The sequence below is a fragment of the Xenorhabdus kozodoii genome, assembly GCF_002632875.1.
Classification (GTDB): Bacteria; Pseudomonadota; Gammaproteobacteria; order Enterobacterales; family Enterobacteriaceae; genus Xenorhabdus; species Xenorhabdus kozodoii.
In genome coordinates this window covers 1-57,671 of record NZ_NJCX01000012.1, presented here as the reverse complement: position 1 = coordinate 57,671, position 57,671 = coordinate 1, and the positions used below count along the sequence as shown (strand labels likewise).

Annotated in this window: 49 protein-coding genes and 5 pseudogenes (1 of these 54 running past the window's edge); 28 read left to right on the top strand and 26 right to left on the bottom strand. The window is 43.9% G+C overall.

Annotated elements, in window-relative coordinates:
* The 11 genes from cysD to rpoS all read left to right on the top strand — a co-directional run.
* Positions 1-39, top strand: partial view of a sulfate adenylyltransferase subunit CysD gene (gene cysD, locus Xkoz_RS09825; RefSeq protein WP_099141993.1) — the final stretch only. 870 nt of this gene lie to the left of the window's left edge; 39 of the gene's 909 nt are visible here — the last part of the coding sequence; the start codon falls outside the window, past its left edge; its stop codon occupies positions 37-39.
* A gap of 11 nt (positions 40-50) precedes the next feature.
* Positions 51-1,493, top strand: a complete 1,443-nt coding sequence (cysN, locus tag Xkoz_RS09820; protein WP_099141992.1) for a sulfate adenylyltransferase subunit CysN — start codon at positions 51-53, stop codon at positions 1,491-1,493.
* Positions 1,494-2,093: an adenylyl-sulfate kinase gene (cysC, locus tag Xkoz_RS09815; protein ID WP_099141991.1), complete on the top strand. Its 600-nt coding sequence runs from the start codon at positions 1,494-1,496 to the stop codon at positions 2,091-2,093.
* Positions 2,094-2,326: 233 nt separating this feature from the next.
* A complete protein-coding gene (gene ftsB / locus Xkoz_RS09810; protein ID WP_099141990.1) occupies positions 2,327-2,620 on the top strand; it encodes a cell division protein FtsB in 294 nt (97 codons plus the stop codon).
* Positions 2,621-2,653: 33 nt separating this feature from the next.
* Entirely contained in the window at positions 2,654-3,481 is an 828-nt protein-coding gene (gene ispD, locus Xkoz_RS09805) for a 2-C-methyl-D-erythritol 4-phosphate cytidylyltransferase (protein ID WP_099141989.1), read from the top strand.
* Positions 3,478-3,951, top strand: a complete 474-nt coding sequence (ispF, locus tag Xkoz_RS09800; protein ID WP_099141988.1) for a 2-C-methyl-D-erythritol 2,4-cyclodiphosphate synthase — start codon at positions 3,478-3,480, stop codon at positions 3,949-3,951. The genes ispD and ispF overlap by 4 nt, the downstream gene beginning before the upstream one ends.
* A 2-nt stretch (positions 3,952-3,953) precedes the next feature.
* A complete protein-coding gene (truD, locus tag Xkoz_RS09795; RefSeq protein ID WP_099141987.1) occupies positions 3,954-5,003 on the top strand; it encodes a tRNA pseudouridine(13) synthase TruD in 1,050 nt (349 codons plus the stop codon).
* A gap of 291 nt (positions 5,004-5,294) precedes the next feature.
* Positions 5,295-6,059 (top strand): 5'/3'-nucleotidase SurE, encoded by a 765-nt coding sequence (surE, locus tag Xkoz_RS09790; RefSeq protein WP_099141986.1) that lies wholly within the window; start codon positions 5,295-5,297, stop codon positions 6,057-6,059.
* Entirely contained in the window at positions 6,053-6,679 is a 627-nt protein-coding gene (locus Xkoz_RS09785; protein WP_099141985.1) for a protein-L-isoaspartate(D-aspartate) O-methyltransferase, read from the top strand. Before surE ends, Xkoz_RS09785 begins: the two co-directional genes overlap by 7 nt.
* A gap of 154 nt (positions 6,680-6,833) precedes the next feature.
* Positions 6,834-7,904, top strand: coding sequence for a murein hydrolase activator NlpD (nlpD, locus tag Xkoz_RS09780; protein ID WP_099141984.1), 1,071 nt, complete (start codon positions 6,834-6,836; stop codon positions 7,902-7,904).
* A 53-nt stretch (positions 7,905-7,957) separates the two neighbouring features.
* Positions 7,958-8,953 (top strand): RNA polymerase sigma factor RpoS, encoded by a 996-nt coding sequence (gene rpoS / locus Xkoz_RS09775; protein WP_099141983.1) that lies wholly within the window; start codon positions 7,958-7,960, stop codon positions 8,951-8,953.
* Between the two features lie 242 nt (positions 8,954-9,195).
* On the opposite strand, the gene miaE is transcribed toward rpoS, so the two are convergent.
* Entirely contained in the window at positions 9,196-9,960 is a 765-nt protein-coding gene (gene miaE, locus Xkoz_RS09765; protein ID WP_099141981.1) for a tRNA isopentenyl-2-thiomethyl-A-37 hydroxylase MiaE, read from the bottom strand.
* Positions 9,961-9,993: 33 nt separating this feature from the next.
* A complete protein-coding gene (gene mutS, locus Xkoz_RS09760; RefSeq protein WP_099142043.1) occupies positions 9,994-12,555 on the bottom strand; it encodes a DNA mismatch repair protein MutS in 2,562 nt (853 codons plus the stop codon).
* A gap of 377 nt (positions 12,556-12,932) precedes the next feature.
* Between mutS and Xkoz_RS09755 the strand changes: the two genes are divergently transcribed.
* The 6 genes from Xkoz_RS09755 (at position 12,933) to yjiA (ending at position 20,541) form a co-directional block, all read left to right on the top strand.
* Positions 12,933-13,958 (top strand): Fic family protein, encoded by a 1,026-nt coding sequence (locus Xkoz_RS09755; protein WP_099142042.1) that lies wholly within the window; start codon positions 12,933-12,935, stop codon positions 13,956-13,958.
* Between the two features lie 114 nt (positions 13,959-14,072).
* Positions 14,073-14,882, top strand: coding sequence for a type I methionyl aminopeptidase (gene map / locus Xkoz_RS09750; protein ID WP_099141980.1), 810 nt, complete (start codon positions 14,073-14,075; stop codon positions 14,880-14,882).
* 421 nt (positions 14,883-15,303) lie between these two features.
* Positions 15,304-16,722 (top strand): phosphoethanolamine transferase, encoded by a 1,419-nt coding sequence (locus tag Xkoz_RS09745; protein WP_208615241.1) that lies wholly within the window; start codon positions 15,304-15,306, stop codon positions 16,720-16,722.
* A 300-nt stretch (positions 16,723-17,022) separates the two neighbouring features.
* The gene (locus Xkoz_RS09740; protein ID WP_099141978.1) at positions 17,023-19,176 is read left to right on the top strand and encodes a carbon starvation CstA family protein; all 2,154 of its coding nucleotides are present in this window, start codon (positions 17,023-17,025) and stop codon (positions 19,174-19,176) included.
* Between the two features lie 137 nt (positions 19,177-19,313).
* Positions 19,314-19,517, top strand: a complete 204-nt coding sequence (locus tag Xkoz_RS09735) for a YbdD/YjiX family protein (protein ID WP_099141977.1) — start codon at positions 19,314-19,316, stop codon at positions 19,515-19,517.
* A gap of 61 nt (positions 19,518-19,578) precedes the next feature.
* Complete coding sequence (yjiA, locus tag Xkoz_RS09730) at positions 19,579-20,541, top strand: GTPase (RefSeq protein WP_099141976.1); 963 nt, start codon at positions 19,579-19,581, stop codon at positions 20,539-20,541.
* A 352-nt stretch (positions 20,542-20,893) separates the two neighbouring features.
* On the opposite strand, the pseudogene Xkoz_RS09725 reads toward yjiA, so the two are convergent.
* A pseudogene (locus Xkoz_RS09725) lies at positions 20,894-21,460 on the bottom strand (tyrosine-type DNA invertase); the annotation flags it as partial.
* Between the two features lie 842 nt (positions 21,461-22,302).
* A complete protein-coding gene (locus tag Xkoz_RS09720) occupies positions 22,303-23,628 on the bottom strand; it encodes an SLC5/6 family protein (protein ID WP_099141974.1) in 1,326 nt (441 codons plus the stop codon).
* A 606-nt stretch (positions 23,629-24,234) separates the two neighbouring features.
* On the opposite strand from Xkoz_RS09720, the gene Xkoz_RS09715 reads away from it, so the two are divergent.
* The 3 genes from Xkoz_RS09715 to Xkoz_RS09705 all read left to right on the top strand — a co-directional run bounded on the left by Xkoz_RS09715 (position 24,235) and on the right by Xkoz_RS09705 (position 26,090).
* On the top strand, positions 24,235-24,906 hold the full coding sequence (locus Xkoz_RS09715) for a CsgG/HfaB family protein (RefSeq protein WP_099141973.1): 672 nt from the start codon (positions 24,235-24,237) through the stop codon (positions 24,904-24,906).
* A gap of 165 nt (positions 24,907-25,071) precedes the next feature.
* Complete coding sequence (locus tag Xkoz_RS09710) at positions 25,072-25,428, top strand: DUF4810 domain-containing protein (RefSeq protein WP_099141972.1); 357 nt, start codon at positions 25,072-25,074, stop codon at positions 25,426-25,428.
* Complete coding sequence (locus Xkoz_RS09705; RefSeq protein ID WP_099141971.1) at positions 25,428-26,090, top strand: DUF799 domain-containing protein; 663 nt, start codon at positions 25,428-25,430, stop codon at positions 26,088-26,090. The genes Xkoz_RS09710 and Xkoz_RS09705 overlap by 1 nt, the downstream gene beginning before the upstream one ends.
* A 61-nt stretch (positions 26,091-26,151) precedes the next feature.
* On the opposite strand, the gene Xkoz_RS09700 is transcribed toward Xkoz_RS09705, so the two are convergent.
* From Xkoz_RS09700 to Xkoz_RS09655, 10 genes are all read right to left on the bottom strand, one after another.
* Positions 26,152-27,492 carry an MATE family efflux transporter gene (locus Xkoz_RS09700; RefSeq protein ID WP_099141970.1) on the bottom strand — a complete coding sequence of 447 codons (1,341 nt, stop codon included), beginning with the start codon at positions 27,490-27,492 and terminating at the stop codon, positions 26,152-26,154.
* 253 nt (positions 27,493-27,745) lie between these two features.
* Positions 27,746-28,801, bottom strand: a complete 1,056-nt coding sequence (fbpC, locus tag Xkoz_RS09695) for a ferric ABC transporter ATP-binding protein (protein ID WP_099141969.1) — start codon at positions 28,799-28,801, stop codon at positions 27,746-27,748.
* A 15-nt stretch (positions 28,802-28,816) separates the two neighbouring features.
* Complete coding sequence (locus tag Xkoz_RS09690) at positions 28,817-30,904, bottom strand: ABC transporter permease (RefSeq protein WP_099141968.1); 2,088 nt, start codon at positions 30,902-30,904, stop codon at positions 28,817-28,819.
* Positions 30,905-31,013: 109 nt separating this feature from the next.
* Positions 31,014-32,045 (bottom strand): ABC transporter substrate-binding protein, encoded by a 1,032-nt coding sequence (locus tag Xkoz_RS09685; protein ID WP_099141967.1) that lies wholly within the window; start codon positions 32,043-32,045, stop codon positions 31,014-31,016.
* 421 nt (positions 32,046-32,466) lie between these two features.
* Positions 32,467-33,765, bottom strand: a complete 1,299-nt coding sequence (gene uhpC / locus Xkoz_RS09680) for an MFS transporter family glucose-6-phosphate receptor UhpC (protein WP_099141966.1) — start codon at positions 33,763-33,765, stop codon at positions 32,467-32,469.
* A 65-nt stretch (positions 33,766-33,830) separates the two neighbouring features.
* Entirely contained in the window at positions 33,831-35,408 is a 1,578-nt protein-coding gene (locus Xkoz_RS09675; protein WP_099141965.1) for an MASE1 domain-containing sensor histidine kinase, read from the bottom strand.
* 3 nt (positions 35,409-35,411) lie between these two features.
* Positions 35,412-36,041: a response regulator transcription factor gene (locus Xkoz_RS09670; RefSeq protein WP_099141964.1), complete on the bottom strand. Its 630-nt coding sequence runs from the start codon at positions 36,039-36,041 to the stop codon at positions 35,412-35,414.
* A 608-nt stretch (positions 36,042-36,649) separates the two neighbouring features.
* Positions 36,650-37,438, bottom strand: a complete 789-nt coding sequence (gene speD, locus Xkoz_RS09665) for an adenosylmethionine decarboxylase (protein ID WP_099141963.1) — start codon at positions 37,436-37,438, stop codon at positions 36,650-36,652.
* Positions 37,439-37,466: 28 nt separating this feature from the next.
* Positions 37,467-38,330, bottom strand: coding sequence for a polyamine aminopropyltransferase (gene speE, locus Xkoz_RS09660; RefSeq protein WP_099141962.1), 864 nt, complete (start codon positions 38,328-38,330; stop codon positions 37,467-37,469).
* 119 nt (positions 38,331-38,449) lie between these two features.
* Positions 38,450-38,797: a YacC family pilotin-like protein gene (locus tag Xkoz_RS09655; protein ID WP_099141961.1), complete on the bottom strand. Its 348-nt coding sequence runs from the start codon at positions 38,795-38,797 to the stop codon at positions 38,450-38,452.
* Positions 38,798-39,070: 273 nt separating this feature from the next.
* Here Xkoz_RS09655 and hpt point away from each other — a divergent pair, with 273 nt between their 5' ends.
* Positions 39,071-39,610, top strand: coding sequence for a hypoxanthine phosphoribosyltransferase (gene hpt / locus Xkoz_RS09650; RefSeq protein WP_099141960.1), 540 nt, complete (start codon positions 39,071-39,073; stop codon positions 39,608-39,610).
* Between the two features lie 84 nt (positions 39,611-39,694).
* On the opposite strand, the gene can is transcribed toward hpt, so the two are convergent.
* Complete coding sequence (gene can / locus Xkoz_RS09645) at positions 39,695-40,348, bottom strand: carbonate dehydratase (RefSeq protein WP_099141959.1); 654 nt, start codon at positions 40,346-40,348, stop codon at positions 39,695-39,697.
* A gap of 184 nt (positions 40,349-40,532) precedes the next feature.
* Between can and Xkoz_RS09640 the strand changes: the two genes are divergently transcribed.
* Complete coding sequence (locus Xkoz_RS09640) at positions 40,533-41,456, top strand: ABC transporter ATP-binding protein (RefSeq protein WP_099141958.1); 924 nt, start codon at positions 40,533-40,535, stop codon at positions 41,454-41,456.
* Entirely contained in the window at positions 41,456-42,226 is a 771-nt protein-coding gene (locus tag Xkoz_RS09635; protein WP_099141957.1) for an ABC transporter permease, read from the top strand. Before Xkoz_RS09640 ends, Xkoz_RS09635 begins: the two co-directional genes overlap by 1 nt.
* A gap of 73 nt (positions 42,227-42,299) precedes the next feature.
* Here the strand turns inward: Xkoz_RS09635 and panC are convergent, their stop codons facing one another.
* The 7 genes from panC to sfsA all read right to left on the bottom strand — a co-directional run bounded on the left by panC (position 42,300) and on the right by sfsA (position 48,709).
* The gene (panC, locus tag Xkoz_RS09630; protein WP_099141956.1) at positions 42,300-43,157 is read right to left on the bottom strand and encodes a pantoate--beta-alanine ligase; all 858 of its coding nucleotides are present in this window, start codon (positions 43,155-43,157) and stop codon (positions 42,300-42,302) included.
* 39 nt (positions 43,158-43,196) lie between these two features.
* A complete protein-coding gene (gene panB / locus Xkoz_RS09625; protein WP_099141955.1) occupies positions 43,197-43,988 on the bottom strand; it encodes a 3-methyl-2-oxobutanoate hydroxymethyltransferase in 792 nt (263 codons plus the stop codon).
* A 272-nt stretch (positions 43,989-44,260) separates the two neighbouring features.
* Positions 44,261-44,743 carry a 2-amino-4-hydroxy-6-hydroxymethyldihydropteridine diphosphokinase gene (gene folK, locus Xkoz_RS09620; protein ID WP_099141954.1) on the bottom strand — a complete coding sequence of 161 codons (483 nt, stop codon included), beginning with the start codon at positions 44,741-44,743 and terminating at the stop codon, positions 44,261-44,263.
* 1 nt (position 44,744) lies between these two features.
* Positions 44,745-46,103, bottom strand: coding sequence for a polynucleotide adenylyltransferase PcnB (gene pcnB, locus Xkoz_RS09615; protein ID WP_244183443.1), 1,359 nt, complete (start codon positions 46,101-46,103; stop codon positions 44,745-44,747).
* 291 nt (positions 46,104-46,394) lie between these two features.
* Entirely contained in the window at positions 46,395-47,291 is an 897-nt protein-coding gene (gluQRS, locus tag Xkoz_RS09610; RefSeq protein ID WP_099141952.1) for a tRNA glutamyl-Q(34) synthetase GluQRS, read from the bottom strand.
* Between the two features lie 57 nt (positions 47,292-47,348).
* Complete coding sequence (dksA, locus tag Xkoz_RS09605) at positions 47,349-47,804, bottom strand: RNA polymerase-binding protein DksA (protein ID WP_099141951.1); 456 nt, start codon at positions 47,802-47,804, stop codon at positions 47,349-47,351.
* A gap of 194 nt (positions 47,805-47,998) precedes the next feature.
* Positions 47,999-48,709, bottom strand: coding sequence for a DNA/RNA nuclease SfsA (gene sfsA / locus Xkoz_RS09600; RefSeq protein ID WP_099141950.1), 711 nt, complete (start codon positions 48,707-48,709; stop codon positions 47,999-48,001).
* Positions 48,710-48,800: 91 nt separating this feature from the next.
* Between sfsA and hrpB the strand changes: the two genes are divergently transcribed.
* From hrpB to Xkoz_RS09580, 4 genes and pseudogenes are all read left to right on the top strand, one after another.
* On the top strand, positions 48,801-51,335 hold the full coding sequence (hrpB, locus tag Xkoz_RS09595; protein ID WP_099141949.1) for an ATP-dependent helicase HrpB: 2,535 nt from the start codon (positions 48,801-48,803) through the stop codon (positions 51,333-51,335).
* Between the two features lie 49 nt (positions 51,336-51,384).
* Positions 51,385-53,859 (top strand): bifunctional glycosyl transferase/transpeptidase, encoded by a 2,475-nt coding sequence (gene mrcB, locus Xkoz_RS09590; RefSeq protein ID WP_099141948.1) that lies wholly within the window; start codon positions 51,385-51,387, stop codon positions 53,857-53,859.
* Positions 53,860-54,103: 244 nt separating this feature from the next.
* Positions 54,104-54,985 (top strand): annotated as a pseudogene (locus Xkoz_RS09585) (IS982 family transposase).
* A 1-nt stretch (position 54,986) separates the two neighbouring features.
* Positions 54,987-55,091: pseudogene (locus Xkoz_RS09580) on the top strand (IS1 family transposase); the annotation flags it as partial.
* Here the strand turns inward: Xkoz_RS09580 and Xkoz_RS09575 are convergent.
* Positions 55,091-55,258: pseudogene (locus tag Xkoz_RS09575) on the bottom strand (transposase); the annotation flags it as partial. The pseudogenes Xkoz_RS09580 and Xkoz_RS09575 overlap by 1 nt on opposite strands.
* Before the next feature lie 191 nt (positions 55,259-55,449).
* Here Xkoz_RS09575 and Xkoz_RS21890 point away from each other — a divergent pair.
* On the top strand, positions 55,450-55,677 hold the full coding sequence (locus Xkoz_RS21890; protein ID WP_208615239.1) for a transposase: 228 nt from the start codon (positions 55,450-55,452) through the stop codon (positions 55,675-55,677).
* A 16-nt stretch (positions 55,678-55,693) separates the two neighbouring features.
* On the opposite strand, the gene Xkoz_RS09565 is transcribed toward Xkoz_RS21890, so the two are convergent.
* From Xkoz_RS09565 to Xkoz_RS20825, 3 genes and pseudogenes are all read right to left on the bottom strand, one after another.
* Positions 55,694-56,404, bottom strand: coding sequence for a DUF2931 family protein (locus Xkoz_RS09565; RefSeq protein WP_099141947.1), 711 nt, complete (start codon positions 56,402-56,404; stop codon positions 55,694-55,696).
* A 168-nt stretch (positions 56,405-56,572) separates the two neighbouring features.
* Positions 56,573-57,277, bottom strand: coding sequence for a DUF2931 family protein (locus Xkoz_RS09560; protein ID WP_099141946.1), 705 nt, complete (start codon positions 57,275-57,277; stop codon positions 56,573-56,575).
* Positions 57,277-57,671: pseudogene (locus Xkoz_RS20825) on the bottom strand (hypothetical protein); the annotation flags it as partial. The gene Xkoz_RS09560 and the pseudogene Xkoz_RS20825, both read right to left, overlap by 1 nt.

Sequence of the window (57,671 nt, the reverse complement as noted above, 5' to 3'; positions counted from 1 at the left end):
GGCTCTATGGAGCTGAAAAAGCGTCAGGGTTATTTTTAAGGAGTCCAGATATGCCAGCACTTGCACATAATGAAATCATTGCCAGCCAGATTAAACAGCAAGGCGGAGTTGAAGCCTATCTTCGGGGGCAACAGGAAAAAGGGTTATTACGCTTTTTAACCTGCGGCAGCGTTGATGATGGCAAAAGTACACTGATTGGCCGCTTGTTGCATGACACCCGCCAAATTTATGAGGATCAACTGGCCACCTTACAAAGCGATAGCAAGCGAATCGGGACTCAGGGAGAAAAACTCGATCTGGCTTTATTAGTTGATGGATTGGCGGCTGAACGAGAGCAGGGCATCACCATTGACGTTGCCTACCGCTATTTTTCTACGGAAAAGCGCAAATTTATCATCGCGGATACCCCTGGACATGAACAATATACTCGCAATATGGCCACCGGTGCCTCAACCAGCGATCTCGCCATTTTATTGATAGATGCCCGCAAAAGTGTTCAGGAACAAACGCGCCGCCACAGTTTTATCAGTACCTTGCTGGGGATCCGCCACTTGGTGGTGGCGGTCAATAAAATGGATTTAGTGGGCTATCAACAAGGCGTATTTGAACAGATCAAACAAAACTATTTGAATTTCGCGGCACAGCTCCCGGTTGATCTCAACCTCTATTTTGTGCCAATTTCAGCCTTGGAAGGGGATAACATCGTCACCCGCAGCGAGAAAATGGCGTGGCATACAGGCGCAACCTTACTGGACATTTTAGAGTCCGTGGACGTAAAAACCAAAGCGACGGAACAGCCGCTGCGTTTTCCCGTACAGTATGTCAATCGCCCTGATCTTGATTTTCGTGGCTATAGCGGCACATTGTCGTCGGGAGTTTTGCGGCCAGGCCAGCCAATAAAAGTTGTGCCATCGGGTGTGGTTTCTACGGTGGAACGCATTGTCACTTTTAACGGCGATCTCACATTTGCTGTCCCCGGCGAGGCCATCACCCTCGTCTTAAAAGATGAAATCGATATCAGCCGTGGCGACTTGTTGATTGCCGTTGAAGATCAAATGAGCGTGACTCGCCATGCCTTGGTTGATGTGGTCTGGATGTCAGAGCAGCCGCTGATCCAGGGGCAAAGTTTGGATCTCAAAGTCGCGGGCAAAAAAAGCCGGGGTAAAGTCGATAATATTCAATATCAGGTGGACATTAATCATCTGACGCAGAAAGTGGCGGTTGAGTTACCCCTTAATGCCATTGGACGGGTAGAGTTTTCATTTGATGAACCTTTATTGCTCGACAGTTATACACACAATGTGGATACCGGTGGCATTATCCTGATTGATCGTCTGACTAACGTGACTGTCGGAGCAGGATTGGTACGTGAAATCCAGTCCGATGTTTACGAAGAGCCTCAAGAATACAGTGAGTTTGAACTGGAATTTAACCGATTAGTCCGCCGCCATTTCCCGCACTGGGGAGTACGTGATCTCTTGGGAGGGAAATAGGTGGCTCAGAAGAATATCGTCTGGCATTCACATGCGTTGGATAGGGCACAGCGGGAGAGTGCAAATGGGCATCCTGCCTTGGTGATTTGGTTCACAGGACTATCGGGTTCAGGAAAATCGACGTTGGCAGGGGCATTGGAGCAGGCATTATTTGCACAGGGGATCAAAACGTACTTACTGGATGGCGATAATGTGCGTCATGGCTTATGTGGTGATTTGGGTTTTTCTGAAATCGATCGGCAGGAAAATATCCGGCGAGTCGGTGAAGTCGCAAAATTGATGGTCGATGCGGGGCTGGTTGTCTTGACTGCATTTATTTCTCCCCATAGGGCAGAGCGGCAAAAAATACGTGAATTAATGGAAGCCGGGCGATTCATTGAAGTGTATGTGGATACGCCACTGGCGATCTGTGAAGCCCGTGATCCGAAGGGGCTATATAAAAAAGCACGCGCGGGGGAGTTGCGTCATTTCACCGGAATTGATGCAGCCTATGAAGCTCCCGAACAGCCAGAAGTCCATTTGGATGGTTCACAACCGGTAGGATTTTTGGTTGAAAAATTGCTGTTTACCCTGAAAAGTACCGATATCCTGCCAACCTAATTATCAAACCCAACAAACTGTCATGAAACACATTATTATTGTTAGTGGAATAATGTGTTTCTACACTCATTTGGCTTAATGCATTTCTATTGTGTCTATCGTGCAATCCTGTTTTTTGGCAAGCCTGTTATGAGTCATGAGTCGCTTGCAAAGGGGATTATGAATGGTTTTGTGAGAGTCAGTGGCGTCATGCCTTCAGTTGTGGGATGATTAGCGGGTTTTCAGGGGGGGAGATGGGCAAACTAACGCTACTATTATTGGTTCTGCTGGGGTGGTTACAGTATTCGCTGTGGTTCGGCAAAAATGGTATTCACGATTATGTGCGGGTTAAGGCCGAAGTCGATAAACAAGAGGTCGATAACCTTAAACTGAAAGCACGTAACGACCAGCTATTTGCTGAAATCAAAGATCTGAAAGGGGGTCAGGAAGCGATTGAAGAACGCGCTCGTAATGAATTAGGCATGATTAAACCAGGAGAATCTTTTTATCGTATGGTGCCTGATACCTCAAAACATAATGCGCAATAACTTTTTTACACCAATACAGTAATAATAATCGAAATGAATAATTCACGACTTCATTCTCCTGCTGGTGTTTCTCTTACCGACAAGGCATGTGTTGAACATCATGATACTGCTGAAATTATCGCCTTGATCCCGGCTGCGGGTATCGGTAGCCGGATGAAATCAGATTGCCCAAAACAGTATCTCAATATTGCCGGAAAAACGATCCTTGAACATACCTTGGCAGCGTTGCTTGGGCACCCTCGTATACAACGCGTAATTATTGCGCTGAATCCGGCTGATACACAATTTGCACAATTACCCATCGCCTCTGATCCAAGAATTACGACAGTCATTGGCGGTGAAGAGAGGGCGGATTCGGTACTGGCTGGGTTAGATTTTTTGGCTGGTTTGCCGACAGACAGGACAATCTGGGTCTTAGTCCATGATGCGGCCCGTCCTTGTCTTCACCGCAATGATCTCGATAGCTTGCTGCGGCTGGTTGATGACAACGCAAAATCCCCCGACATCTGTGGTGGGCTTTTGGCCTCACCCGTGAGGGATACCATGAAACGGATGGTCTCATCATCAGCGGAGGATCCATCGACAATACCCCCCCCATTGATAGCCCATACTGTTGATCGCAACGGACTTTGGCATGCTTTGACTCCGCAGTTATTCCCTTTGCAGCTATTGCGTGATTGCCTGAACAAAGCACTTGCCGATCAAGCCTGTATCACTGATGAATCTTCGGCGCTTGAGCATTGTGGTTATCGTCCCTTACTTATCAATGGACGAGCGGACAACATCAAGGTGACTCAACCTGAAGATTTGGCATTGGCCGAATTTTACCTATCCCGAAAAGCTAAGGAATCTATCGTATGAGAATTGGGCACGGTTTTGATGTGCATAAATTTGGCGGAGAAGGTCCACTGGTTATTGGCGGTGTTCGCATTCCCTATGAGCAAGGATTAATTGCCCATTCAGATGGTGATGTTGCCTTGCACGCTGCCACAGATGCCCTATTGGGGGCAGCCGCATTGGGCGATATTGGTAAATTATTTCCCGATACCGATCCCGCCTTTAAAGGTGCAGATAGTCGTGAACTACTGAAAGAAGCCTACCGCCATATTCGCGCAAAGGGTTATCGGTTAGGGAACCTGGATATCACCATCATTGCACAGGCACCGAAAATGTTGCCGCATATTCCCCAGATGCGAGTTAATCTGGCGGAAGATCTTGAATGCCATATGGATGATATAAACGTTAAAGCGACAACAACAGAAAAACTGGGATTTGTCGGTCGTAAAGAAGGTATTGCCTGCGAAGCGGTTGCTTTGTTGGTAAAGGAATGAATATGACATTGAGTGAATTACATTGGCTTTATGGTCGGCCGGAAGCGACCGGTATTGTTAAAGCCACACCGGAAGATTTTATTGTTCGCGAAGACTTGGGGTTTTCTCCTGATGGAGAAGGCGAACACTTAATGGTACATATCCGTAAGACGGGATGTAACACCCAATTTGTCGCGGATCACCTCGCCCGTTTTGCCCAAATACCGGCTCGTTCCGTCAGTTATGCGGGTTTGAAAGATCGTAATGCCGTGACAGAACAGTGGTTTTGCTTGCATCTACCGGGGAAACAAGATCCGGATTTAGCGGCATTTCAACTTGAGGGTTGTGAAGTGCTGGCCACTTCCCGCCAGAAACGTAAGCTACGGATTGGTGCATTGAAAGGCAACGAATTCACGCTGGTATTAAGAGAAATTTCTGATCGGCAAGCAGTGGAAAAACGCTTGCAGCAGATAGCGCAAACTGGCGTTCCAAATTATTTTGGTGAACAGCGTTTCGGACGGGGTGGACAAAATTTAGTTCAGGCTCAACGCTGGGCGGCGAATGAAATTCAGGTCAAAGAACGTAATCGCCGCAGTTTTTACCTTTCCGCCTGTCGTAGCGCTATGTTTAATGCGGTTGCCAGCCAACGTATCGCTCAAGATGAGCACCAAAAGGTAAAAAATGGCGATGCGCTACAATTAACCGGACGGGGTAGCTGGTTTGTGGCCGATGAATCTGAATTGCCGATATTACAGCAGCGCGTGATGGATGGAGAGTTACAGATAACCGCGCCTTTAGCGGGTGACAAGGCGTTGGGAACACAGCATCAAGCCCTGGATTTCGAGCAACAATGTTTATTGGATTACGACACGCTTTGGGGATTGGCTAAACGTGAACGTGTTGAGAGTACCCGTCGGGCAATACTGGTGAAACCACTTAACCTGAATTGGGAATGGCAAGATGACCAAACCGTCACCCTCCATTTCGCTTTGCCATCCGGTAGCTTTGCAACCAGTGTTGTCAGGGAATTGATCAACCAAGATCAAAACAAGATTGCGGATATCGCGGAGTAATTGTTTCCCGCAAATCCCATCACATTTTTATACTGGTTTACTGGTTGTCTACCAAGATACACAAGGGATAGGTAATTTACTTGGTTCTATTGTGTATCTTGGTGCTTCCCTTGTGTAAGGCCGGAGTGCAAAGCGCTCTACAAAACTGTCAACGTCATGCTAAGATCGGTCAATTTTCTGATAGCCTTAATATTGTCCAATCATAAGTTGCGCCCAATAAACGGGACAACACACAGAGTAAGTTACAGTATTAACCTATTTTATTATTAATAAAATCAATGAGATATATCAATGCTGCGGATATTGCTGAGTAACGATGATGGTGTCACCGCACCCGGTATTCAAACCTTAGCGGCTACATTGCGGAAACACTATCTTGTTCAGGTCGTTGCACCTGACCGTAACCGTAGTGGTGCGTCGAATGCTTTAACACTGGATCGCCCTTTGCGTATCAACACACTACAAAATGGTGATATTTCCGTTCAGGAAGGTACACCAACCGACTGTGTCTATTTGGGCGTGAATAAACTGGTTCATCCTCGGCCTGACATTGTCGTTTCTGGCATCAACTGTGGCCCTAATCTCGGTGATGATGTGATTTACTCTGGTACGGTTGCGGCGGCAATGGAAGGGCGCCACTTAGGATTACCTGCACTGGCAGTATCACTTAATGGCGACAAACATTATGACACGGCGGCAGAAGTCACTGTGTGTTTATTAACTTTGCTGCAAAAATCCCCATTGAGAGCGGGCAATATCCTGAATGTGAATGTACCTGATATTCCCATTGAACAAATTAAGGGGTTTCGGGTGACGCGATGCGGTAGCCGCAGTGCTGCTGAACACGTCTATGCCCAGGAAGATCCTAAAGGCAATATGCTCTATTGGATAGGCCCTCCTGGAGAAAAGCGTGATTTTGGGTCTGAAACAGATTTTGCTGCGGTAGAAGAGGGATTCGTCTCTATTACTCCCTTACAGGTGGACTTAACGGCTTATAAAGCTCAGGAGTTGGTAAATGATTGGTTGGCAAGAGTCGGGGATATTGGGGAATGTTAAACCGGTCGATGAAAAATTTGCTGACACAATTGCGCCAGCAAGGCATTCACAACGAACCTTTGTTGGCGGTTATTGCCAAAGTACCTAGAGAATGTTTTGTTGATGAGGCCCTTGCACATAAGGCATATGAAAATACCGCCCTGCCCATTGGTCATGGGCAAACCATATCCCAACCTTATATTGTTGCTCGCATGACTGAATTACTGAATTTAACTCCTGAATCCAATGTATTGGAAATTGGAACCGGCTCAGGTTATCAGACAGCAATACTTGCCCACTTAGCCAGACGCGTTTTCTCCGTGGAACGGATTAAGGGATTACAGTGGCAGGCTAAGCGCAGATTGAAGCAACTCGATCTCCACAATATCTCAACCCGCCACGGTGATGGCTGGAATGGATGGCCATCAAAAGGGCCATTTGACGCTATAATTGTCACAGCCGCACCGCCAGAAATTCCGCAGGCGTTACTCCACCAACTGGCCGAAGGGGGCGTGATGGTTTTACCTGTCGGCGAGAATACTCAGTTATTGAAAGTGGTACATCGTTATGGGAATGATTTTCATGGCGACGTTATTGAACCCGTCCGTTTTGTACCCCTAATTCAAGGCGAGCTAGCATAATCGGCTAATTTATTTGATAAGTAATTGCAAATTAGCTGTTATTTTTTCTGAAATTAAGCAAAATGTCTCGCTTTAAATCTTTTGTAATTCTAAATTTTTTATGAGTCATCGTTATTTGCGCTTATATATTTGCCTTATATGGGGGAATAAAAGTATGAATCTAGAAAGCCCAGTGAAAAAAATAAAGTGGATAATCGCCAGCACTGTTATGGGCGTTATGCTGGTAGGTTGCAGTAATACACCCAATCGTCCAGCGCCAATAGTGAATATCGACAATAAGGGAAAAAACGGAGGATTGTTCTCCAAACCGTCATCAATTTCGACACCAATGCCATCTTCTCCTCCTTCAATCTCAAAGGATCGTGTATCAGATAATCATGCTGCTAAAAACCGTCAGCTAGTGAATGATGCTGCTAATAGCACTTCGTCCCAAGGGCGAATCATCTATAGACGCAACTACGAAAATATCCCCAAGGGAAGCTACAACGGGAACACTTATACGGTTAAACATGGCGATACCTTGTTTTATATAGCCTGGGTTACAGGGGATGATTTTCGTGATCTAGCTCTCAGAAACAATATTTCAGAGCCTTATAGCTTAAATGTTGGTCAACTCCTGAGAATTGGTAATGCAACCTCCAAAAATGGTGTATTAATAGCATCAAATAGTACTCAATCTAAAATTAAGCAGGTTGATTTTCAAAAAATTAATGCGTATCCTGCAAATATTGATAGACCGAGTTCAGGAAAAATGTTGCCAAAGGTGACTATTTCTGAAAACAACAATGCAGATTCAAAAGTATTTACGGCAGCAGATGCGGGAATAAATAACACCATTAATGGTATTGAAACTATTAATAGTTGGAGGTGGCCGGCAGAAGGAAAAATTCTTGAGGGCTTCTCTGATTCTCAAGGGGGAAATAAGGGCATTGATATTGCGGGGAGTCGTGGCCAACCCGTATTTGCAACCGCTGGTGGGAAAGTGGTTTATGCCGGAAATGTGTTACGTGGCTATGGAAATCTAATAATAATAAAACATAACGATGACTACCTGAGTGCCTATGCACACAACGACACAATGTTGGTTCGTGATCAGCAGGATGTCCAGGCGGGGCAAAAAATTGCCACTATGGGTAGCACCGGAACAAGTTCAGTAAGATTGCATTTTGAAATTCGCTATAAGGGAAAATCCGTAAACCCGCTGCGTTATCTTCCGCAGCGATAAACCGGGGCAGGGATCTTAATTCCTGCCCGCATTATCATGGGTAGGAGCAGCTGATGAGCCAAGGTACGCTTAAAGTTAATGAGTTGTATGATGATGCGGATTTAGACGAAAATAGCACGGAAGCTGATGACTTTGATGAAGCGTTGCTGAAAGATGAGGATGATGTAGCTGATCTTGATGAAGATTTGGAGTTGTTACAAGGGGTAAACCAACGGGTTCTTGACGCAACACAACTTTATCTCGGAGAGATTGGTTTCTCGCCTCTGCTGACAGCAGAGGAAGAGGTTTTTTTTGCCAGACGAGCATTGCGAGGAGATATTGCTGCACGCCAACGTATGATTGAAAGCAATTTGCGATTGGTTGTAAAAATATCCCGCCGATATAGCAATCGTGGATTAGCACTGCTAGATCTGATTGAAGAAGGTAACCTCGGGCTTATTCGTGCAGTGGAAAAATTTGATCCTGAAAGGGGTTTTCGTTTTTCTACTTATGCGACATGGTGGATCCGTCAAACAATTGAACGTGCCATTATGAACCAAACTCGCACGATCCGTCTGCCTATTCACATCGTCAAAGAATTAAATGTCTATTTACGTACGGCAAGAGAACTGGCACATAAATTGGACCATGAACCCAGTGTCGAAGAAATTGCGGAGAAACTGGATAAACCCATTGAAGATGTAAGTCGTATGATGCGGCTTAACGAACGCATTACTTCTGTCGATACACCAATTAGTGGTGATTCAGATAAAGCATTATTGGATATTTTATCTGATGAAAATGATTCAGGGCCGGAAACAACGATTCAAGATGATGACATGAAACAGAGCATCGTGAAATGGTTGTTTGAACTGAACGCAAAACAGCGCGAGGTTTTGGCTCGCCGTTTCGGTTTGCTTGGATACGAAGCAGAGACATTAGAAGACGTTGGGCGAGAAATAGGTTTAACCAGGGAGAGAGTAAGACAGATCCAAGTTGAAGGATTACGTCGCTTGAAGGATATATTGCATTCCCAAGGTCTGAATATGGAATCTTTATTCCGCACTTAATCTTTTATACCGAATGAACTTATACCTAAGAAATTTCAAATTGTGGCGTAGTGAAAAAATAAACCAATTTCCAGAAACAAAGATAATCAGGTCGTTGGAAAGAGTAGGAGTAATTACTGAAGTGACAATTGAAAAGATAATGGTGTATTCGGTCGTAATCTTAAGGTGGGCTAAATCAGCCCACCTTTTATTTATTCACTTATTTATATTTTCATGGCCATTTGGTGTTTCATTTATCAATTTTAGATAATGGGAACACCACTATGAAATTTAAAATCATGATCGGGAGTTTGAATAAGTTCCGCTTCAACCTGGCCGAAATAATTCACTCTCTCTGTCATATCCTCTTTAGATATTGACTGCGCCAGTGTCAAATAATCTTGATAATGGCGAGCTTCTGAACGTAGCAGGGAAACATAAAATTTACCCAAATCTTCATCCAGATGGGGAGCCAATTTTGCAAAACGTTCGCATGAGCGTGCTTCAATATAAGCGCCAATAATCAACTTATCGACCAAGGTATAAGGTTCATGGTGGGTGGCATGCTGAAATAGGGATTTAGCATAGCGGCTGGCACTGATACTGTCATAGCTTATTCCTCTGGCATCCATGATTTCTAAGACTTGATAAAAATGGTGCAACTCTTCTTTAATCAATAACACCATCTTATCGATGAGATCTTGGCTGTAAGGTGATTTTGGCCGGGCGATAATTTGCTTGGTGGCCTGGTTTTTTCCTTTTAATGAATGAATATCGCCTATTTTTTTGTAGGCAAAATCTTCATAGGGTTGAAACCAAGCCAGCAGAGTATCGGCACTCTCAAGATCAACGGCATACTTACGAATTAAGAACATCGCACTTTGTGCTGCTTTCAATTCGCATAGCAGATGATCGCGCAACAAAATTGGCAAACTCTCAGGTTGCCGAGCCTTTTCGACCCATTGGTCGGGAGTTTCGCACTGTAAAAATTGATAAATGGGGGCTAACAGATTAGTATCAAACTTCATTGTCATTCCATTCATGGTTAAACCCTATCTTTGTTAAACCATATCTTTTAGGCGATAAATCCATTCCAATGCTTGACGAGGTGTCAGGGTATCTGGATTCAGGTTTTCCAATGCTTCAACGGCTGGAGAGGTTTCTTCTGTCAGCAGGGTCAATTGTGGTGTATCGACATGGCCTGCCGTCGCATGATTGGAGAGTGATTCCAGCTCTTTTAATTTTTGGCGAGCACGTTTAATCACCTCACGTGGAACACCTGCCAGCGCGGCAACCGCCAGTCCATAACTCTTGCTTGCAGCCCCATCCTGCACGCTGTGCATAAAAGCAATGGTATCGCCATGCTCGACCGCATCAAGATGGATATTGGCGACACCTTCCAGTTTCTCAGGGAGTGTTGTCAATTCGAAATAGTGAGTCGCAAACAGGGTCATTGCCTTGATTCGATTGGCTAAACCTTCAGCACAAGCCCAGGCCAGGGATAAGCCATCATACGTCGATGTACCCCGGCCAATCTCATCCATTAAAACCAAACTGTATTCAGTCGCGTTATGCAGGATATTGGCAGTTTCAGTCATTTCCACCATAAAGGTAGAACGACCTGACGCCAAGTCATCAGACGCACCAACACGGGTAAAGATGCGATCGACCGGACCAATCACCGCTTTTTCGGCGGGAACAAAGCTGCCAATATAAGCCATCAACGTAATCAACGCTGCCTGACGCATATAGGTACTTTTTCCCCCCATATTCGGCCCGGTAATGATCAATAAACGGCGCTGTGACGAGAGCGTTAATGGGTTAGCAATAAACGGTTCGCTCAATACTTGCTCGACAACCGGATGTCGTCCGCCAGTGATCTGGATACCCACTTTATCCGCCAGTATCGGGCGGGTGTAATTTAAGGTTTCAGCACGTTCGGCAAGGTTTGCCAGTACATCAAGTTCTGACAGCGCTTCGGCACAGGTTTGCAAATCGGCCAGATGAGGCAGCAACAGATCAAATAACTCTTCGTACAAGGCCTTTTCAATGGCAAGCGCTTTGCCTTTGGAAGTGAGCACCTTGTCCTCATATTCCTTTAACTCAGGAATGATATAGCGTTCCGCATTTTTCAGTGTTTGACGACGAACATAATGAATTGGCACTAAATGGCTTTGCCCACGGCTGACTTGAATATAGTAACCATGTACTGCATTAAAGCCCACTTTTAGGCTATCAATGCCAAGTTTCTCGCGTTCGCGGATCTCCAGCTTATCCAGATAATCACTGGCGCCATCGGCCAGTGCTCGCCACTCATCCAGTTCAGTATGATAACCTGTGGCAATAACGCCACCGTCACGCACCAGCACAGGTGGCGTTTCGACAATGGCATTCTCCAGTAGTGTCTGCAATGCATCAAAATGTCCCACACGCTGTTGTAGCCTCTGAATATAGGGAGAATCAGAAGATATCAGGATCTGATGAATATCAGGCAATTGCTGGAAAGCATGGCGCATTTTGGCCAGATCACGGGGACGAGCAGAGCGGAGGGCAAGGCGGCCAAGAACACGTTCCAGGTCGCCGACTTGGCGCAAAAAGGGCCGCAATTCATAACCGATTTCCTGTAATGCAGAAATGGCCTGGTAACGGTTTTCCAGCACATCTTGATTGCGGGTTGGTGTATGCAGCCAGCGTTTCAACATGCGACTGCCCATCGGTGTGACACACTGGTCAAGTACCGAAGCCAGGGTATTCTCAGTACCGCCGGATAAATTTTGTGTCAGCTCCAGATTACGGCGGGTGGCGGCATCCATGATGACCGTTTCTTGCTGGCGTTCCATCGTCATGCTGCGAATATGGGGTAATGCGGTGCGTTGGGTATCTTTGACATATTGCAACAAACAACCTGCTGCCCGCAGGGCGAGTGTCGCTTTTTCCACACCAAAGCCAATCAGGTCACGGGTGCCAAATTGTAAATTCAGTTGTTGCCTTGCGGTATCCAGCTCAAATTCCCACATTGGGCGTCGGCGCAGGCCATGACAACGTTCAATCAGCGTCATAGGGTCGAAGGTTTCAGGATAGAGCAGCTCCGCAGGGCGGGTACGTTGCAATTCTGCGGCAATACTCTCTTCATCGGACATTTCAGACACGCGGAAACGGCCAGAAGTGATATCCAGCGTCGCGTAACCAAAGCCTTGGCTATCATGCCAGATAGCGGCCAGCAGATTATCCTGCCGCTCATGTAGCAAGGCTTCATCCGTTACAGTGCCAGGGGTGACAATACGCACAACTTTGCGCTCAACAGGGCCTTTACTGGTTGCAGGATCACCAACTTGTTCGCAGATTGCCGCCGATTCACCGAGTTGCACCAGTTTTGCCAGATAGTTTTCGATGGCGTGATAAGGGACACCCGCCATTGGAATCGGCTGACCCGCCGATTGCCCGCGCTTGGTTAGGGAAATATCCAGTAACTTCGCCGCTTTTTTGGCATCATCAAAGAACAACTCATAAAAATCTCCCATCCGATAAAGCAGCAGAATATCGGGATGCTGCGCTTTCAGACGCAGATACTGCTGCATCATGGGAGTATGGCTATCTATATCCTTTGCTGGAGATTCTTTCATATTGACTTGATTCAATTTTATTATTCCTGTTGACTCAGTTGGGCTATCGACACTCAGTCAACCCATCTAAATGACAAAACCTAAATATAATCAGCTAAGGATGGAACGCTAATAGACCTCATCCTGGGCGAAAACGCTATCTTATCACTGATAATCTGTGTGATTCATCTGTGGGTGCGATTAGGACGATTTAAAGGGTAGGTTAGCAGGATTACTCGCAGGAATGTATCAGATTTTTTCACAATTCAGCAGGATTGCGAAGCGGCTCGATTGTTGTTTGGTTTAAGTCATGCTATCAAGTAATAGAAAACCTATGGCAGAAAGCATTTGAATTCTATTAGAGATATTGAGAATTGATGGATTTAGAGGAAATTATCGTGGCTACTTACCAACCTCCTTATACTATTACCCCAGACATACTTAATCGAGTGGTGGAAATTGGTGAATTACTAGGGCGTTGGTCAATGCAAGCGGAGACTGCGTCGCCTTTATTACGTAAAGAGAATCGCATTCGTACCATACAGGCATCATTGGCAATTGAAAATAATAATCTGTCTACGGAGCAGGTGACAGCAATTATTGATGGAAAACGTGTGCTGGCACCGATAAGAGATATTCAGGAGGTGCGTAATGCTATATTGGCCTATGAAAAACTACCGGATTGGCGTAGCTCCCGATTAACGGATTTACTGACTGCACATCGGTTACTGATGACTGGATTGGTTGATCGCCCAGGACAATTTCGCTGGGGAGGTGTGGGAATTTATCGAGAAAAACAGTTAATCCATATGGCTCCCCCTGCTAGTCAAATACCACGGTTAGTGGGTGAGTTGCTGACATGGTTGAAACAGACGGATACCCATCCATTAATCTCCAGTTCAATTTTCCATTATGAGTTTGAATTTATTCATCCCTTTACCGACGGTAATGGCCGTATGGGGCGCTTGTGGCAAACATTGATTTTGAGCGAATGGCGTCCTGAATTAGCGTGGTTACCGGTAGAAACGTTAATTCATTATCAACAACAAGATTATTATCAGGTACTTAGGGAATGTGACCGCACCAGTGACTGTACGCTATTTATCAATTTTATGCTGGAAAAATTAGCCGAAGCACTTAAAGAAAATCTGGATCTTCAAAAACAGAATGCTGTCGCAATGTCGGTAGAAATGTCGGTACAAATGCCGGTAGAAATGTCGGTAGAAAAACCACAACCAGTGAGTGCCACATCGCAGAAAATCTTATCGGCTATTATTGCTTATCCTGCCATTACCATAACCCAATTGGCTGAAGAATTAGGGCTAAGTCGGCGTACAATAGAGCGAAATATTAAAATATTACGGGATACAGGGTATTTGAGCCGTGTTGGGGCGAAGAAAGGCGGTTATTGGCGAGTTAAGTAATTAGCGAATAATTATCCCCTTTGGGTGAGAAAAATCCGGGATAAATGTTGGCTTGAATTATTCATTAATGCAGGTGCATGATTAAAAAGAAACCTACATTAAGAGAAAAATAATATGACAAGAAGCAACGAGATATTGATAAAAAACAGGGACGAAATTGAGAAGATGGAAATAGCAGGACGCTTAACAGGTCAAGTACTTGAAGCTGTTCGTTCGATTATCGTGCCTGGCATCACGACGCTTGAAATTGACGCATTTTGCCATGATTACATTATCAGTACGCTTGATGCGATACCGGGTAGCCTGGGGCAATATGGTTTTCCTTATACAGTCAATACTTCCGTTAATCACGTTGTTTGTCATGGCTGGCCGGCGGAAAAGAAGCTGAAAAATGGGGATATCGTTAATGTGGATGTCACCGTCAAAAAAGAAGAATATTACGGTGATAGCAGCATCACATTTTGTGTCGGGGACGTGCCATCCCATGCCAAACGTCTGGTTGATGTGACTCAAGAGTGCTTATATAAGGCCATTAAAATTGTCAAACCCGGCATCACTCTGGGGGATATTGGGTATACGATACAGCAACATGCCGAAGCGAATAATTACTCAGTAGTACGTGAATATTGTGGGCATGGTATTGGTCGCAGTATGCATGAGGAGCCACAAATCCTGCATTACGGCAAGGCGGGAAAAGGTCTTATGCTGGAAGAGGGAATGACTTTCACGATTGAGCCTATGATTAACCAAGGCAAAAAGGAGATTAAACTGCATAAAGATGGTTGGACAGTGACGACTAAAGATCGTCGGTTATCGGCTCAATTTGAACATACGGTTTTGGTCACTCATGATGGCTTTAAGGTGTTGACGCTGCGCGATGAAGAGCGCGGATCTTTTGAACGTTACCTGTCAATCAATCCATAGCTCACAATGTGTTTGGCTATGTGCCGCTTTCCCAATACTGTGCTGTGCAGTGTTGGGTTTTATTTTGTCATTAAATACGCCTCTTTTTGCAATCAATTGAATGAGTCATGGGTAAAATCGGGTAGACTTATCCTTATTCTCCAGGCTGGCTAACAGGGTGCCATTGTTGGGATTTTAAACAAAATCTGTAGGCTGGATTTTTTTCAAATATAATGAATTTACTTAAATCGTAAATAGAAATTACAGGGTGACTATGTCTTGGCGTTATACAAATAAGAACTTCTCTGGTTTTATTGTTCTTTTCTTCCTTATTTTTCTGATACATCAATGTTTGGGGTATCAGTTAAAATTGATATATGTTTTCAGTGCCTTTGCGTTTTTTTTATTTTCGGCGGCTATCAGTAGACGAATATATCTCTTTTTGATTACTTTTTTCTCATTGCTGGGAATGCTCTATACCCCAATTGGCCTCAATTACGGCTATCCAGATATCAATGCAGTAGGATCATTAATCTATACAAATAAGCGTGAAGCAGCGGAATATATTAGTGGTCTTTCTGTTTCAACGTATTTAACTGCCATAGCTATCTTTGTTTTGATGATATTTTCACTTAAGCTAAATGTCACCTTATCAGGTAAAAGTAAAAAAGGGTTATTTGCCCTGTTCTTTATTTCCGCTTTCTGGTCACCAGTCAAAGGGTATATAAAATCGGGTTTTGCAGATAGTTCGGAACTTCTGCACACCAGTTTGCCGGAAGTTCGTTTTTTCAGTGATGCCTATCAGAGTTACCAGCAAGTCATGTCAGAAAATAACCGATTTGCCAAGATCATTAACTATCGGGATAACTGGCAGCCTGTCGTGAAAGAAGAAAAATACGATACCTATATTATGGTGATCGGTGAAAGCGTTCGAAAAGATTTGATGAGTGCTTACGGGTTTGCGGATAAAAACACCCCTTGGTTGGATAACGCGAATGCCACAATATTAACCAACTATATTTCCGCGGCACCGTCGACACAGCTCTCTTTGACTCACTCTCTGGCGATGCGTGAGGCAAACGAAATTCAATTAAACAACAGTATTGTTTCACTGGCGAAAAAAGCGAGATTTGAAACTTACTGGCTCTCCAATCAGGGAATGAAGGGCGGGTTTGATTCTCCTATAGCGCTGATAGGGCAGCAAGCCCATCATTACACTTTTCTAAAAGAAGGCAGTTCTGATGATCGCAGCTATATGCCGGATGAAAATTTATTGCCTTATATTCGCAAGGCATTAGTGAAGAATGAACAGAAAAAGAAACTGATCGTTATTCACTTAATGGGTTCGCATCCACAACCTTGTACCCGAACGAATGATAAATACGGCACCTATTTTCATTCCAAAAATATTTCATGTTATCTCCAGAGTATCCATAATACGGATAACCTGCTGGCTGATATTGAAAGTATTGCCAATAAAAATCAACTCCACTGGGCTATGATCTACTTTGCGGATCATGGTTTGTCATTGGTGAATGAGAACACAGACAGTGAGAATTTGACCCATAACGACAGTAATAAACAGAATTATCAAGTTCCCTTTATTATTACTGGTTACGACTATGCGCTTAAAAATACCGACAAAAAAACAGCAAGCAAAAATATCATCGATGCCCATCGCAGCGGTTTGAACCTACTTTCTATGCTATCCACATGGTTGGGAATTGAGGAACCTCGCCTGGCATCTAAATGTGCCTGGTTTTCTAACCAATCCTGTCCGAACCAACATACCGTGATTTCATTTAGTCACGCATATAAGGACTTTAACCACTTAAAGGATGACGCGATTAACTTTGATTGATGAAGGGAGCTTCGTCTTTCAAGTTATCGCGTCAGTGAGTTACCTCACAAAACCTGGCTCATGCTTTATGTGTGTGAACCACTGATTGGGGGATTTTGACCGCTTAATCGGGTATTCAACCGTTGGCTAAGATCCTTCCAGTCTTATCAGAGAGAGTTTTATATCATAGTGCAGTGTGGCGAGGAGTATACACCTTGATAGGTATTTCTTTCTGCCGGCCGTAGAGGGTTGGTTTATGGAGAAAGAAGTAAAAATTAAATAATGACTTGCTGTTCGTCTTACTGTGGAAAAGGAAGTTTTATGAACAATAATAAATGGTTAAAACATATCCCTTGGGTGATATTGGGGATAATTGGCGCATTCTGTCTTGGTGTTGTTGCGCTGCGTCGGGGAGAACATGTTAGCGCTTTGTGGATCATCGTCGCTTCCGTAGCGGTTTATTTGGTTGCTTATCGGTACTACAGCCTGTATATCGCCACCAAGGTGATGAAGCTGGATGCCACGCGAGCAACCCCCGCAGTTGTCAATAATGATGGTTTGAACTATGTTCCCACCAACAAAAATGTCCTGTTTGGTCACCATTTTGCGGCCATTGCAGGGGCAGGCCCGTTGGTAGGGCCAGTATTGGCGGCACAGGTGGGTTATCTGCCAGGCACATTGTGGTTGCTGGCCGGGGTCGTGCTTGCCGGAGCCGTGCAGGACTTTATGGTGCTGTTTATCTCCTCCCGCCGCAATGGAGCATCACTGGGTGAGATCGTCAAAGAAGAGATGGGGCGGGTGCCAGGCACCATCGCCTTGTTTGGTTGCTTCTTAATCATGATCATCATTTTGGCCGTGCTGGCCTTAATCGTCGTGAAAGCATTGGCGGAAAGCCCGTGGGGCGTATTTACTGTTTGCTCAACCGTACCCATTGCGCTTTTCATGGGGATCTACATGCGATATCTCCGTCCGGGGCGGGTGGGTGAAGTCTCCGTGATTGGTATTATCCTGCTGATTGCTGCCATTTGGTTTGGTGGTGTTGTTGCCGCAGATCCTTACTGGGGACCCGCGCTGACGTTCAAAGACACCACCATCACTTATGCCCTGATCGGTTATGCCTTTATTTCTGCGTTATTGCCCGTTTGGCTGATTTTGGCACCACGTGACTACCTGGCAACCTTCCTGAAAATTGGGGTCATTGTTGGCCTTGCGATTGGGATTGTCATCCTGAATCCTGAACTGAAAATGCCTGCCGTCACACAATACATTGATGGTACAGGGCCGGTTTGGAAAGGAGCGCTGTTCCCATTCTTGTTCATTACGATTGCTTGCGGTGCGGTATCGGGTTTTCATGCCCTGATCGCTTCAGGGACGACGCCTAAACTGCTGGCAAATGAAAAAGATGCCCGTTTTATTGGTTATGGTGCGATGTTGATGGAGTCGTTTGTGGCCATCATGGCATTGGTTGCTGCATCCATCATTGAACCTGGCCTGTATTTTTCTATGAATACCCCTCCGGCCGCATTGGGCATTACCATGCCTGATCTGCATAACTTGGGTACGGCTGAAGCACCAATGATTATGGCTTCCTTGAAAGAAGTCACGGTTCAGGCGGCCGCGACTGTAAGTTCCTGGGGCTTTGTTATTTCACCGGATCAGATTTTGCAAACCGCAAAAGATATTGGTGAACCCTCCGTACTGAACCGTGCAGGAGGAGCGCCAACTCTGGCCGTGGGTATTGCCCACGTATTCCATCAGATCATGCCTGCGGCAAATATGGGCTTCTGGTATCACTTTGGTATTCTGTTTGAAGCGCTGTTCATCCTCACAGCGCTGGATGCAGGTACTCGCTCTGGCCGTTTCATGTTGCAAGATCTCTTGGGTAACTTTGTGCCATTCCTGAAAAAAACGGATTCCCTGATTGCGGGCATCATCGGTACAGCCGGTTGTGTTGGCTTATGGGGATATTTGCTGTACCAAGGTGTGGTTGATCCATTAGGCGGCGTTAAGAGCTTGTGGCCGCTGTTTGGTATCTCTAATCAGATGTTGGCTGCTGTTGCGCTGGTATTGGGTACGGTTGTTCTGATTAAGATGAAACGCACCCGATATATTTGGGTAACCGTTATTCCTGCGGTTTGGTTGTTGATTTGTACTACATGGGCACTGGGGCTGAAATTATTCAGTGATAACCCACGTCTTGAGGGCTTCTTCTTCCTGGCTAAAGAATACAAGCAGCGGATTGCCGAAGGTGGGGCAGAATTGACGGCTGGGCAAATCAGTAATATGAATCACATTGTTGTCAACAACTACACCAATGCGGGTTTAAGCATTCTGTTCCTGATCGTGGTGTATAGCATCATTATCTATGGCATCAAAACTGCGATACAAGCGAGTAAAAACCCGCAGCGTACTGATAATGAAACGCCTTATGTGCCCGTTCCAGAAGGTGGGGTGAAAGTCTCTTCTACGCACTAATGAGATACGAAAACTGATACCGACCAAATTATTTTGTATCAGTCACAACAATACCCCACATAATTGGCTTTGTATGATGTGGGGTATTTTTTGTTGGGAAATTATTCCTTAATCGAACAAACTTTGGAGAACAGTTTATGTTTGGTCATCTTGGTCGGGCAGGCAAATATTTGGGGCAGGCTGCCCGTATGTTGGTGGGGGTTCCCGACTACGAGACTTATGTACAACACATGAAGGAAAACCACCCAGATAAGCCTTATATGACTTATGAAGCGTTTTTTCGTGAACGCCAGAATGCTCGCTATGGCGGCGATGGCAAAGGTGGAATGCGCTGCTGTTAGTGAAAAAAGTGGCTAATTCATTGGAAATTATTTGGCAGTTAAGAAATATCGGGAAACGAAAATGCAACCAATATCCGTCACGATCCTGACCGGTTTTTTGGGATCAGGTAAAACGACGCTGCTGCGTCATATCCTCAATGCCAATCATGGTTATAAAATAGCGGTTATTGAAAATGAATTTGGTGAAGTCCCTATTGATGATGAATTGATTGGTGATCGTGCCACTCAGATTAAGACATTAAGTAACGGATGTATCTGCTGTAGTCGTTCGAATGAATTGGAAGAGGCATTATTGGACTTGCTGGATAGCATGGATAAAGGGCAGATTGATTTTGACCGCCTGATTATCGAATGTACCGGTATGGCCGATCCTGGCCCGATTACGCAGACTTTCTTTTCCCATGAAGTTTTGTGCCAGCGTTTTGTACTGGATGGCATCATCACGCTGGTGGATGCGGTTCATGCGGAACAACAGTTAGATCGTTTTTCCATCGCACAGGCGCAGGTAGGGTATGCAGACCGAGTTCTGTTAACGAAAACAGATGTTGCCCCGGTTCATGAGGCCCTCATTGAACGTTTGCAACGAATCAATGCCAGGGCGCCCGTTCATAACGTTATTCAGGGAGAAGCAGATTTAGGCTTACTGTTTGATATAGAAGGTTTTATATTGAATGACAAACTGACGGTTTCGGCGCCTGTATTCCGATTTGTGCCTACACAACAAAATTCAGTCCAGTCAATTGTCGTTAACTTATCGTACCCAGTTGAACTGTCGGAAGTGTCTAATTTGATGGAAGCATTATTGCTGAGTTTCGCGGATAACCTCCTGCGTTACAAAGGACTTCTGGCTATTAAAGGGGAGACACGCCGGCTGCTTTTTCAGGGAGTCCAGCGTCTATATAGTGCGGATTGGGACAGAGAATGGCGTGATGATGAAGCGCGTGAAAGCGTGCTGGTTTTTATTGGTATCGATCTGCCAGAACAGGAAATCAGGGAGAAATTCGCGGAATTATTTGAAGAATAATGGGTTGAATAATAATTTTCTGTGGAATTTTGATTGTTCATTTTTTATTTCTTATTGAGCAGTGAAATTGTTTATATAAATTCGCTGCTCAAATTTAAATAGAAATTTAATTTATATATTTACCTGTTAGATTTCTGTTTCTGTAAAAATTTAAATTATCGCATTAACAAATATGGAACAATAAAAACAAAAGCCATTCACAAATTAAGTTGGTTATGCGTATAAAATAGAAACTTATTTTAGATGTTCATAGCATTGCCCATTTTATCTACCGGCAATCTCCACAAACTAATGAGTGGAGATTGTTGCAATAACAGATCATGTTAGTGAAAACAGCAAAAAAATAACACAGTTATTTAGAGTGAGATTCCCAAATTCTGGAAAAACGTTTCACATTACTGGCCGTATAAATGACGGTATGTGAAATATTACGATGGCCGAGATAATCTTGAATCAAGCGAGTATCACGACCGAGATCAGCTAACGCATAACCGCAAGCGTGCCTTAACATATGTGGGTGTGGAGAAACGCTGACAGAGGCCTGCTTTCCATAACGTTTTAATAATCCATAAACTTGTTGCCGTGAAACAGGGCCAGATTTTTGAGAGAGAAATACCCACTGGGAATCGGCTTCCCGCCATTTTTGACGAATATCTAACCATTTATTGAGTGCTTCGATTTCTTCTGGAATTAAAGGGTGTGTGGTTGAAAGCCCACCTTTTAACCGTCTGATGTGAATGATTGCTGAATTTAAATCGAGATCAGATAAACGCAGATTACATAGCTCACTTACCCTAAAACCGTGAATAAAACACATTAATAACATGCAATAATCTCGCTCTGCGTGACGCCCTTGTTTTGTTTCTTCCAAAATTGCGTCTATTTCGTATCGGGTTAAAAATTTACGTTGCTTCATGAAATTATCATTCCTATAAAATCAAAGAGATGAATTGTGAATAGCAAGGTATTTAAGCCAGTCGAATACAATAAAACATTAATGTTTTTTAAACATGATTGACAAAATACCAGATTAATTAAATTGGGGTACAGCAAATAAAAAAATTTGCCGCTTCTTTTCGTCTTATTTTTAATGAAAGTGCTAATTGAAATCGTATAAATACGTGCTATGTGATCCTGATATACAGAATGGGGCAATCATAAATAGAATTCCACATATAAAAACAATTCTATTGAACTTTACAACTAATCATTTGGCCTGGTTTATTTTTTAGTTTTTTATTCTTTTTAAATACCTTTTAAGTGTATTGGGTTTGTATTTTTACTGCATTTAGTGGAAAAAGTAAATGATTTATCTAAGTTGTTTATATAATGCCTTATAGTTGATTAAAAAGTGACTTTTGTCAGATTATTTTGAAATAATATTTCATGTTTTAATTAATTATTGGTTTTTTATTCTGACTTGTTATGAATTTTTGGGTAAAAAATGAGCATTGTTGATAGGGAATTAGGGAAGAATATTCAGGATAACATCAGATTAGTGGGAGAGTTTTAACCGATTTTGTAACTTAAGTTATAGTTTTTGTGGTTATCATTGTTTTGTGGGAGGTTTAAGAAATTAATCGTTTTTTATTCAATTTGTGAAATTTAATTAAATAGATATTTTTCGTGATTCATTAAATATCGTGTCATTATTTAAATGCGCCTTATATTTCCTGCCTGAAAGGAGGTCCTTGCGGCGCACAGAGTAAACTTAAATAGCAAAATTAAGCGTAATGAGTTTTCTTAAACATGGCCCTCATATCAGGAAAAGGCCAGAAAAGGGGAAACACAGAGTAAGATACCGGTAAAAATGATCAAGATAAGCGACATTCCTTTGTAATGGTGCAAGCTGGGGATCTTGTAAACCAAATAGGCAGGAATAAGGCAACCAACGATACCAAATATTGGGCTACAGATAGACGTAAAGCTCAATACCGACGCATTTAAGATAATCGCGCTCCAGGCTAATAAGATGGCAAAAACCATGATGCCTCTTTGAACCCATTTCTCATTGATTTTTTCAGCAGGCATCAAACGGCCAAGAACATTCATGGCAATTCCTTGGCTAGCTTCGCGAAATCCGAGGTAAACGCCAAAAAAGGCCGTCATCACGGCAAAAACATTGAGCAGGATACTGACGACTATGACCCAACTGCCGGGAAAGAACTGGGCGGCAATCGCCAGCGCTGAAATATTCTGTTCATAGGCTTTGACGGCTTCATCATGTCCCATCGCCAGTGTAAACGAGATGGCATAGAAAAATACCGTACAAAACAGGACGCCAAAGGCAATATTCATCGCTCGTAGTGCCTTGTGACGGGCAACTTCACGGTTTTTCTCCCGATGACGATAAGAAATGACCATTGGGCTAAGTGTCTGGATAAACAGGATAGAGGTGAGCGTAAAAGGTAGTGTGATAATGGCCTGTTTGATCAATAAACCAAGGGGAGGTAATGCCCCGATATTGTAAAGATGCCACATACCCATCATGGAAAATCCTAATATTGCGATAACAAATAGCTTCGTTATCACCATCAGGCTGGATATTCTGAAGAGCAATTGTTCACTGCGGGAAGCGATAGCGACTAATGCACAGATTAGTACCAATCCATAAAGCGGATTTTTCGACATTAATTCATCGGTTATCCCAAATGTTTGCAGGTAAGACGCGCTATCATTGGTTATCGCGGTGGAATAAACGAACATCCAGATCACCAGCATAATGAAGTAGAGTACACCTAGCAGAATACCCCAGTTTTTCCCCAAATAGCCACTGATGATGCTAGGATAATCTTTGCATTCCGGTGACTCCGCCAGGGTATTGATGAAGAGTCGCTGAAAAAGATACATGGCGGGATAACCAATAATGGAAGAGAGCAGGAAAACCCATAATCCCATTAATCCAACCTGAACAGGCAAGAAAACAATTCCGGCTCCGATTGCCATGCCAATACTCATAATGATCCAACCGGTATCGGTATGGTCGAATTTTATTGCCTTTTTCCATTCTGCCTCCGTCATGTTGGCACGTTTGGCCGATGGAGATAACGGTGGCGTGACGTCATTGGTTTTTGTTGCTGTTTTCATATCTATTAGTCAGTGAATTATCGTGTGCTGATAGTCAAGAATTTCAAGGAGGAAAACTTCCCTAAACAGGCCAACGAATATGGCTTATGAGAGAACAATTGCTGCATAAAGAAGAAATCGAGAAGGGATTAAATCCTTTAATTTATTAATATTATGCTGTATTTTAACCCGTTGTTCTAGAGTTTTTTACTGCAAAAATGGCGAAACTCATATCTTAATTCTGATTGATGGTGGTAAATAAAGAAAAATCAATGTCTAATCAGACATTTCTCCCTTGTTATGGTTTTTGCGGCGTGAGTCTCTCAGTGATAAAATTTATTTATCTATGATGTGTCTGAGTCTTTATTCTATTGAGTCGTTATTCCGAAGATATTTTCAGAAAATTTATGGGTATTTATGGCGCATGACTATCAAAAATAACATTGATTTGTTTTATTTAATACCGTAATTGATGTCAAGTTATCATAGGGTTACTCAATAAATTATATTTAATTGAATGGACTTTTACGGCAACAATATTTATTATCCCCTGCTTTTATATTGGCGGCATCTGCTATATAAAAATTAAATGGGTATATTTTAACAGCCATTCAGGAAGATATAATAATGAAAAACAAATTTACATTAGCCACAATTTGCCTGGCCTCTCTCATGCTGGCCGGTTGTGCAATGGAATCTTCATCAACACTTCCAGTACAAAAAGTCACTTCTTATAAAACGACCTATGCCGGTATTCGCAGCCCGATTGCAGTCGGTAAATTCGAAAATCGCTCAAGCTACCAAAACGGTATTTTCTCTGATGGGGTTGACCGCCTGGGAAACCAGTCAACAACGATCCTTGTAACACATTTACAACAAACAGGTCGTTTTAATGTATTGGAACGCACCAATTTGGCCGAGTTGAAAATGGAAACGGATTTACAGGGTAAAACGCAAAAACTAAAAGGCGCTAATTATATTATTACGGGCTCCGTGACTGAATTTGGGCGTAAGGAAGTGAGTGACCATCAATTATGGGGTATTTTGGGGCGCGGCAAATCACAAATTGCTCATGCAAAAGTGATGCTAAATGTTGTCAACATTGATACATCTGAAGTTGTTTTTTCCTCTGCCGGTGCCGGAGAATATAAACTTTCCAGCCGTGAACTCATTGGATTTGGTAGTACTTCCAGTTACGACTCAACGCTGAATGGCAAGGTATTAGATCTGGCAATCCGTGAAGCAGTTAATGATCTGGTCGCGGGTATTGATAATGGTGTATGGAAGCCAACAAATTAATTTTTAAATATGAACACTTTCTTAAATAAATAGCGTTTCACAATAGTAAGACACGCAAATTTAGTTTACCCCTGACTCCTTGCAGCACGAGGAGTAAGAAAGTGTCCGACAGTTTTGAAATCTTATTTATTAATATATGAAATATTTTATGGAGAACAAGGTGGTATGTTTTTGATAAAAAAAATAGGAATGTTTCTGGGGGCACTATTATTGGTGGGATGCTCAAATACACCGAAGACGATATATGAGTGGGGTGATTATCAAACAACCCTGTACCAATATTATCAACAGGATCAAACCGGGATACAGGAACAACTCCAAGAATTACAGCAAGTTGTTCAGCAAGCGTCGTCTAAAGATAAACCTGTCCCACCGGGTTTGCACGCGCAAATGGGGTTGCTTTACAACAAAATTGGCAATATTGAAGACGCTTTCCAGCAATTTGAGAGAGAGAAAAATTTATTTCCTGAGTCAGCACCTTATATGGATTTCCTGTTAAACAAGAATAAGGGAGTGAAATAATGAAACGTTTTTTGGGGGCGATGGGTGCCTTATTATTGCTGGTACTGACCGGGTGTGCCAACAAGAAGTCGTTTGATTATTCAGCATTAAAAGAAAGTAAACCCAAATCTATTTTGGTATTGCCCGCCGTCAATAAATCCGTGGAAGTACAGGCGGCTGGCAGTTTTCTGTCCCAAGTGACTTACCCGTTGGCAGAATCCGGCTATTATGTTTATCCCGTTGCCGTGGTTGAAGAAACTTTCCGCCAAAATGGTGTCACAGAAGCGCGGGATATCCACAATATCAGTTACAAAAAGCTGTATGACATCTTTGGTGCCGATTCTGCGCTTTACCTGAATATCACTCAATACGGTACGCAATATAAAATTATTAACAGTGATACCCGCGTGAGTGCAAAAGCCCGCCTGGTGGATTTGCGTACAGGTAAGCTACTGTGGAGTGGTTTTGCGACAGCCTCTTCCACAGAAAATGACAATTACTCTAGCGGTGGTTTAATTGACAAGCTGGTATCGGCCGCCATCTCCCAAATCACGAATACGGTTATGGACAAGGGGCATGATATTGCAGGCATTACCAGCAATCGCTTGTTAAGCGCAGGGGGGGACGGATATGGACATTTGCTATATGGCCCACGTTCAGCGTTCTACGGCAAAGAAAAATGATAAGGTTTGATTAAAACAATGCCGCAGGCAGGCTGCGGCATTGTTTATATTTATTTTTTAATTAGATATCTAATCGCTTAGTTTGCCACTTTTTAGATTTCCAGCGCCAGGCATTCACTAACCCACGAAGCCACTCATCGCAGAAGAATCCTATCCAGATCCCCAAGATCCCCATACCCAGGGTAATTCCCAGAAAATAACCGACGGGAATAGAAATTCCCCACATACAAATTATCGCGGTATAGAGGGGAAAACGGGCATCACCGGAAGCTCGCAGCGCATTGACCATGACAATATTGAAAGTACGCCCAGGCTCTAAAAAGACCGAGAGCAGGAACAATGGCAGCAGCAGTTCAACGATATTCTGATCTTCCGTCATGACATTGAGGAGGGGTTCCCTGAAAATCCAGAACGTCAAGACGATGCCTACCGTAAAAATCACACCAATGCGCAGGCTTTTCAGCCCCCGAATATAGGCATCTTCAAAGCGTTTTGCCCCAACAAGATGACCCACCATAATCTCATTACCAATGCTGATAGAGATACCAAACAGCATAATGAGCAGGGATAGCTGGAAATACAAGGTTTGCGCCGCCAGAGAGATTTCCCCCATCAGACCGATAAACGCTTGCGCAGTCATATATTGCAGGATCCACACCAAATTCTCACCCGCGGCGGGTAAGCCAATATGCAGGATTTTGCTCAACATATTCCTGGACCAGTTCACGAGTAATTTAGGTTCAAATTTGATCTTCAAACCACAAAACAGTAATCCACAGAGCAAAATAACCGCAACAGTACGACCAAATACCGTAGACCACGCCACGCCTTCCAGCCCATATTGAGGCAGCCCAAAGAATCCATACAGCACGATCATATTACCGCCAATCGTGAGTAAGTTGGCAATCAGCGTGACATACATGGCCGAGGTTGACTTTCCATAAACCCGCAGACAGGCGGCCAGAATAATCGAAATGGCTTCGGGGATCAGACAGATACCAAGAACATGCAGATAAGCGAACCCATCGTCCATCAGATTTTCGGGCAGGTTCATGATAGACAGGATCTTATAACCGAAGAACACGGTGATAAGTGCACAACTGAAACCCAGTACAAAATTAAAGGCAATGGAAATATGGATTGCCTGACCCGCCTTATCGCGTTTTCCTGATCCCAGATATTGTGCGATAACAACACTGCAACCTACGCTGATAAAGTTAAAAATCGTAATAAAGAGATCAAAAACATGATTACCTACTCCCATTGCAGCAAGATAAGCAGAAGAGATATGGCTGACCATGTATGTATTAATCAATAAAGTCGCCATATGCAGAAAGATATCAATGAAGATCGGCCAGCTGAGCGAAAAAAGTGAGCGATCAACAACATCAGACTGATGCATTCGTAAAACCTATTTATGAGAAGTGAAATGAATGGTTTTTTTGGTGGTGTGGTATATCCAGAAATCATAGATGATTTTACAGGGTTTGTTGATAAGTTAATAGAGAAATGGGCGATTTATGTCCTTGGTTTGTAGAAAGATTTGGCCGGATAAAAAATCTCCTGCGGCGATGACCGCAGGAGATGGATGTTGTAGCGTTATTTTTCCAAAAGGAACCCATAAATTGGGTTATTTTATCGTGGATTGGTTAACTTTAATCGGGTATCTCCGCGTCCAAAACAAACATCCCGATCGGATGAATTTCCAGATAATAATTCTCACCCACTTTGGGTTGCAGTTGAGTGGCATTGACTTGCAGTAGTAGCATTTGTCCGTGCCAGTCAACCGTGACTTCATATTGTGCCCCCATATACGCGACATAATGAATCTTACAGCGCTGGCTTTCGCTGCCTTGTAGACTCAAGGTAATCGCCTCAGGGCGAACGCCAACAGTCGCTGATGTTTGCGTTGTGGTGAAATGGGGTGGGCGGGGCAGACGATATTGGCCTATTTCTACATAATCCGCCGCCAGTAGGGCAGGAAAGATATTGGCGTCGCCCATAAAATTCGCCATAAATTTCGAAGCGGGTTGACGATATAAAGTTTGTGGTGAACCCATCTGCATGATCTTGCCTTTATTCATAACGAGAACGGTATCAGAAACGGCAAAGGCCTCACTTTGATCATGGGTGACATAGAGTGAAGTGATATTAAATTGTTGCTGTAACTCGCGGATTTTCTCACGCATATTGCGGCGCAAGTTGGCATCAAGGTTACTCAATGGCTCATCGAATAATAGTACCTTGGGTTTGAGGATCAGCGCGCGAGCCAAAGCGACACGCTGTTGTTGCCCTCCGGATATTTGGTCAACATAGCGATCTTCAAAGCCAGCCAAATCGACTAACTCTAATGCTTCCTTGACGCGCTGGCGGATCTCAGTTTTGGGTCGTCCCAGCATTTTCAGCCCATAACCAATGTTTTCCCCCAATGACATATGCGGAAAAAGCGCATAAGACTGGAACACCATGCAAATATCCCGCTGTTGAATAGAACGGTCGGTAACATCTTCACCATCAATGAAAATATGGCCTTCTGTTGGTTTTTCCAGCCCCGCCACCAGCCTTAGCACGGTTGTTTTACCGCATCCTGATGGACCCAGTAAAGTCACCATGTGTCCTTGTGGAATCGCTAAATTCAGCGAGTCGATCACGGTATTATTCCCGAATCGTTTGGTCACATTTTTTAATTCGACAAAATGTTGCTGCGTCATATCGTCACTCCTTGATTACTGGGTATTTTTAGCTTTTGAGCGGGAAACCCGTGCTTCGCCAACTAAATAATCAAATAAGAAAATTATCGCCAACATGACCACAATCAGAATGGAGCCATACGCGATAGCCAAACCATAATCACCGTCTTCCACGCGGTTCAGGATATAAGCCGTTGCTACGCGCGTGTCCGGTGTGACCAAAAATACGATGGCACTGACTGTGGTGATGGCGCGAACAAAGCTGTAAACCAATGCAGATAAGATAGCGGGGCGTAAGAGTGGTAGCAGAATATGCAAAATGGTTCTCATTGAACCTGCCCGCAGGCTGAGAGAAGCCTCATCCAGCGATTTATCAATTTGCCCAAGTCCGGCAATACCGGCTCGAATACCAACAGGGACATTTCGCATCGTCATGGAGATGATGATAATGAAAGCTGTCCCCGTGAGATAGAATGGCGCATCATTGAAAGCCAGAAGATAAGATATCCCTGCTACTGTGCCAGGCACGGCAAAACAGAGCATAGTCGTGAACTCAATGACTTTCTTGCCACGGAATTGCTGACGCACCACGATATAGGCAATCAATAGCCCAAAAATGGCAGTAATGGGAGCAGCAATACCGGCATATAGCAATGTATCCAATAACGAAGGCCATGCACCATCGCCCATTCCTTGTCCAAACAGTTTGATGAAATTATCCAGCGTCAGGGTGTAATCCACTCCCCAATTGACAGTGAAACTGCCATAGAAAATGCTGCCATACAGCAGGATATTAAAGACCACCCAAATGAATAACAGAGAGCAAACACTCCATACCAGCGAAACGGGCAAAGGTTGCACATCACCACGGTAAGACTTACCGGAAACCGTGACATAAGAGCGTTTGCCAATCCAGAGATATTGGACACAGAAAACCAAGAGTGAGAAGACCAGCAGCGATGCGCCTAACGTACTGGCAGCCTGATAATCGAGTTGTGAGCCTGTGATATAGAAATAAATTTGGGTCGCTAGCACGTCAAAGTTGCCTCCCAACACCAGCGGATTACTAAAGTCAGCCAGAGACTGGACAATCACAATCAAAAAGGCATTGGCGAGAGCCGGTTTTAGCAACGGGATAAAAACATGGAAAAAAGTTTGATAGCGATTAGCTCGCAGAGTGTAGGCAGCTTCTTCTAAAGAAGGATGAATCGTCTTGATGGCACCATCCAGGATCATAAAGGCCATTGGCGTAAAGGCCAGCACCTGGGCGATCCAGATCCCGGTAAAACCGTATAACCAGTTTGTGTTAGTTAAACCAAACCACGTAGACAGAAATTCCGTGATATAACCGGAACGCCCCATCATCAGTGTGACGCCTAATCCGACAACGAATGGCGGCGTTACAATGGGCAGAAGGGAAAATACGCGGCCAATGATAGCTGAACGCTGGGCGATTCTGGCGGTGTAGATTGCTAACACCAATCCAAAGAATGTACAGCCCAGGCCGACTGCAATGGAAAGTAACACTGAATTGGTAATGATTTTCAGGATATGGGATTGTCCGAGTATTGATATAAACGTGAACGGGGCGAAATGACCGGACTCATCCTTAAACATGGGGATAAAAATGGCGATGCTGGGAAAAAGAATAAATAGACCAATTAATGCAATGATGGCGACTAGCGAGCCAATGACAAAACGGTCACCCCCCAACCATTCCAGACGGGTAAGGGCAAGGGTAATAATTGCACCTAATGAGATAAACAGGATAACTGTGGAGTAACCAAGCCCGCGTCCAGTCAGTGTCGCGCTGATGATAATGAAAAGTGCACATACCAAGGCATATCCCGCATCAAAATAGCCGCGTTGACGGATACTACGGTTGTCACGGCTATTGGAAGACGGTGAACGCAATAGTAAGACCGATGGCAACGTAAACCACAATAGACTGATATTGAAGCTATGCCAGCCGTAGGCAGCCAAAACTTCTTCCAGTGTTGAATCAAAAAGGCCGTAATCCAGACTCCATGATGGCAGCAGGGCAAATGACAGCCATGCCAGAATAATCCACCAGAAAACAGAATCCCGACCTTGCTTTTTCTGCAAAGTAAGGGTGTGAGACATAATTCCCCCAACAAATTGTATAATGAGAGTAGGTAAAGCGTATTATTCGGATAGCGAGCACATATTGATGGCTCGCTACTTGAATGGGCTTTATTGATAATGAGAGAATTTATTGCCTCATTTTGACGTCAGTGAGCCATTTATTGATCAATTCCTTGCGCATTTTATTAGAACCGTATTTTTCCATGTCATAGCTGATGAGATTTAAGTCAGTAGGTTTTAACGTTAAGGGGGAGGCTTCTGCTGTCGTGTTGGTGAGGATCTGATAGGATTGGCCTTTCTTCCAGCTTAGCTCTTGAGCTTCTTTAGAGAGTACCCAATCGACAAATAATTTGGCGTTATCTATATTGCGGGCATTTTTGATGATGCTGACACCACCAATTTCATATCCAGTGCCTTCGCAGGGAGCAATGAGTTTCATTGGTGCGCCATTTTCAACTTCCAGTGAGTAGTCATGCAAAAAGCCAATTCCGATGGCTGTTTCACCACGGGCAGTATTACGTGCAGGGGCAATACCCGATTTGGTGTATTGGGAAATATTACGGTTCAATTTTTTCAGGTAATCGAACGCCGCGGTTTCTCCCCATAGTTGGACAAATGTTGCCAATGCTGTGTAGGATGTACCGGAGCTTTGTGGGTCTGCAATTTGGATTTCACCTTTATATTCTGGTTTTATCAGATCTTTCCAGCATGCGGGTATGGACAGATTTTGCTCTTTCAATCGTTCTGTATTCACCCCAAAACCTAAAATTCCCATATAGACCGCAGAAGTGTAATTTCCTTTGCGTTTTGCCGGATCACGGAATTGAGTCATGATTTGGTCTAAATTAGGTGATTTATAAGGATACAGAAGATCCATTTCTCCCGCTTGGGAGTGGGGATCAAGTGTACCGCCATACCAGACATCTGCTTGTGGATTACGTTTTTCCGCTTCGATTTTGGCTAATGTGCTACCTGATCCATTTCGGATAAATGTGGTTTTCACCTTGTATTTTTCGCTAAAAGCACGTGTTTCTGTTTCACATAGGGCATTGGTGCCACTGCAATAGACAACGAGCCGTCCTGCTGCTTGGGCATTGTTGGTCATAGCTGTAAGAGTTAATCCCATCATGATCAGGGAAGGGAAAGATTTTAATTTCATTATAACTTCCTTACTGTCCATAAATATTGGTTTTACGTATTTATAATCAAATCAATAAAACAAATTAGTATTGTTTTTAGGTAAGGGGGAATATCGAAAATATTTTTCAAATAGATAATGACGAGTGAATTAAAGTTATTCAACTTGAAATGATGAATTTGTAATGTGAATAACATTTTTTATTGCTTGATTGATTAATCGATTATTCTGGTTGTAAATTTTATTGCTTGTTTTATTAAGTGGTTTCTCTATTTTATAGTGGCTATACCAGTCGCCTTTCAAGATGCGTTTTATATCTCCCCGCGCAGCGGGGAGATATAAGCACTCTCGTTGGTTTTGCAAACGGCAACTTGAAGTTAGATTGGTATATCTTAATAGAATAGTGCTCAATTCACTTGAGCACTACAGAAAAATAATTATGTTATCGATATGTTTTATTCACTTTACTAACATCAGACATTAACATTGGCATCAGTAATAACCCCATCACAGCGGCTGCAAGTGTCAGTAAGGCAAACATACCTGTCCAATCATAGCGATCAATGATCTGGCTTAATGGCCAACCCGCGAGTGCCGCACCAAAATAGGCATACAATCCTAAATATCCGGTCACTGTACCCGCTGCTTTTTTGTGGCAATGTTCCGTTGCTGAAAGGCCGATTAACATCTGTGGGCCAAATACAAAAAAGCCAATACTGAAAATGCAAATAGATAATAGTACATAATTATTTATGGGGATTAACCAGAGGGCGGCCATTGAAAAGAATAGGCCGAGCGAAAATAGTAGAATGACGGGTGCGCGTTGGCTACGAAATAGTAAATCAGAACTCCACCCAGAACAGAGAGCACCCAATAATCCGCCTAATTCAAATAATGATAGTGTGGCATTGGCATTCAGTAAATCGACTCTATGTTTTTCTAATAACCATAAGTTACCCCAGTCATTAATTGCGATTCTAATGAAATAGACGAGAATATAAGAAAAACCAAGGAGCCAGATGGTACGATTGAATAAAATGGTTTCCTGTAGGATTTGCATCATAGGCATGGGGGAAGATAATCGTTCTTGTCGTAGCTCCATAGGATCTTGTCGCCAATATCCCACGCTAGGTAAACCCTGTTCCTGTGGAATTCCTCGTATTCTCCGGCATAGCCAAATCCCCAGTACAATGCCAATGAGTCCAGGCACGAACAATGCTGCGCGCCAACCATAATGCGTTGCCAAGAGCGCAGACAATAATGGCAGAAAAATCCCACTGATATTGATAGATATATTCCAACAACCCCACCAAAATCCTCGTTCGTTACGGGAATACCAATGAGTGAGAAGTCGAGCACATGTTGGCCATCCCCATCCTTGAAAAAAACCGTTTAGCGTCCAGACAAACAATAAAGAAGGCAGTGATGAGCAAAAGGTAAAAATGATATTCAGCATTCCAGTCATAAATAACCCTGCGCCCATGAACCAGCGATAACCAGTGTGATCATGGAAAATGCCAGAAAAAAACTTTGAACTGCCATAAGCAAGGTAAAATAAACTGGTTATCCACCCAATATCATTTTTATTAAGGGCTAACTCCAGTTGCATGGTTGGCACAACGATATTCAAACTCTTGCGAGTTAGGTAGAATGCGGCATAGCCTATAATCATGGATATGAGCAAATGGCTTCGCCAATAGCGGTAATTTTGTGATACTTGCTCATGGCTAGTGCCTTGCATAAATGTCTCCATAAAATAGATATCAGTAGTCGATGTTGCTTTGGTCGTCCCGAAGAGAATATTAGCTATTTAGTATCCCTGTCTGTATTTATCGGTAAATATATAATGACATGGGTTCCTTGTTGGGTATTGAGTCGCCAATGACCCCCAAGCGCCTGAACACGTTCTTCAATACCTTTGAGTCCAAATCCCGTATTTTTATTATCATCAATGATACCAATACCGTTATCACTGACTTCAAGTACGATTAAATGTCTTTTTTGCTTTAATGTAATATTTATTTGGCTGGCGTTAGCATGCTTACTGATATTGTTCAGTAACTCTTGAACTAACCTATAAAGCGTCAGAATGATAGTATTATCATCAGGAGGATGGGGTAGTTGGTAATCAAAATGACAAAGGATGTTTTGTTCCTCGAAAGCAAATTCGTTGATTAAGTGGTGAATTGATTGTTCAAAAGACATTTCGTCAAGCGCTGGTGGACGCAGTTCACGCAGCAGTTGACGGGTTGTCTGATGTATTTTTTGGGAAAGTTGGTTAATCTGTTCGGCTGATTTATGGGCTAATGATAGCGTTGAACTACGTTTTATTAGCATGGATTGAATTTGAATGGCAGTGATATTTTGACCAATGGCATCATGAAGTTCTCTGGCAATATTTTTACGAATATCTTCTTCTGTATGTACCAGTTTTTGCATCAAAATATGGCGTGTTGCTAACTCTTTTTCTAATCGTTCACGATAACGGTTTAAGTTATTTGCCAACTGCTTTTGATAGGTTAAGCTACCTGCCAATTGTTGTTGGCGACTGATGGCAATACCAAGACCTATCCCTAATAAAGCTTGAGTGGTTAAAAAAATCTCTAATTCTTGTAATTCACTGAATGAACCATTGAATTGACGGGCAGAAGTGACGAGTAAACTTCCTAACAATGCAGAGAGAACACCTCCTTGCCAACCATAGCGATAGGCCATAAATATGTTGGGAATAAAGACTAAAATTGATAGTAACCATTCTATTTCTGAGGATAGAAGATATTGGCCACTGATCCCCAATAGACTAAATAGGAAACACCACATCAACAAAGACGTTCTTAATTGTGGATCGGTTATATCGGCCTTGGCATGTTGATTTTTCCAATATTGCTCATATAAATAAACATAAATCAAATAGACGAATGGAGAGAGTAAAACACCACCACTTAAGGAGGAAAGAAAAATAAAGCTGATTTTTTCAGGTAACGAAAAGCACAAAAATAAGATTTGTAAAAGACTATTAATGATAACGCCTGCCAACAAGATAGAAAGCTGTTGCCAATAAAGAGAATAATTACACCATATCTTTTGAATGCCAAATGCTGTGATCACACTAATAAATGGGGAGAGTAGAACGATTGGATAGATAATAAGCTGTTCGCTTTTTAGCCACAGCAAGATGCTTGTTTCACTAATCAGAAGAATTGGAAGATATCGCCGTCCCAACAAAATCATAAATACTAAACGTATTCCTTGAGGTAAAAATAGCGTTGCTTGTAGTCCACTATTGTGAAAGTAAAAACTAATTACCCATAATGAAATCCAAATCAGTGAATAAAATAAGCAAAGGAATAGTGATTGTAAGAGGAAAAAAAGTTTTTCATTCATTGATTAACTCGTAATGATTTGATTCTTGAGGGCATAATGAACTAGATCAATAGTGGTATTACAGTGTAATTTATCTAAAATTCTGGCTCTATGGACATGAACGGTGTTGTGACTAAGCCCAAGTTGTTCAGCAATTGTTTTTACACTAATCCCATTGATTAATAATGGGAAAATTTCTTTTTCTCTCGGTGTCAGAGTTTGCAGTGCTGTCAATTCTTGAGGTTTTTGGCGAAGTGCTTTCAGCGCATGGGCACAAAGATAAATATTTCCTTGATGGACTGACCGGACGGCCTGTACTAACTCCTCCGGCCCACAAAATTTCGTCAAATAACCTCGTGCACCTGAGTCCAGCGCATTTTGGACAAGTGCGGCAGTATCATAAATACTTAACATGATTGTGCGAAAATTTGGGCATGTGGGGCGGAGCCGTGCCAGAAGTTGTAGGCCACTTTCGTCAGGCATGGAGATATCCATGATGACAATATCTATCGTTTTTCTGAGTAAATCTGGCCATGCTTCATTGGCGCTGCTGTATTGACCCACAATGATAATATCATCTTCAAGTGACAATAATTGGACAAAGCCTGAACGCACAACAACATGGTCATCAATGAGGGCAATTTTTATCTTCATTTTTATTGTATGTTGTAGGGGTTTTATTATAAATCATTTAGATATCATAATGTTCATACAACAAAATTCATGCAAATAATTAAACTAAATTTGTTATCTGACTAACAAATTTTATTTTTAAACCGCTAAGTTATATTGATTTCTAATGGTGATTATTTTTTATTGTCGATTATATACCTCCATTTCGTAACAATAAATGCTATACCAATCTAACTTCAATATGCGTGTGATTTCTCCCCGCGAAGCGGGGAGAAATCAGGTTTCATATCGTGTTGTAAATTGCAACTTGAAGTTTAATGCGTATATACTCGTTGCCTTTCAAGATTCGTCTTATATCTCCCCGCGTCGCGGGGAGATATAAACATTCATATTGGCTTGCAATCTGTAACTTGAAGTCGGACTGGTATATCTTTATTCATTGTTCGTAAATAAATAAAAGTATTTATTGCTATTAAATGGTGTTTTTTTCTTTGTTAGAGGAAATTAGCCGATTTAATAGATAAATTCGACCGCAATGACGTGTGTTTCCAAGGTTATATTTTAAATGAATGGCTGGCAATTGATATTTGGCCAGCCAAATCGATCAAATTGAATGCAATAACTGAGAGTTAGGGTAAATTTCGACCGTAATAGATTTCCTGTATCTCTTTTTTAAGTAACCGGGTGATTTCTTCCTTTTCCGTTTCACTTAGCTCTTCGGCTGTGGTATTGAACAAATATTCATTCAGATCAAATTCTTTCAACATCATTTTAGTATGGAAAAGGTTTTCCTGAAAAATATTCACATCAATCATATGGTACTGGGATTGAATTTCTTCCGTCAGATAATTTTGAATGGAGCTAATTTCATGGTCAATATAGAGTTTTACGCCATTGATATCTCTGGTAAACCCACGGACACGATAATCCATTGTGACAATGTCAGATTCCAATTCATAAATCAGATAATTCAGCGCCTTAAGAGGAGAAATCACGCCACAGGTTGATACTTCAATATCTGCCCTGAAGGTACACAGGCCGCCATCTGGATGGCTTTCTGGATAGGTATGCACGCAGATATGGCTTTTGTCCAAGTGGGCGACGACAGAATCAGGAAGTGGGCCTGGGTTTTCCGTATTATCCACCAATTTGGGATCAATAGGTTCTTCACTAATCAGAAGGGTAACGCTTGCCCCTTTGGGGTCATAGTCCTGGCAAGCAATATTAAGAATGTTTGCACCAATGATTGAACAGGTTTCACCGAGTATTTCAGTCAGGCGGGTTGCATTATATTGTTCATCAATGTACGCGATATAACTGTCGCGGTCGGCTTTTGTTTTTGCATAACAGATATCATAGATACAGAAACTCAAGCTTTTTGTTAGATTATTAAAGCCGTGCAATTTCAGTTTGCGCAATTTAGTTCACCTCCCGGCTAATGGGCGATTATTGAGTTCCAGATAGGGCATTCAGTAAGTATTGCGGCAGTGCAAAACTTCCTATATGCACGGCTGGTGTGTAGTAACGGCAAGTTATGGCCACATTTTCAAAGCGTTGTTGCAGTATTGCCAGAGGCACTTGACGCAAGGCGGGGTTTTGGGTCGCCCACGCAAATGTCATGATCCCACCGTAATAAGTTGGAATGGCGGCCTGATAAAAATGGCTATCAGTAAAATAGTGGTTCAGCTTTTTATGGCTGTTGACCGCTTCATCTTGTTGCAGGAAACAGACACCGTTTTGGGCGACAAAAATACCGCCTTGGTTTAAGCAACGAGTACAGCCTTGATAAAATTCAGAGGTGAACAGGCTTTCACCGGGTCCATTAGGGTCGGTACAATCAGAGATGATGACATCGAATTTTTCAGATGTGGTGTTAACAAAATGGATGCCATCGTCAATCACCAGCTTGAAGCGAGGATCGTCATAGGCTCCTGCGTTATGGTTTGGTAAATACTGACGGCAGAATTCGACGACACCGGCATCAATTTCTACCATTGTGATGTTGTCGAGATAGTGATGACGGCAAACTTCGCGCAGCATCCCACCATCACCACCGCCAATGATCAACACTTTTTTGGCCTGGCTGTGGGCAAATAGTGGCACATGGGCCATCATTTCATGATAGATAAATTCATCGCGTTCTGTGGTTTGTATCACCCCATCCAGTGCCATGATACGGCCTAGTTCGGTATTTTCGAAAATGATTAAATCTTGGTGCTCAGTCTTATCGTGATAGAGCACATTTTCAACAGCGAAATATTGACCGAAATTGGGATGCAATGTTTCATACCAAATTTCTTTTTGTGACATGTTCCGCTATTCCTCCATTTGATACTCATGGGCGTTGGGTGCACATAGTAGCCAACAATTAACGTGATTGTCACTTAGTTTCAACACGAAATTAATGTTGGGTGTATATTCAAAAGGAGTTATTTTATATAGGAGAGGAGACTGAGGGAATTTCGAGCCAGAGAGCGGCATTTAACGTCATGAGGCAGATTGATCCCTTTTAAGTCGTCGTAACCGGATTGATTCAGTTCTTGCATTAGCTGACTGTCATAGTTAGTGAGATCCCACTTGTTGCGTTGGGCAAAATAGATAATGGTGCGCTTAATTTGAAAATCCGGGATTTGGCTATAGCCACAGTCATGTTTTAGATAGATGTAGACGGCGGTCAGATCGGCGAGATCTTCAGCTTCATTCTCAGACAGCGCTTTTGCTGGTTGAGCAAAACTAAACAGAACCAGAATGTACGTGAATAAGGCTATTTTTTGCATAATTTCTATTATACTGATTTTCTGACATTTTACTTAAATTAACATATTAATATCTTTGTTAGCCAAACTTTATTTGCTTAATTTTGGTGAAATGATCATTTTTTATGCCAATGAAAAAATGAGGTTATATGGTAACGAACAAGTTTGTTCTGATGGCAGAGAGTGTTATTTTATGCGCTCGGTGAGCTTATGCTATTGAGTGTATGTAAATAGTCGCATTCATCTTTGGGTTTGATTTGTGATTATTTAAAATAAAATCAACTGGTTATATTAATGAAGAAACATATTGTAGAAGTGATGATCTCCGAACAGGAGGTTAAGCAACGTATTGCTGAGCTGGGGCAACAGATTACAGAACACTATCGTCATAGCGATCGTGAGTTAGTCTTGGTTGGCTTGTTGAGAGGATCGTTTATCTTTATGGCCGATCTATGCCGTGAAATTCAAGTTCCCCATGAAGTGGATTTTATGACCGCATCCAGCTATGGCAATCAGATGAGTTCTACCCGCGATGTGAAAATCCTCAAAGATTTGGATGAAGATATTCGTGGAAAAGATGTGTTGATCGTTGAAGATATTATCGACTCAGGCAATACACTGAACAAAATCCGCGAAATTCTGGCGCTACGTGAACCGAATTCACTGGCGATTTGTACTTTATTGAACAAACCTTCTCGCCGCGAAGTCGATGTACCCGTTGAGTGGATTGGTTATTCCATTGAAGATAAATTTGTCGTCGGTTATGGTATTGATTATGCGCAGCATTATCGCCATTTGCCTTATATCGGGCATGTTACCTTGCTGGAAGAGTGATCTTTGCGATAAGCAGAAATAATGAATTATTGCGTGAACAAATGGCAGCAAGAAGCTGCCATTTGTTTTGTTAGTCAAAAACGATTATTTGGTCTGGGATAGCTTGGAAATCGCTTGACGGTAATTGAGTTCCAGTTTTTCACGGCTGTCGGCTGTAATATCCAGATCATGTAATTCACCGTCCTTTAAACCATACACCCAACCGTGGATCATCACTTTCTGCCCGCGTTTCCACGCAGATTGCATAATGGTTGAGTGGCCGAGGTTGTAGACCTGTTCAATCACATTCAATTCACACAGGCGATTGAGTCTATCGTTAGGAGATAACTCACCCAGCATGGAACTGTGTTTGTACCACAAATCACGGATATGGAGCAGCCAGTTGTTGATTAAGCCCAATTCAGTACCATCCACTGCCGCTTCAATACCACCACAGCCGTAATGTCCACAGATGATGATGTGTTCAACCTGCAAGACATCAACTGCATATTGTACAACAGATAAACAGTTTAAATCGGTATGGATAACAAGGTTAGCGACGTTTCGATGAACAAAAAGATCGCCTGGGGCAGCATCAATCAGTTTTTCGGCAGGTACTCGGCTATCAGAGCAGCCTATCCACAGGAAATGGGGTTTTTGCGCTTTTGATAATTCCTTGAAAAAAAGCGGATTTTCTTCGTTTACGGATTCTGACCACTGCTTGTTCCTGGCAAACAGCTCTTCAATTTTTCTCATCATAACGAATAGCCTGGTAACATTTTTGAGATAGAATCATATACAACATTAATTGAAAATTTAATATTTAATTCAAGAATGTTTTTTATTTGTCCCCTGTCATTGCTAAGAAATAGGGGAAAAATGATGGCATAATTTCTATCTTGCAGCAGTCATAACGAGCAAATAATAAAGGTATTTTTTACTTATGGTTTACGCATTGGAATTGACGCAGCTCACGAAAGTCTATGAGAGTGGAGTGAAAGCGCTGCGGGGGATTAGTTTGCATGTAGGAGCAGGCGATTTTTATGCGCTTTTGGGGCCAAATGGCGCAGGGAAATCCACGACGATCGGTATTATTAGCTCTTTGGTTAATAAAAGTGGCGGTAAGGTGAAGGTCTTTGGCTACGATATTGATACGGATCTTGTTAATGCCAAACGACAGCTTGGCCTGGTTCCACAAGAATTTAACTTCAATCCATTCGAGACAGTGATTCAGATTGTATTGAATCAGGCAGGATATTATGGTGTCCCGCGCAATGTGGCACAGGAGCGGGCTAAAACCTATCTTACGCAATTGGATCTATGGGAAAAGCGCGACGAGCGGGCAATTCGTTTGTCCGGCGGTATGAAACGGCGCTTAATGATAGCCCGCGCCTTAATGCACCAGCCAAAGTTGTTAATCCTTGATGAACCCACCGCAGGGGTGGATATCGAACTGCGCCGATCGATGTGGGAATTTTTGCGAGAACTGAATGCGCAAGGCACCACGATCATCCTGACGACTCACTATCTTGAAGAAGCTGAAATGTTGTGCCGTAACATCGGCATCATCCAGCATGGCGAGCTGGTGGAAAACACGAGCATGAAAAACCTGCTTAGCCAACTTGAGCGTGAAACATTCTTGTTTGATTTAGCACCGAAAGGGGCAATACCGGTTGTTGAAGGTTACGACTACCGTCTGATTGATGCAGTAACGCTGGAAGTGGATGTAAAGCGTGGGCAGGGGTTGAATGATGTTTTCTCCCAGCTAAGTACACAGGGCATACAAATCAGCAGTATGCGTAACAAAGCGAATCGTCTGGAAGAACTGTTTGTCGGATTGACTAATCATAATCAAGGGGATAGGTAATGTGCCAATTATACTGGGTGGCTCTGAAAACCCTATGGACTAAAGAGATCACTCGTTTTGCGCGTATTTGGGTGCAAACATTACTGCCACCTGTGATCACGATGTCCCTTTATTTCGTTATCTTCGGCAATCTGGTGGGTTCCCGCATTGGCGAAATGGGGGGATTTGGTTATATGCAGTTTATTGTGCCTGGGCTGATAATGATGTCAGTGATCACCAACTCTTACGCCAACGTTGCGTCATCATTCTTTGGCGCCAAGTTCCAGCGCAGCATTGAAGAAGTGTTGGTTGCTCCGGTTCCAACCCATGTCATCATTGCGGGATTTGTGGGCGGCGGGGTCGCTCGTGGGATATGCGTTGGTATTTTGGTGACATTGGTTTCCCTGTTGTTCGTACCGTTACAGATACACTCATGGGGAATGATAGTGATCACTTTGCTGGCAACCTCGATCCTATTTTCGTTGGCAGGATTATTGAATGCCATTTTTGCGAAAACGTTTGATGATATTAGTATTATTCCCACATTTGTTTTGACGCCATTGACCTATTTAGGGGGGGTATTCTACTCCCTGACCCTGTTGCCGACTTTTTGGCAGCTAGTGTCAAAGCTAAACCCAATCGTCTATATGGTCAGTGGATTCCGTTATGGCTTTCTCGGTATTATGGATGTTTCTCTGGTGATGACATTGGGGATGTTGGGCATTTTTATTGTTGGGTTTTATGTATTGGCTTGGTATCTCATTGAGACAGGTCGAGGGTTAAGAACCTAATAGCGAAAATTCAATACTCCGCCGTTGATGACGGCGGAGTCGCGTTTATCACGATATCTCATTATTGGCGTGATCAGTCAGCTAAATTAACCTGCTGATTATCAATCAGTCGTGTTTGTCCCAGCCATGCAGCCATCAGGATCACGGCTTTCTTGCTTTGTTCCGTTAATGGCATCAGGTTTTCCGCATCACGGATAAATAGCTCATCCGGCATAAAGCCCGCTTCACGTAAATGCGCAGATGCCAGTTCAATAAGCTGTTCAGTATCCCGTTCGCCATTTTGTAGCCTTTCTGCTATATATTGCATTGTTTTGTTGAGCAAAGGCGCAATCTTTTTCTCTTCAGCGGACAGAAGGTTATTACGTGAGCTTAGCGCCAATCCGTTTTTATCACGGACGATCGGCACGGAAACCAATGTCATATCGTAAGCCATATCAGCAATCATTTTGCGAATAATCTGTAATTGCTGAAAATCTTTTTCGCCGAAATAGACCAGATCGGGCTGGATTAGGTTAAACAATTTACTGACCACAGTGGTGACGCCACGGAAATGTCCCGGTCGGCTGGCTCCTTCGAGGATATAAGAGAGTTCGGGGACTTCGATAAACGTTTGGTCGCCGTTTAAGCCATGCGGGTACATGTCGTTGACGCTGGGAGCGAATACCAGCTCGACATTGCGACGGCTCAGTTTTTCGCAATCTTCCTGCAAAGTTCGTGGATAATTGACCAGATCGTCTTCTCGGTCAAATTGCATTGGGTTGACGAAAATACTGGCGATAACAACATCGGCCTGCGCTTTAGCGGTATCAACCAATGTCATATGACCATCATGCAGATTTCCCATTGTGGGAACGAAGGCAATACGCTTACCCGCTTGGCGCCAGCGACGGATTTCCCGGCGTAAGATGGGGATCGTTTCTATAATCAGCATTGCTGTAACTCCTTTAATTAGCCGTCATGCTGGGAATATTCAGTTAAATGAATGTGCTTGATCGGGATAGGCACCGCTTTCTACTTGTTCAATGTATAGGCGAACGGCGTCCCTTATATTGCCAGTTTCTTTGAGGAAGTCTTTGGCAAATTTAGGCGGTTTTGCGGTGATACCCAAGGCATCATGCATAACCAGAATTTGACCATCAGTCATATTGCCTGCCCCAATGCCAATAACCGGAATTTCCAACGCTTCGGTGATACGCTGCGCCAGTGCAACGGGAACACATTCTAACACCAGTAGTTGCATTCCTGCTTTTTCCAGGGCTACGGCATCGTTAAATAACTTCTGGGCTGAGGAATCATCACGCCCCTGAACTTTGTAGCCGCCAAGGACATTGACAAATTGGGGTGTCAGACCTAAATGACCGCAAACGGGGACGGCACGTTCGGTCAGCATCTTGACGGTGTCACATAACCAGTCTCCACCTTCAATTTTGACCATATTGGCACCAGAACGCAGTAATGCCGCCGCATGGCCAAAACTTTGTTCGGGGGTGGCGTAGCTCATAAAAGGCATATCGGCGATAAGAAAAGCATGGGGCGCGCCCGTGCGAACACTTCGGGTGTGGTAAGCAATATCTTCAGTCGTGACAGGTAAGGTAGAGTCGAATCCTTGTATCGTCATGCCGAGGGAATCGCCAATAAGCATGATATTAATGCCTTGTTCGGCGAAGAGACTGGCGAAACTGGCATCGTAAGCGGTGATGGTGGCAAATTTGCGCTTTGTTTTTTTTAACTGACTCAGATCAGCCAGGGTTATTGGTTTCATTACATTCTCCTGAATAGTGATACCCTCTGTTTTTCAAGTTGCCGCTTGCAAACCTATGTGAATGTTTATACCTCCCGCGCCGCGGGAAGGTATAAAACGCATCTTGAAAGGTGATGGGTATAGATCCTGCCCCATTGGGTGATCTCAAAAAGACCAATGGGATAGGCTCTCATTATCCAGAAATAGCCCATAGTTGTATAAAGCGTTATAACCATCCCCGCTAAAACTCATTATGCTACAACCATTTGCGCTACAACCCTCTGTACTACAAACTATAACCAAAGCGTCAGGCCATTTTCTGGAACTTTTTTTACTTGCTCTGCCAGGGTTTCTCCATCAGGAAACACAAGGTCTGGTGCAATTTCTGCAAGTGGATAAAGCATGAATTCACGCTGTTTTAATCCATAGTGGGGAACTGTCAAGCGTTCAGTGCTGATGATGTGATTGCCAAACAGCATGATATCCAAATCGAGCGTTCTGGGTCCCCAGCGTTCATCCTTGCGTACACGTCCTTGCTCCCGTTCAATCGCTTGGGTGTGATCAAGCAAGGTTTCTGCGGATAATTGGGTTTCCAGTATGACGGCAAGGTTGAGGTAATCGGGTTGATCTTGTGGACCCATTGGCTTGGTTCGGTAAAAAGATGACTGAGTAACAAAAGTGGTATCAGGGATCTTTTTCAAGGCAGCAAGTGCGTCATTGACTTGCTGCAAAGGATCAGCCAGATTACTGCCAATAGCGATATAGACTTTAGTCATATTAGCCATTGTTCCTGTTCTGACGAAAATGCCCACTACGGCGAGGGCGTGTTCTGCGGCGCAGGGGTTCATTGCCCAGTTCTGATATCATTTCGCGCTGTTGTGAGGGGGTTGACTGTTGGAATCCACCCCACCACTGCACCAGTTCTTTCAGCTCATGGCGTGGCTCAATGCTGGCGCGCAATTCCAATAAATCATACGCTGCCCGGAACTTCGGATGCTCCATCAATTTATTTGCCCGTTTTCCCTGACGACGCGGCAAGCGAAGCTGGAGTAACCAGATATCACGCATAGTTGTGGTATGGCGTTTCGGGATCGCAATGGAGCGGCACTGTTCATCAAGAATATCATTCATGGCTAACGCAAAGGCGTCGTAATACTGTAAGCCGCCTTCTTGTGTCAGTTTTTCCGCGTGTTCAATCAATGGATACCATAGCATGGCTGCAAATAAGAAAGCGGGATTGACTCGCATATCTTTTTGCAAGCGAAGATCGGTATTTTTCAGCACTTGTACCAGCAGCTTTTCCATGGGTGAATGACCACCTTGGGTGAGACCACGGTGAATAAGCGGGAACAATGGCTGGAACAGATGATATTCGCGCAGCAGTTTATAGGTCTTGTAACCCTGTCCTGACTGTAACAGTTTCAGGGATTCTTCAAACAGACGTGCAGCCGGAATATCTTTCAACAGGAATGCAAGGCGTGGAATCGGCTCAGCAGTAATGGGATCGATGGTCATATCCAGTTTGCTGGCAAAACGGACAGCCCGCAGCATACGCACAGGATCTTCCCGATAGCGGGTTTCTGGATCGCCAATCAGGCGAATGATACCCGCGTCCAAATCGGCCATACCGCCAACGTAATCCCGCAGGGCGAAATCTTCGATACCGTAATAGAGGCTATTGATCGTAAAATCGCGCCGAACAGCGTCTTCTTCCACTGAACCAAAAATATTATCACGCAATAACATGCCGCTTTGGGCTTTGTGTGACTGGTTGCGGTCACTGCTTTCAATTTGCTCATGTGACCCACGGAAAGTGGCGACTTCAATGACATCAGGGCCAAACATGATATGGGCAAGGCGAAAGCGGCGCCCGACAAGACGACAATTGCGGAACAGTTGGCGAACTTGTTCGGGAGTAGCATTGGTTGCTATATCAAAATCTTTGGGTTTTTTGTGCAGCAGTAAATCACGAACTCCGCCACCCACCAAATAGGCTTCAAAGCCTGATTTATTCAGGCGATACAAAACCTTTAGGGCATTATCGCTGATGTCCTTGCGTGAAATTGGGTGCTGCTCTCGTGGGATCACCGTGATCGGGGAGTCCGAAGGCGTTGCCTTGGCGGATTTTTTCTTCATTTTGTCGTTTTCGGCATGTGATGAAGATGAATGATTCCTTTTGCGACGTTTACGCAGAGGACTGCTCTCTGTTTGAGCAGAATGGTCAGAGACGGTGACTGGCCTTTCACTGACTGCCTGTATATTGCGCTTTGCACTGTGATCGCGGATGAGCAAATTACGGCAGAAAGTTGCTACTCGGTTAAAAATGGTACACCTCGGTAGTGACTGATCAATTAAAACAAAAAACAGCCGCCAATCATAACTTACTGGACATTTTTTGAGAATGCTTACAGTACCAATAGAAAGACTTTATTTAACTAAGTCTATCGCTATGTTTTTTGGCGGAACTGCGTTTATATTCCAACCGACGATAGCTTGCTGTAGCAATTGCTCTGTTGTGAGATCCTGCCAGCCTGCAATAGTCGGTTGATTTAAAAATGATAACGCATCAATAAGCAATGGCCTTGGATCGCCCAATGGGATCGGCAAGGCATGATTTTGCTTAGAAAGTTTATTTCCCTCTTTATTGAGTACGAGAGGTAAATGTACATAATCCGGCGTTGCAAAATTCAGGCGCTGATACAAAGATAGCTGGCGAACCGTGGGTTCCATTAAATCAGCGCCTCTGACAATTTCAGTGATGCCTTGATAGTTATCATCAATAACAACGACAAGATTATAGGCAAATAAACCATCTTTGCGATAAATAATGAAATCTTCTTCGGCCATTTCAGTAGACACTGTGATAGGGCCTTGTAACTTATCGTCAAAACCATAAACCGGATGGTGCTGTTTTAGACGAATTGCCGTGTTGTGCTCTGGCCGGTGTAAATGGCGGCAATGCCCATTATAAACTCCCCCCAATTGTTGGATGCGTTGGCGAGTACAGGCGCAGTAATAGCTATCTCCTTGCTGTTTTAATTGATCGAGGATGGCACGGTAAGCATCATGACGTTGGGATTGATAGAGCACGTTGCCATCCCAGTAAAGCCGGTAATGCTCAAGGGTTTTCAATATGCTATCGGCTGCGCCGGGAATTTCCCGTGGAGGATCAATGTCATCAATACGCATCAGCCATTTTCCCCGACAGGCACGGGCTTGTAGATAGCTGCCTAATGCAGTCACCAGGGAACCAAAATGGAGATCGCCAGAAGGGGATGGGGCAAAGCGCCCGATATATAATGGGGAAGGTTCAGATTGAGTCATAACAGGTTCAATATAGGGTCATACGGCGCTATCTAGCGCCGTACTTAACCCTATTGGTTAGCCAGCCATCTGTTTTTCACGAATTTCGGCCAATGTCTTGCAATCGATACATAAGTCGGCAGTCGGACGAGCTTCTAAACGGCGGATACCGATTTCCACTCCGCAGGCTTCACAAAAGCCAAAATCCTCTTCTTCGACTTTTTTCAGCGTTTTTTCGATCTTTTTGATCAACTTACGCTCACGATCACGATTACGTAATTCAAGACTGAACTCTTCTTCTTGCGCCGCACGGTCAACTGGATCAGGGAAGTTTGCTGCCTCATCTTGCATATGAGATACAGTACGGTCTACTTCATCCCTGAGTTGATTGCGCCATGCTTCCAGAATCAGCTTGAAATGCTTTAACTGGGCATCGTTCATGTATTCTTCGCCTGGCTTTTCCTGGTAAGGTTCTACCCCAGCGATGGCGAGAATGCTTAAGGACGAGGTTTTACGTTTTTGCCCTTCTTGCATAATGCTTCTCCTTACACACGCACTATCAAACGGCCCCCAACAATAGGGGGAAAAAAATAGGCCGCTATAAATAGCAGATGACTGCGAGGTTGGCAATTGTTCCTGCCATTAGTTTTGCAATGGTGTGAAGGCTGACATGTTTATTGCCTAAATATGTTGCAAAACCACCCCTATTAGCATGATCTGTTTACAAATTATCCTATTGATACAAAAGGTAATTTGTCACTTATAACCATCCCGTTTTCTGTCATGCTGGCCTTATAACAAATTACTTCGACCCCTGATTGGCATGCTTGTTCCAAAAGAACAGCATAATCATGGTCAATATGTTTTGCTGCCGCAACCTGACTGACTCCAGAATGTAAAACAGCAAATAACAAGACAGCTCGCTGGCCTTGTTGTGCTATCAATGATAGCTCACGTAAATGTTTTTGCCCTCGAATTGTGACAGTATCAGGAAAATATCCATAATTTTCCTGTAATAATGTGACTGATTTGACTTCAATATAGCAGTCAACGCTTTGTTTTGATTGTAACAATAAATCGATACGGCTCTTCTCTTGACCATAGCCAATTTCACGATGAATTTGCTCATATCCAGATAATTCTGAAATAGCATTCTTTTCAATAGCTTGATAGACCAAATCATTGGCTCTGTGGGTATTGACACAGATCCAGTGCCCGGCTTGGGTTTGGGTTAATTCCCAGCTATTCGGGTATTTGCGTTTGAGATTGTCGGATGTGGAATACCACACCGTATCTCCTGGCGTGGCACACCCTGTCATGGCACCCGTATTGGCACAGTGTATCGTGAGTGTTTCTCCTTCTGGTGTGAGGATGTCCGCAAGAAAGCGTTTATAGCGGCGGATTAGGGTAGCGGGTTTCAAGGGCGGTGAAAATTCCATAAACGTTCCTTCATAACCAGTGGGAGGATGAAACCAAAGGTGCTAATGCTACAATGACATCCATTGAAAGTTAATTCATTATGGTGATCCTTTGTCATTACCCATTTGTGATTTATTGCCTATTTATGACGTAGTGGAAACCGTGATTGCTGCATTGCAAACATCCAAGCAAGTGTTACTGCACGCACCAACGGGGGCGGGAAAATCGACCGGATTACCATTGGCGATTTTACAGCAATCACAATTGCCAGGGCGTATTATTATGCTGGAACCGCGGCGTATTGCTGCACGTAGTGTGGCGGAACGCCTTGCCGAACAACTTAATGAGCCTGTTGGCATAACCATCGGTTACCGAATGCGTTCGGAAACCAAAGTCAGTGCATCAACCCGGCTTGAAGTTGTGACCGAAGGGATCTTGACGCGAATGTTGCAACAAGATCCTGAATTGAACGGTGTTTCGCTCGTGATCCTTGATGAATTTCATGAACGCAGTTTACAGGCCGATCTGGCTTTGGCACTGTTGCTGGATGTGCAGGAAGGGTTACGTGATGATTTGCATCTCTTAGTGATGTCGGCAACATTGGATAACCAGCGCCTTTCTTCTTTATTACCCGATGCGCCTGTGATTGTGTCAGAAGGACGTAGCTATCCGGTCACGAGGTCGTATCATCCTCTTTCCCCTCATCAATCTTTTGAACAGTCGGTTGCATCGGCGGTATTGCGGTTATTGCAGCAGGAGACGGGATCGCTGTTGCTGTTTCTGCCTGGTGTCGGCGAAATCCAGCGAGTTCTGTCGCAATTGGCAGGCAAGATCAATGACGATACGCTGTTGTGTCCATTATATGGTGCATTGTCGTTGTCGGAACAACGCAAAGCCATCGCGCCAGCTCCGGTGGGAATGCGTAAAGTCGTTCTCGCCACCAATATTGCCGAAACCAGTTTGACGATTGAAGGTATCCGGTTAGTGGTAGACAGCGGACTAGAACGTACCAGCCGATTTGAGCCGAAAAGTGGCCTGACCCGCTTAATGACCCAACGCATTAGCCAGGCATCGATGGTTCAGCGGGCAGGGCGGGCAGGACGATTGGAAGCGGGCATTTGCTGGCATTTATTTAGTCAGGAGCAGGCAGAAAGAGCCAGAGAGCACAATGAACCGGCGATCTTGCATTCAGACCTGAGCGGTTTACTGCTCTCTTTATTGCAGTGGGGATGCCGTGACAGCACCCAACTTCATTGGTTGGATAATCCACCTCAACCCGCATTGACGGTTGCAAAATCCCTGTTGCAGCGACTGGGAGCGTTGGGTGACAACCAGCAACTGACTTCCCGTGGTTGGCAAATGGCCGGCTCCGGCAGTGAACCGCGTTTGGCTGCGATACTGTGTTCAGGTAAAGAAAGGTGTTTAAGTAAAGAAAATAAAGAAAACGGAAGCACAGAACAAAACCGTGCAGCATTGGTAACGGCAGCGAAATTGGTTGCCATTCTGGAAGAGCCTCCGCGTCGTGGACAGCCCGATCTTCTTTATTGGATGACGACGGATCAGCGCCATTGGCTGCAACGAGCCAATCAACTCGTCAGAAATTTTGCCGATCACCGGGCGGATAAAAATAAAGCACAGCGCCTGCCAGATAATTCGGAGGATCTCAGGTTAGATCTGGTGCCTGAACTCTTGGTGCAAGGGTTTCCAGATCGGATTGCCAAAAACCGCGATCATCTTGGACGTTTTCAGTTAGCCAATGGTTTGGGGGTGGCGCTAGAGCGTGAAGAGCCGCTTTCGGGAGAGGCTTGGTTGGTGACTCCCTCGTTACAGCAGGGAAGTCACCATCCTGATGCGCGGGTTTTACTGGCTTGTTCGCTGGACATTGAGCAAACCATAAAACAACACGCTCTTCTGTTTACTGAACATACAACTGTAGAATGGGATGATAACCGAGGATCATTGCGGGCATGGAAGCGTTTGCAATGTGGGCGATTAGTGGTCAAATCACAGCCATTGGCAAAACCGTCGGCAGCGGAATTACGGGAAGCCTTGCTCAATTGGGTCAGGCAGGCAGGATTGTCGGCGTTGAATTGGTCACAGGCAGCGTTGCAGTTGCGCATTCGCCTGCAAAGGGCGACAGAATGGTTACCGGAAGTGGAATGGCCTGCGGTTGATGACGAAGCACTGTTAGACTCCCTTGAACAGTGGTTGCTTCCGGCTTTGGGAAATGTTGATGATTTAAAAGGGTTGCGCCAGATTGAGTTGTCCTCCTGTTTGATGGGATTACTTGATTGGCAGCAACGGCAAATACTGGATAATGAATTGCCTACTAATTACACTGTGCCAACGGGGAGCAGGATCACTATCCAGTATTTTCATGATAAACCTCCTGTACTGTCAGTCAGAATGCAGGAAATGTACGGAGAGCAGCAAAACCCGGTATTGGCGAAAGGGCGAGTTCCGGTTGTCATTGCGTTGTTATCCCCAGCCCATCGTCCATTACAGATCACGCAAGATCTCGCCGCGTTTTGGCAAGGAGCGTATCGTGAAGTGCAAAAAGAGATGAAAGGGCGTTACCCTAAACATTTGTGGCCAGATGATCCAGCCAACACAGCACCGACCCGGAGCGTGAAAAAACAGATGTAATGGTTTGTAGTTATATGACTGTATTTAATCAATATTTGGAGAATTCGGTATGTCTGATGATGATCGTCAGCCAATCGGACGCAAGGGTAAAAAATCAGGACATCGTCGTGGGCGAGCATCGAAAAAACGCGATCGGCGGGATGATTATGATGATTATGAAAATGATGATTTTGACGACGATGAGGATGAAGTCATGACGAAAAAAGGGAAAAGCGCCCGCAGTGCTAACGCCCGCCCGCCTAAAAGGGGAGGGCACAGGTTTTTGTGGTTACTGCTAAAAATCTTTATTGTGCTGGCGGTACTCATTGCCATTTATGGTTTTTATCTGGATAACAAAATTCGCGAACGTATTGACGGAAAAGTCTGGGATTTGCCGGCCGCCGTGTACGGACGGATGGTTAATCTTGAACCTGGCATGAATTACAGCAAGGACGAAATGATCCACTTGCTGGAAGGCATGCAGTATCGAAGAGTGACCAAAATCACCCGTGCAGGTGAATTTGTGGTCAGGGGAAATAGCATAGAGATGCTACGCCGCCCATTTGATTTCCCGGACGGTAAAGAAGAGCAAATTCAGGCACGACTCACTTTTGAGAATAACCACCTTGGCGGCATTGAAAACATGGAAAACCAACGTCAGTTTGGTTTTTTCCGCCTTGATCCCAAATTGATCACCATGATGCAATCGCCGAATGGTGAACAACGCCTGTTTGTCCCGCGTTCGGGCTTCCCTGATTTGCTGGTTCAGACGTTGCTGGAAACAGAAGACCGTTATTTTTATGAACATGATGGGGTCAGGCCGCTTTCCATTGCTCGTGCGTTTTTGGCTAACTTGGTAGCGGGACGTGCGGTGCAGGGGGGAAGTACCCTGACGCAGCAATTGGTGAGAAACCTGTTCCTCTCCAATGAACGTACTTTTAGCCGTAAAGCGAATGAAGCCTATATGGCGTTGCTGATGGATGCGCGTTATAGCAAGGATCGTATTCTGGAATTGTACCTGAACGAAGTTTATCTGGGGCAAAGTGGCGATGGGGAGATCCGTGGCTTCCCACTGGCGAGCCTGTACTATTTCGGGCGCCCGGTTGATGAACTGAGTTTGGATCAGCAAGCGTTGCTGGTGGGAATGGTGAAGGGGGCTTCGTGGTATAACCCGTGGCGCAATCCCGGTGCCGCATTGGAGCGACGTAATATCGTTTTGAAAATCCTCCAGAACCGAAAAGTCATCGATCAGGAACTGTATAACCTCCTCAGTGCCCGTCCGTTAGGGGTAAAACCGAAAAGCGGGGTGATTACGCCGCAACCCGCCTTTATGCAATTGGTTCGACAGGAATTGCAGGAAAAGTTAGGTGATAAAATCAATGACTTGTCCGGGGTGAAAATCTTTACTACCCTCGATCCGGTTTCGCAGGATGCGGCGGAAAAATCCATTGAAGAAGGGGTTGCGGCTCTGCGAAAAACGCGCAAGATTAATGATCTGGAAGGCGCGATGGTCGTTGTTGACCGTTTCAGCGGTGAAGTTCGCGCGATGGTTGGTGGTTCCCAGCCACAATATGCCGGATTTAACCGGGCATTGAATGCGCGTCGTTTGATTGGTTCCCTTGCTAAACCCGCCACTTATCTGACGGCATTGAGCCAGCCGGATAAATATCGCCTGAATACCTGGCTGGCGGATGAACCGATCTCTATCCCTCAGGCGGGTGGAAAGCCCTGGGAGCCGAAGAACTTTAGCCGTACTTTTAGTGGGCGTGTCATGTTGATTGATGCGCTAGCGCGTTCAATGAATGTGCCGACCGTGAACTTGGGGCTGGATGTTGGGTTAGATCGCATTGCCAGCACCTTAATTTCACTTGGCATCCCCGCGAAAGAGATCCAACAGAACCCTTCTATGTTGTTGGGCGCAATTAACCTGACGCCAATGGAAATGGCGCAAGAGTTCCAGACGATTGCCAGCGGAGGTAATCGCGCGACACTCTCAGCGTTGCGTTCCATCATTGCAGAAGATGGTACGGTGATTTACCAGAGCTATCCTCAGGCTGAACGCGTTGTGCCGCCACAGGCCGCTTATCTGACGTTATACGGTATGCAGCAGGTTGTGGCGCGAGGCACAGGGCGTTCACTGACCAGTCAATATGGTAAATATCATCTGGCAGGTAAGACCGGAACAACGAATGATCTTCGTGATAGTTGGTTTACCGGCATTGATGGCAAAGAAGTAGCGATTGTTTGGACGGGACGCGATAACAATGGCCCAACCAACTTAACCGGAGCGACGGGCGCACTGACGATTTACCGCCGTTATCTGGAAAATGAAACCCCACTGGAACTGAATAATCGCTTACCGGAAGGTATCGTGGAGATGTCCGTCAATGACGATGGCAGTTTCAACTGTGAAGGCAGCGGAATCAGAGTCTTACCGGTTTGGACTGATGATCCACAGGGGCTATGCCAGCAATCGGTGCAACAGCCTATAGAGGATAATGAAAAAGAAGCGCCTGGCTGGTTACGTGAGATGTTTGGTCAGTGATAATTTATTGATAAGTAATAAAATAGCGTCCCATACGAAAATGAGTGGGGCGCTATCAGTAAATAAGACAGAAATGCGTTGAATTTTACTCATCATTACTTAGTTTTACCCGATTTGGTTTTTAATTTAAATAACTATATAAACCTGAACTTCGCTTAAGAAAGGAAAGACAAAAGGGAACTAAGTGCCTGAGGCACGATCAAAGTTTTTGCTTAGAAAACAAAATCGTGGGGATCCTCAGGCTATGACTACTTTAGAAGAACTTTTCTGTTGCGTCGATGACTTTTGCCAAAAATTTATTCCCCTTTGGGAACAACAGCTCATTGAGAATAATCAGCTCAAGCGTCATCGCGCCACTTCCCTGTCTCTCAGCGAAATAATGACTCTCCTCATTTTATTTCACATGAGCCATTATCGTCATTTTAAAGCGTTTTATACTGAGTATGTGCAACAATACCTCAAAGCAGATTTCCCCAGTCTGGTGAGCTACAATCGAATAATAACATTGAAGAAAAGAGCCCTTATTCCGTTATGCGCTTTCCTTTCTTCACGCAAACAAAAATCACACGGCATTGCCTTTATCGATTCCACTAAAATCGCGGTCTGCCATAACCTGCGTATTTCTCGCCATAAAGTTTGAGGGTGTCGCGCAGCGAGGAAAAACCCGCACAGGATGGTTTTATGGCTTTAAACTCCATCTGATTATTGATGATTGCGGTGAGATTTTATCCGTTAAATTAACCCCGGAAAATGTTGACGACCGTCAGCCGGTAAAGGAATTAGTCAAAGGTTAACCGGGCATCTCTATGGTGACAAAGGCTATTTATCCCAAGTGTTATGCGATGAACTGAAAGAGGAAGGGCTTACGTTAATCACGGATGTTCGCCGTAGTATGAAAGCCAAATTTTTATCGCTTTGGGACAAGGCGATGTTAAGAAAACGGTTTTTGATAGAAACGGTGAATGACCAATTGAAAAATATTTCTCAGATAGAACATTCAAGGCACCGAAGCGTAGTCGGCTTTTTACTGGAAATAGTCTCAGGACTGATTGCTTATATATTCCAGCCGAAAAAGCCGAGCTTAGGTTTACGTGACCATGAAATTGCGATGCTTAAACAAAGTTGAGGTTATCTATATGAGCGATGGTTGGAAAAGTGACGAGAAAGCGTTGGCAGGGAAACTCCATGTGGTCAGCAAGCGTTATACCCAACGTATTGAGAGGCATAACCTGTATTGCTTGCCATCACCCAGTTGCGAGGAAAGCACACTCGCCGTAATCGGACCAACACCGGGAATAGTCATCAGCCGCTGCCCGGTATCATCCTGAGCAATCTCTTGTGGCAAGGCGGTTTCAATCTCGGTGATTTGTTCAACCAAATAGTGATAATGCGCCTGCAATGGATATGAAAGGAATGCTTGCCAAGATCGATGCCAATCAGTGCGATGGTGTAAAGTGAAAGACCGTTGCTCATTAAGACAAATTGGCGGCCGAATGTCATCGTCAGAAAATAGATGAATTAGGCGACCCACGGCTTGCGCTTGATTAATATGTCGATTTTTCGGCACTCGCTGAGGCGGTTGACCGCGCGGTGCCCCGCATTGTTTCTTCTAAAGGGGGACGCACGCCGTTCCCCACGGAGATGATGGTTCGCATCATTATCCTGAAACATTTCCATCATCTTTCCGATGAAAAAATGGAATATCAATTGCTTGAACGAATGAGCTGGCAACGTTTTTGTCGTTTGACCGATGTCATTAATATCAGGCCAACATCAGAAACCCTAAAGAAATTAAGTGCGTTTCTGATGTTGGAATAGCGTCAATTAACCCCGCTTACCACTCCCCGTAGGGGTATTTTTTCCCTTTGATAAAGTCTTTGATATATTTTGGGTAATCATCTCCATAGCCACTGGAGTGTTTTGTTTTTCCCTGACATACCGTCATCTTATCGCCGAAAACGGATTCACCGGTAGCAACCAAGATATTATCACCGTTGTTTTTATCAATACCTCGTAGCCAAGCGCGAGCTGTACCACTAGGTGCTAACCCAATAAAAATTCTCTCTCGGTAGTCTGGTGGGTAACCTTCATAACCTGGATAGGTAGCTGGTTTTCTCATTAATTGTCTTACCTCTGACGTAAAGTCAAATGTTGTTTGGTAGGATTTTTTATCAATCACTGAATCCCAGCAAACTGTCAATGACCGAGGCAGGGCTTCACCATGATTGTTAATTCCACTAGAGCCACCCCCTAGTTTTTTATTCCATGTGGTTACACTACGATAATTTGAATCGGCACCATCAGGCATAAATTTTTGCACAATATAATTATCTTCATCCTGAAATTGAACGAAACTAATACTGACAGGAAAATATTCCGGAGTGATAAATTGAAATCTCCATTTCTCATAAGGCAATGGCTCACTATGGCGCACAATAGGCTTGTCATTGACTACCCGTTTTCCGGGCGGATAAGACTGGCAGGCGGTTAACCCAAATATCACGCCTAAGCTCAGTAACAAAGTTAATGTTTTTTTGTTTTTCATTATGAAATTTCCTGACCGGTAATATTAAAGATGGCTCAGTGCCATTGTTCACAAGGGAGGTTCACAAAACTGACTAACTTGTTGTGAATGATTGAATCAGGCCAACATCAGAAACCCTAAAGAAATTAAGTGCGTTTCTGATGTTGGAATAGCGTCAATTAACCCCGCTTACCACTCCCCGTAGGGGTATTTTTTCCCTTTGATAAAGTCTTTGATATATTTTGGGTAATCATTTCCATAGCCACTGGAGTGTTTTGTTTTTCCCTGACATACCGTCATCTTATCGCCGAAAACGGATTCACCGGTAGCAACCAAGATATTATCACCGTTGTTTTTATCATAACCTGGTAACCAAGCGCGGGCAGTTCCACCCGGAGCTAACCCAACAAATATTGTATCCCGATAGAATATACGCCCTTTCACTCTGCGCCCGATATAGGGTTCACGCATCACTTGCCAGACATCGGGGGTAAATTTAAAGGTTGTCTGATAAGACTTTTTATCAATCACTGAATCCCAACAAACTGTCAATGACCGAGGCAGAGCCTCACCATAGTTTCGAATACCACTACCCCCTCCTAAGCGTTTATTCCAACTATTCAAACTTTCATAATCTGGGTTTGCACCATCTGGCATAAATTTTTGAACAACATAGTTATCTTCATCCTGAAATTGGACAAAACTGATGCTTACAGGGAAATATTTCGGCGTGCGCAATTTAAACCACCATTTCTCATAAGGCAATGGCTCACTATGGCGCACAATAAGCTTGTAATTGACTACCCGTTTTCCGGGTAGATAAGACTGGCAGGCAGTTAATCCCACTGTCACACTTAGACCCAATAATAGGACTAATGGTTTTTTGTTTTTCATTATGAAATTTCCTGACCGGTAATATTAAAGATGGCTCGGTGCCATTTTTCACAAGGGCGGTTCACAAAACTGACTAACTCGATGAAACCTACACCTCCCTCAATTTGTTCATCTTTGATTACCACACTATTCCAATGGGATGAGCAATGAACATATTTAGTCTGGATCAACGCTAACTCTTCGGCGCTAAAAGGGGTTAATGGCTGGCCTTGCCGGACTGCTCGTCCTTGTTTAATGGCTTTTTCTGCTAATGAAGTAAGCTCCGGGGGCAATTTATAATCATCATCTTTCTCACTGGGTTTACCAAAAACGGCACCTGCTTCTTGTGCAGCATCCTGCATTACCAACATCACAACCTTAGACCAGTCATTGGTAATCTCACGGTACAATACCG

Excerpts from the sequence above, each read along its gene's own strand:
- cysN (WP_099141992.1), top strand. The coding sequence starts at position 51 with ATGCCAGCACTTGCACATAATGAAATCATTGCCAGCCAGATTAAACAG.
- ftsB (WP_099141990.1), top strand. The coding sequence starts at position 2,327 with ATGGGCAAACTAACGCTACTATTATTGGTTCTGCTGGGGTGGTTACAG.
- ispD (WP_099141989.1), top strand. The coding sequence starts at position 2,654 with ATGAATAATTCACGACTTCATTCTCCTGCTGGTGTTTCTCTTACCGAC.
- ispF (WP_099141988.1), top strand. The coding sequence starts at position 3,478 with ATGAGAATTGGGCACGGTTTTGATGTGCATAAATTTGGCGGAGAAGGT.
- truD (WP_099141987.1), top strand. The coding sequence starts at position 3,954 with ATGACATTGAGTGAATTACATTGGCTTTATGGTCGGCCGGAAGCGACC.
- surE (WP_099141986.1), top strand. The coding sequence starts at position 5,295 with ATGCTGCGGATATTGCTGAGTAACGATGATGGTGTCACCGCACCCGGT.
- Xkoz_RS09785 (WP_099141985.1), top strand. The coding sequence starts at position 6,053 with ATGTTAAACCGGTCGATGAAAAATTTGCTGACACAATTGCGCCAGCAA.
- nlpD (WP_099141984.1), top strand. The coding sequence starts at position 6,834 with ATGAATCTAGAAAGCCCAGTGAAAAAAATAAAGTGGATAATCGCCAGC.
- rpoS (WP_099141983.1), top strand. The coding sequence starts at position 7,958 with ATGAGCCAAGGTACGCTTAAAGTTAATGAGTTGTATGATGATGCGGAT.
- miaE (WP_099141981.1), bottom strand. The coding sequence starts at position 9,960 with ATGAAGTTTGATACTAATCTGTTAGCCCCCATTTATCAATTTTTACAG.
- mutS (WP_099142043.1), bottom strand. The coding sequence starts at position 12,555 with ATGAAAGAATCTCCAGCAAAGGATATAGATAGCCATACTCCCATGATG.
- map (WP_099141980.1), top strand. The coding sequence starts at position 14,073 with ATGACAAGAAGCAACGAGATATTGATAAAAAACAGGGACGAAATTGAG.
- Xkoz_RS09740 (WP_099141978.1), top strand. The coding sequence starts at position 17,023 with ATGAACAATAATAAATGGTTAAAACATATCCCTTGGGTGATATTGGGG.
- Xkoz_RS09735 (WP_099141977.1), top strand. The coding sequence starts at position 19,314 with ATGTTTGGTCATCTTGGTCGGGCAGGCAAATATTTGGGGCAGGCTGCC.
- yjiA (WP_099141976.1), top strand. The coding sequence starts at position 19,579 with ATGCAACCAATATCCGTCACGATCCTGACCGGTTTTTTGGGATCAGGT.
- Xkoz_RS09720 (WP_099141974.1), bottom strand. The coding sequence starts at position 23,628 with ATGAAAACAGCAACAAAAACCAATGACGTCACGCCACCGTTATCTCCA.
- Xkoz_RS09715 (WP_099141973.1), top strand. The coding sequence starts at position 24,235 with ATGAAAAACAAATTTACATTAGCCACAATTTGCCTGGCCTCTCTCATG.
- Xkoz_RS09710 (WP_099141972.1), top strand. The coding sequence starts at position 25,072 with ATGTTTTTGATAAAAAAAATAGGAATGTTTCTGGGGGCACTATTATTG.
- Xkoz_RS09705 (WP_099141971.1), top strand. The coding sequence starts at position 25,428 with ATGAAACGTTTTTTGGGGGCGATGGGTGCCTTATTATTGCTGGTACTG.
- Xkoz_RS09700 (WP_099141970.1), bottom strand. The coding sequence starts at position 27,492 with ATGCATCAGTCTGATGTTGTTGATCGCTCACTTTTTTCGCTCAGCTGG.
- fbpC (WP_099141969.1), bottom strand. The coding sequence starts at position 28,801 with ATGACGCAGCAACATTTTGTCGAATTAAAAAATGTGACCAAACGATTC.
- Xkoz_RS09690 (WP_099141968.1), bottom strand. The coding sequence starts at position 30,904 with ATGTCTCACACCCTTACTTTGCAGAAAAAGCAAGGTCGGGATTCTGTT.
- Xkoz_RS09685 (WP_099141967.1), bottom strand. The coding sequence starts at position 32,045 with ATGAAATTAAAATCTTTCCCTTCCCTGATCATGATGGGATTAACTCTT.
- uhpC (WP_099141966.1), bottom strand. The coding sequence starts at position 33,765 with ATGCAAGGCACTAGCCATGAGCAAGTATCACAAAATTACCGCTATTGG.
- Xkoz_RS09675 (WP_099141965.1), bottom strand. The coding sequence starts at position 35,408 with ATGAATGAAAAACTTTTTTTCCTCTTACAATCACTATTCCTTTGCTTA.
- Xkoz_RS09670 (WP_099141964.1), bottom strand. The coding sequence starts at position 36,041 with ATGAAGATAAAAATTGCCCTCATTGATGACCATGTTGTTGTGCGTTCA.
- speE (WP_099141962.1), bottom strand. The coding sequence starts at position 38,330 with ATGTCACAAAAAGAAATTTGGTATGAAACATTGCATCCCAATTTCGGT.
- Xkoz_RS09655 (WP_099141961.1), bottom strand. The coding sequence starts at position 38,797 with ATGCAAAAAATAGCCTTATTCACGTACATTCTGGTTCTGTTTAGTTTT.
- hpt (WP_099141960.1), top strand. The coding sequence starts at position 39,071 with ATGAAGAAACATATTGTAGAAGTGATGATCTCCGAACAGGAGGTTAAG.
- can (WP_099141959.1), bottom strand. The coding sequence starts at position 40,348 with ATGATGAGAAAAATTGAAGAGCTGTTTGCCAGGAACAAGCAGTGGTCA.
- Xkoz_RS09640 (WP_099141958.1), top strand. The coding sequence starts at position 40,533 with ATGGTTTACGCATTGGAATTGACGCAGCTCACGAAAGTCTATGAGAGT.
- Xkoz_RS09635 (WP_099141957.1), top strand. The coding sequence starts at position 41,456 with ATGTGCCAATTATACTGGGTGGCTCTGAAAACCCTATGGACTAAAGAG.
- panC (WP_099141956.1), bottom strand. The coding sequence starts at position 43,157 with ATGCTGATTATAGAAACGATCCCCATCTTACGCCGGGAAATCCGTCGC.
- panB (WP_099141955.1), bottom strand. The coding sequence starts at position 43,988 with ATGAAACCAATAACCCTGGCTGATCTGAGTCAGTTAAAAAAAACAAAG.
- folK (WP_099141954.1), bottom strand. The coding sequence starts at position 44,743 with ATGACTAAAGTCTATATCGCTATTGGCAGTAATCTGGCTGATCCTTTG.
- pcnB (WP_244183443.1), bottom strand. The coding sequence starts at position 46,103 with ATGAAGAAAAAATCCGCCAAGGCAACGCCTTCGGACTCCCCGATCACG.
- gluQRS (WP_099141952.1), bottom strand. The coding sequence starts at position 47,291 with ATGACTCAATCTGAACCTTCCCCATTATATATCGGGCGCTTTGCCCCA.
- dksA (WP_099141951.1), bottom strand. The coding sequence starts at position 47,804 with ATGCAAGAAGGGCAAAAACGTAAAACCTCGTCCTTAAGCATTCTCGCC.
- sfsA (WP_099141950.1), bottom strand. The coding sequence starts at position 48,709 with ATGGAATTTTCACCGCCCTTGAAACCCGCTACCCTAATCCGCCGCTAT.
- mrcB (WP_099141948.1), top strand. The coding sequence starts at position 51,385 with ATGTCTGATGATGATCGTCAGCCAATCGGACGCAAGGGTAAAAAATCA.
- Xkoz_RS09565 (WP_099141947.1), bottom strand. The coding sequence starts at position 56,404 with ATGAAAAACAAAAAAACATTAACTTTGTTACTGAGCTTAGGCGTGATA.
- Xkoz_RS09560 (WP_099141946.1), bottom strand. The coding sequence starts at position 57,277 with ATGAAAAACAAAAAACCATTAGTCCTATTATTGGGTCTAAGTGTGACA.